Origin of the sequence: Halorussus aquaticus, from assembly GCF_024218795.1 — an archaeon.
GTDB lineage: Archaea > Halobacteriota > Halobacteria > Halobacteriales > Haladaptataceae > Halorussus > Halorussus aquaticus.
The window spans coordinates 1-57,206 of record NZ_CP100401.1 but is presented as its reverse complement, the minus strand read 5'-3'; the positions used below and the strand labels follow the sequence as shown (position 1 = coordinate 57,206).

48 protein-coding genes and 6 pseudogenes (1 of these 54 running past the window's edge) are annotated in these 57,206 nt (G+C 66.6%); 29 read left to right on the top strand and 25 right to left on the bottom strand.

The window, feature by feature from the left end:
* The 4 genes and pseudogenes from NGM06_RS18710 to NGM06_RS18690 form a co-directional block, all read right to left on the bottom strand.
* On the bottom strand, positions 1-1,675 hold the 5' portion of the coding sequence (locus tag NGM06_RS18710) for a MutS-related protein (RefSeq protein ID WP_254270288.1). It extends 275 nt beyond the left edge of the window; the window shows 1,675 of its 1,950 coding nt (coding positions 1-1,675); the start codon lies at positions 1,673-1,675; its stop codon lies beyond the left edge, outside the window.
* A gap of 145 nt (positions 1,676-1,820) precedes the next feature.
* A complete protein-coding gene (locus NGM06_RS24365) occupies positions 1,821-3,272 on the bottom strand; it encodes a bacterio-opsin activator domain-containing protein (protein WP_368410512.1) in 1,452 nt (483 codons plus the stop codon).
* 227 nt (positions 3,273-3,499) lie between these two features.
* A pseudogene (locus NGM06_RS18695) lies at positions 3,500-6,352 on the bottom strand (PAS domain S-box protein); the annotation flags it as partial.
* Positions 6,353-6,546: 194 nt separating this feature from the next.
* Positions 6,547-7,185, bottom strand: a complete 639-nt coding sequence (locus NGM06_RS18690) for a metal-dependent hydrolase (RefSeq protein WP_254270286.1) — start codon at positions 7,183-7,185, stop codon at positions 6,547-6,549.
* Between the two features lie 145 nt (positions 7,186-7,330).
* Between NGM06_RS18690 and NGM06_RS18685 the strand changes: the two genes are divergently transcribed.
* A complete protein-coding gene (locus NGM06_RS18685; protein WP_254270285.1) occupies positions 7,331-7,978 on the top strand; it encodes a cyclase family protein in 648 nt (215 codons plus the stop codon).
* 35 nt (positions 7,979-8,013) lie between these two features.
* Here the strand turns inward: NGM06_RS18685 and NGM06_RS18680 are convergent, their stop codons facing one another.
* Together NGM06_RS18680 and NGM06_RS18675 are read right to left on the bottom strand one after the other, a co-directional pair.
* Positions 8,014-8,244 (bottom strand): recombinase zinc ribbon domain-containing protein, encoded by a 231-nt coding sequence (locus NGM06_RS18680; RefSeq protein WP_254270284.1) that lies wholly within the window; start codon positions 8,242-8,244, stop codon positions 8,014-8,016.
* A 117-nt stretch (positions 8,245-8,361) separates the two neighbouring features.
* Positions 8,362-9,156: an ArsR/SmtB family transcription factor gene (locus NGM06_RS18675; protein ID WP_254270283.1), complete on the bottom strand. Its 795-nt coding sequence runs from the start codon at positions 9,154-9,156 to the stop codon at positions 8,362-8,364.
* Between the two features lie 133 nt (positions 9,157-9,289).
* On the opposite strand from NGM06_RS18675, the gene NGM06_RS18670 reads away from it, so the two are divergent.
* Positions 9,290-10,402 (top strand): FecCD family ABC transporter permease, encoded by a 1,113-nt coding sequence (locus tag NGM06_RS18670; protein WP_254270282.1) that lies wholly within the window; start codon positions 9,290-9,292, stop codon positions 10,400-10,402.
* Entirely contained in the window at positions 10,399-11,283 is an 885-nt protein-coding gene (locus NGM06_RS18665; protein ID WP_254270281.1) for an ABC transporter ATP-binding protein, read from the top strand. The genes NGM06_RS18670 and NGM06_RS18665 overlap by 4 nt, the downstream gene beginning before the upstream one ends.
* 81 nt (positions 11,284-11,364) lie before the next feature.
* On the opposite strand, the gene NGM06_RS18660 is transcribed toward NGM06_RS18665, so the two are convergent.
* Together NGM06_RS18660 and NGM06_RS18655 are read right to left on the bottom strand one after the other, a co-directional pair.
* Positions 11,365-12,639, bottom strand: coding sequence for a M24 family metallopeptidase (locus NGM06_RS18660; protein WP_254270280.1), 1,275 nt, complete (start codon positions 12,637-12,639; stop codon positions 11,365-11,367).
* A gap of 70 nt (positions 12,640-12,709) precedes the next feature.
* Positions 12,710-13,054, bottom strand: coding sequence for a hypothetical protein (locus tag NGM06_RS18655; RefSeq protein ID WP_254270279.1), 345 nt, complete (start codon positions 13,052-13,054; stop codon positions 12,710-12,712).
* A 148-nt stretch (positions 13,055-13,202) separates the two neighbouring features.
* Here NGM06_RS18655 and NGM06_RS18650 point away from each other — a divergent pair, with 148 nt between their 5' ends.
* The 9 genes and pseudogenes from NGM06_RS18650 to NGM06_RS18610 all read left to right on the top strand — a co-directional run bounded on the left by NGM06_RS18650 (position 13,203) and on the right by NGM06_RS18610 (position 21,005).
* Positions 13,203-13,367 carry a hypothetical protein gene (locus NGM06_RS18650; protein ID WP_254270271.1) on the top strand — a complete coding sequence of 55 codons (165 nt, stop codon included), beginning with the start codon at positions 13,203-13,205 and terminating at the stop codon, positions 13,365-13,367.
* Between the two features lie 75 nt (positions 13,368-13,442).
* A complete protein-coding gene (gene sugE / locus NGM06_RS18645) occupies positions 13,443-13,766 on the top strand; it encodes a quaternary ammonium compound efflux SMR transporter SugE (protein ID WP_254270270.1) in 324 nt (107 codons plus the stop codon).
* Between the two features lie 71 nt (positions 13,767-13,837).
* Positions 13,838-14,560: an EthD domain-containing protein gene (locus NGM06_RS18640; RefSeq protein ID WP_254270269.1), complete on the top strand. Its 723-nt coding sequence runs from the start codon at positions 13,838-13,840 to the stop codon at positions 14,558-14,560.
* A 132-nt stretch (positions 14,561-14,692) separates the two neighbouring features.
* The gene (locus tag NGM06_RS18635; RefSeq protein ID WP_254270268.1) at positions 14,693-15,697 is read left to right on the top strand and encodes an LLM class flavin-dependent oxidoreductase; all 1,005 of its coding nucleotides are present in this window, start codon (positions 14,693-14,695) and stop codon (positions 15,695-15,697) included.
* 124 nt (positions 15,698-15,821) lie between these two features.
* Positions 15,822-17,102: an ABC transporter substrate-binding protein gene (locus NGM06_RS18630; protein WP_256568009.1), complete on the top strand. Its 1,281-nt coding sequence runs from the start codon at positions 15,822-15,824 to the stop codon at positions 17,100-17,102.
* A gap of 1 nt (position 17,103) precedes the next feature.
* Complete coding sequence (locus NGM06_RS18625; protein ID WP_254270267.1) at positions 17,104-19,080, top strand: ABC transporter permease; 1,977 nt, start codon at positions 17,104-17,106, stop codon at positions 19,078-19,080.
* Positions 19,080-19,885 (top strand): annotated as a pseudogene (locus NGM06_RS18620) (ABC transporter ATP-binding protein). The gene NGM06_RS18625 and the pseudogene NGM06_RS18620 overlap by 1 nt, the downstream one beginning before the upstream one ends.
* Positions 19,882-20,655 (top strand): ABC transporter ATP-binding protein, encoded by a 774-nt coding sequence (locus NGM06_RS18615; RefSeq protein WP_254270278.1) that lies wholly within the window; start codon positions 19,882-19,884, stop codon positions 20,653-20,655. Before NGM06_RS18620 ends, NGM06_RS18615 begins: the two are co-directional and overlap by 4 nt.
* Before the next feature lie 101 nt (positions 20,656-20,756).
* Entirely contained in the window at positions 20,757-21,005 is a 249-nt protein-coding gene (locus tag NGM06_RS18610) for a hypothetical protein (protein WP_254270265.1), read from the top strand.
* A 355-nt stretch (positions 21,006-21,360) separates the two neighbouring features.
* On the opposite strand, the gene NGM06_RS18605 is transcribed toward NGM06_RS18610, so the two are convergent.
* Both NGM06_RS18605 and NGM06_RS18600 read right to left on the bottom strand, forming a co-directional pair.
* The gene (locus NGM06_RS18605; RefSeq protein ID WP_254270264.1) at positions 21,361-22,701 is read right to left on the bottom strand and encodes a hypothetical protein; all 1,341 of its coding nucleotides are present in this window, start codon (positions 22,699-22,701) and stop codon (positions 21,361-21,363) included.
* Positions 22,698-23,471: a hypothetical protein gene (locus NGM06_RS18600; RefSeq protein ID WP_254270277.1), complete on the bottom strand. Its 774-nt coding sequence runs from the start codon at positions 23,469-23,471 to the stop codon at positions 22,698-22,700. Before NGM06_RS18600 ends, NGM06_RS18605 begins: the two co-directional genes overlap by 4 nt.
* 106 nt (positions 23,472-23,577) lie before the next feature.
* On the opposite strand from NGM06_RS18600, the gene NGM06_RS18595 reads away from it, so the two are divergent.
* Complete coding sequence (locus NGM06_RS18595; protein ID WP_254270262.1) at positions 23,578-23,772, top strand: hypothetical protein; 195 nt, start codon at positions 23,578-23,580, stop codon at positions 23,770-23,772.
* A 107-nt stretch (positions 23,773-23,879) separates the two neighbouring features.
* Here NGM06_RS18595 and NGM06_RS18590 read toward each other — a convergent pair whose 3' ends face one another.
* Entirely contained in the window at positions 23,880-24,293 is a 414-nt protein-coding gene (locus NGM06_RS18590; protein WP_254270261.1) for an EamA family transporter, read from the bottom strand.
* A gap of 266 nt (positions 24,294-24,559) precedes the next feature.
* Between NGM06_RS18590 and NGM06_RS18585 the strand changes: the two genes are divergently transcribed.
* Entirely contained in the window at positions 24,560-26,044 is a 1,485-nt protein-coding gene (locus tag NGM06_RS18585; protein ID WP_254270260.1) for a hypothetical protein, read from the top strand.
* Between the two features lie 182 nt (positions 26,045-26,226).
* Entirely contained in the window at positions 26,227-31,347 is a 5,121-nt protein-coding gene (locus NGM06_RS24245; protein ID WP_303659015.1) for an integrin alpha, read from the top strand.
* Between the two features lie 71 nt (positions 31,348-31,418).
* Here NGM06_RS24245 and NGM06_RS18575 read toward each other — a convergent pair whose 3' ends face one another.
* The gene (locus NGM06_RS18575) at positions 31,419-31,844 is read right to left on the bottom strand and encodes a helix-turn-helix domain-containing protein (protein WP_254270258.1); all 426 of its coding nucleotides are present in this window, start codon (positions 31,842-31,844) and stop codon (positions 31,419-31,421) included.
* 171 nt (positions 31,845-32,015) lie between these two features.
* Here NGM06_RS18575 and dgoD point away from each other — a divergent pair, with 171 nt between their 5' ends.
* From dgoD to NGM06_RS18545, 7 genes and pseudogenes are all read left to right on the top strand, one after another.
* Positions 32,016-33,164, top strand: a complete 1,149-nt coding sequence (dgoD, locus tag NGM06_RS18570) for a galactonate dehydratase (protein ID WP_254270257.1) — start codon at positions 32,016-32,018, stop codon at positions 33,162-33,164.
* Position 33,165: 1 nt separating this feature from the next.
* A complete protein-coding gene (locus NGM06_RS18565; RefSeq protein WP_254270256.1) occupies positions 33,166-33,501 on the top strand; it encodes a DUF8048 family protein in 336 nt (111 codons plus the stop codon).
* Positions 33,502-33,587: 86 nt separating this feature from the next.
* Positions 33,588-34,232 (top strand): annotated as a pseudogene (locus NGM06_RS18560) (TIGR00266 family protein); the annotation flags it as partial.
* Between the two features lie 441 nt (positions 34,233-34,673).
* A complete protein-coding gene (locus NGM06_RS18555; protein WP_254270255.1) occupies positions 34,674-35,447 on the top strand; it encodes an SDR family NAD(P)-dependent oxidoreductase in 774 nt (257 codons plus the stop codon).
* A 154-nt stretch (positions 35,448-35,601) separates the two neighbouring features.
* A pseudogene (locus tag NGM06_RS24360) lies at positions 35,602-35,817 on the top strand (HalOD1 output domain-containing protein); the annotation flags it as partial.
* Positions 35,799-35,957: a HalOD1 output domain-containing protein gene (locus tag NGM06_RS24355; protein WP_368410511.1), complete on the top strand. Its 159-nt coding sequence runs from the start codon at positions 35,799-35,801 to the stop codon at positions 35,955-35,957. The pseudogene NGM06_RS24360 and the gene NGM06_RS24355, both read left to right, overlap by 19 nt.
* 118 nt (positions 35,958-36,075) lie before the next feature.
* Positions 36,076-36,327, top strand: coding sequence for a hypothetical protein (locus NGM06_RS18545; protein WP_163522981.1), 252 nt, complete (start codon positions 36,076-36,078; stop codon positions 36,325-36,327).
* A gap of 6 nt (positions 36,328-36,333) precedes the next feature.
* Here the strand turns inward: NGM06_RS18545 and NGM06_RS18540 are convergent.
* Positions 36,334-37,433, bottom strand: a pseudogene (locus NGM06_RS18540) (S9 family peptidase).
* Between the two features lie 1,247 nt (positions 37,434-38,680).
* Here NGM06_RS18540 and NGM06_RS18535 point away from each other — a divergent pair.
* Positions 38,681-39,580 carry a polysaccharide deacetylase family protein gene (locus NGM06_RS18535; protein ID WP_254270252.1) on the top strand — a complete coding sequence of 300 codons (900 nt, stop codon included), beginning with the start codon at positions 38,681-38,683 and terminating at the stop codon, positions 39,578-39,580.
* Between the two features lie 195 nt (positions 39,581-39,775).
* Here the strand turns inward: NGM06_RS18535 and NGM06_RS18530 are convergent, their stop codons facing one another.
* Positions 39,776-40,672, bottom strand: a complete 897-nt coding sequence (locus NGM06_RS18530; RefSeq protein WP_254270251.1) for a DMT family transporter — start codon at positions 40,670-40,672, stop codon at positions 39,776-39,778.
* Positions 40,673-40,879: 207 nt separating this feature from the next.
* On the opposite strand from NGM06_RS18530, the gene trxA reads away from it, so the two are divergent.
* The 3 genes from trxA to NGM06_RS18515 all read left to right on the top strand — a co-directional run bounded on the left by trxA (position 40,880) and on the right by NGM06_RS18515 (position 44,646).
* Entirely contained in the window at positions 40,880-41,320 is a 441-nt protein-coding gene (gene trxA, locus NGM06_RS18525; protein WP_254270250.1) for a thioredoxin, read from the top strand.
* 72 nt (positions 41,321-41,392) lie between these two features.
* Entirely contained in the window at positions 41,393-42,079 is a 687-nt protein-coding gene (locus NGM06_RS18520) for a class I SAM-dependent methyltransferase (RefSeq protein WP_254270249.1), read from the top strand.
* Between the two features lie 1,325 nt (positions 42,080-43,404).
* Positions 43,405-44,646: an orc1/cdc6 family replication initiation protein gene (locus NGM06_RS18515; RefSeq protein ID WP_254270275.1), complete on the top strand. Its 1,242-nt coding sequence runs from the start codon at positions 43,405-43,407 to the stop codon at positions 44,644-44,646.
* Between the two features lie 623 nt (positions 44,647-45,269).
* Here NGM06_RS18515 and NGM06_RS18510 read toward each other — a convergent pair.
* From NGM06_RS18510 to NGM06_RS18495, 4 genes are all read right to left on the bottom strand, one after another.
* Positions 45,270-46,079 carry a DUF8054 domain-containing protein gene (locus tag NGM06_RS18510; protein ID WP_254270247.1) on the bottom strand — a complete coding sequence of 270 codons (810 nt, stop codon included), beginning with the start codon at positions 46,077-46,079 and terminating at the stop codon, positions 45,270-45,272.
* Between the two features lie 90 nt (positions 46,080-46,169).
* Entirely contained in the window at positions 46,170-47,789 is a 1,620-nt protein-coding gene (locus tag NGM06_RS18505) for a response regulator (protein ID WP_254270246.1), read from the bottom strand.
* A 167-nt stretch (positions 47,790-47,956) separates the two neighbouring features.
* Entirely contained in the window at positions 47,957-48,628 is a 672-nt protein-coding gene (locus NGM06_RS18500; RefSeq protein ID WP_254270245.1) for a ThuA domain-containing protein, read from the bottom strand.
* 6 nt (positions 48,629-48,634) lie between these two features.
* Positions 48,635-49,657 (bottom strand): MBL fold metallo-hydrolase, encoded by a 1,023-nt coding sequence (locus tag NGM06_RS18495; protein ID WP_254270244.1) that lies wholly within the window; start codon positions 49,655-49,657, stop codon positions 48,635-48,637.
* Positions 49,658-49,802: 145 nt separating this feature from the next.
* On the opposite strand from NGM06_RS18495, the gene NGM06_RS18490 reads away from it, so the two are divergent.
* The gene (locus tag NGM06_RS18490) at positions 49,803-50,057 is read left to right on the top strand and encodes a hypothetical protein (RefSeq protein WP_254270243.1); all 255 of its coding nucleotides are present in this window, start codon (positions 49,803-49,805) and stop codon (positions 50,055-50,057) included.
* Positions 50,058-50,105: 48 nt separating this feature from the next.
* On the opposite strand, the gene NGM06_RS18485 is transcribed toward NGM06_RS18490, so the two are convergent.
* Positions 50,106-50,609, bottom strand: a complete 504-nt coding sequence (locus NGM06_RS18485; protein ID WP_254270242.1) for a YciE/YciF ferroxidase family protein — start codon at positions 50,607-50,609, stop codon at positions 50,106-50,108.
* Positions 50,610-50,775: 166 nt separating this feature from the next.
* Here NGM06_RS18485 and NGM06_RS18480 point away from each other — a divergent pair, with 166 nt between their 5' ends.
* On the top strand, positions 50,776-50,946 hold the full coding sequence (locus NGM06_RS18480; protein WP_254270241.1) for a hypothetical protein: 171 nt from the start codon (positions 50,776-50,778) through the stop codon (positions 50,944-50,946).
* Between the two features lie 107 nt (positions 50,947-51,053).
* On the top strand, positions 51,054-51,239 hold the full coding sequence (locus NGM06_RS18475; RefSeq protein ID WP_254270240.1) for a hypothetical protein: 186 nt from the start codon (positions 51,054-51,056) through the stop codon (positions 51,237-51,239).
* 30 nt (positions 51,240-51,269) lie between these two features.
* On the opposite strand, the gene NGM06_RS18470 is transcribed toward NGM06_RS18475, so the two are convergent.
* The 6 genes and pseudogenes from NGM06_RS18470 to NGM06_RS18445 form a co-directional block, all read right to left on the bottom strand.
* Positions 51,270-51,959, bottom strand: a complete 690-nt coding sequence (locus NGM06_RS18470; RefSeq protein ID WP_254270239.1) for a uracil-DNA glycosylase family protein — start codon at positions 51,957-51,959, stop codon at positions 51,270-51,272.
* Between the two features lie 121 nt (positions 51,960-52,080).
* Positions 52,081-54,320: pseudogene (locus tag NGM06_RS18465) on the bottom strand (LUD domain-containing protein).
* Positions 54,317-54,826: an LUD domain-containing protein gene (locus NGM06_RS18460; RefSeq protein WP_254270274.1), complete on the bottom strand. Its 510-nt coding sequence runs from the start codon at positions 54,824-54,826 to the stop codon at positions 54,317-54,319. Before NGM06_RS18460 ends, NGM06_RS18465 begins: the two are co-directional and overlap by 4 nt.
* 197 nt (positions 54,827-55,023) lie before the next feature.
* A complete protein-coding gene (locus tag NGM06_RS18455) occupies positions 55,024-55,212 on the bottom strand; it encodes a DUF5786 family protein (protein WP_163522963.1) in 189 nt (62 codons plus the stop codon).
* A 64-nt stretch (positions 55,213-55,276) separates the two neighbouring features.
* A complete protein-coding gene (gene tuf / locus NGM06_RS18450) occupies positions 55,277-56,542 on the bottom strand; it encodes a translation elongation factor EF-1 subunit alpha (RefSeq protein ID WP_254270236.1) in 1,266 nt (421 codons plus the stop codon).
* Between the two features lie 66 nt (positions 56,543-56,608).
* Positions 56,609-57,181: an MFS transporter gene (locus NGM06_RS18445; protein WP_254270273.1), complete on the bottom strand. Its 573-nt coding sequence runs from the start codon at positions 57,179-57,181 to the stop codon at positions 56,609-56,611.
* Between the last annotated feature and the right edge of the window lie 25 nt (positions 57,182-57,206).

The window sequence follows — 57,206 nt, the reverse complement described above, 5'->3', positions numbered from 1 at the left end:
TGCCGTCCTTCCGTGCCTTCTCCGGCAGGGGTTTGAGGTCGTCGGCGAGGTGAGTGACGAACACCCCGAGCGCGCCCCTATCGACCGTGAGTCTGACGAGACCGTGCAGGAGGTCGGCCGCGCTCCCGGGTTCGGTGATGGCCTCGAACTCGTCCACCAGCATCAGGGTGTTCGCGCCGTCGGTCAGCGGCGGGACGATACTGCGGAGCGTCGATTCCAGCACGCCCGCGTTGAAACTCGCGTGCCGCCGGTGGAAGACGATGTCCTCGGAGATGGAGACCGCCGCGCGCTCTGCGGGCACCGGAAGCCCCATCTGCGCAAGCAGGGCGACCTGACACATCGTTTCGAGCAGGGTCGTCTTCCCGCCGGAGTTCGCGCCGGTCAGGACCGACACGCGGTCGCCGTCCGGGGGCGTCGGGTCGGCGTCGTGCGACGAGTTGCCGTCGGACGCAGACTCGCTCGACAGGTCGTGGCCGCCGACGGCGTAGGTGATGGGCTGGACCGCCTCGCCGCTGGCTTCGATGGAGACGTTCCGGGCGTTTCGGACCGCGAAGCCGTTCTCGGTGAACGCGGGCCGAGTGAGGTCGAAGTCGTGGGCGAATCGGGCCAGCGAGAGGTGGAAGGACAAGTCGGAGACGGCCGCCCTCGCGGCGTCGATGGCGCTCTGGGTCTCGGCGATGCGGCCCCGCAACCGGCGTGCGACCGACCGCTCGCGCTCCTCGACGGTCTCCCGCAGGTCGTCGGTGAGGTCCCGGAGCGTGGCGTGCACGAAGTCGGCGGCGTCCACCGCGTCGTCGGGCGTGGCGTCGCGGACGCGCTGGAATCCCGCGTCGGTCTCGCTGGCCACGTAGTCCACGACGACCTCGCCGAACTCCGCCCCGGCGCGGGCCTCCTCGCGTATCTCCTCCATCGCGTCGAGCGAGTCGGCCGACAGCGCCTCGACGCTCTCCAGCGAGTCGCGGAGCGCGTCGAGTTCGTCGTCCACGCCGCGGGCCACGTCGCCGCCGTCGAGGTCGGCCAGCGCCGAGGCGGCCGCTCGCAGGTCGTCGCCGTCGATGTCTGCCACCCGCGAGAACGCGCCGTCGGACAGAGGGTCCGACGAGTCTCCGCTCGCTTCGTCTTCTCGCGGGCTTTGCCCGCTCGAACGGTCCGAGGGACTCCGTCCCTCGCTACTCTCGGAGACGCCGTCAGAGAGTCCCGCCTCGCGGAGCGCGAGGACGGTCCGGACCGCGGCCTCGTCGTCGCCGATGCGCTCGTCCTCGGCGAACTCGGCGAACGCCGACAGGACTCGCTCGCGGGTTTCGGCGTCGAGTCGGCCCCACGACTCCGCGGCGTCCATCACGGCGTCGAGGCGCTCGGTCGCCCGGTCGCGCTCCATCAGCGGCGTCAGCACTCGAATCCGGTCGGCCGCGTCCTCTGTCACGGCGTAGTCGCTGGCCACGTCGAGCAGTTCCTTGTAGACGGCGCGGGTGTCGCGGGTCGCCAGCACCGACATCCCCTCGCCGCCGTTGGCCCGCCGGAGGATGCGGGTGGCGCGCCCGCGGGACAACCCCGCGGAGACGAGCGCCCGTACCGCCCCGGTCTCGATGGCTTCCACCGCGCGCTCGGTGCCGAGTTCGGCTTCGAGGCGCTCGCGCGTCTTGGGTCCGACGCCCCAGTACTCCTCCAGTCGCATATCCGAGACGTGAGGCTCCCGGCTCTTAATGGTTGCACAACGCGCCCCGCTCGCCGCGGTAGAATCACGGACGCCGGGTTTCCAGCGCGTCGCCGTCACCGCGGCGACACGGAGCGGCGCGCCGTAGTGTGGTTTCGACGCTCTGCTACTCGTCGAGGAACGCCGAGAGGAGTTTCCGCTCGCCCACGCGGAGATGCTGGTGGAAGGTGGGTGCGGAGACGCCCAGCGAGTCGCTCACCTCTTCGCCGGTGCTCTCGCGGGGCCACTCGAAGAACCCGGCGTAGTAGGCGGCGTCGAGCGCGGAGCGCTGGCGCTCGGTGAGGTCCTCCTCCAGCGCGGTCCGGAACTCCTCGACGGTCCGGGCCGGTCGCTCGCGCTCGCGCTGGGCGACGACCTTCGTCCCGGGGAGTTCCTCCTGAATCGACTCCACGACCGGCCGAACGTCCGCGTTCCGGGGGAGTTCCACGAGGCTCCGACCGCGTTCGGCCGTGAACTCCGCGTACTGGAGCGTCCCGCCGTGGTCCGAGAGCGCCTGTAACGGCGACGGGCCGGTGTAGACGAACTCGAAGAGGTCGCCGTCGTCGTGTTCGTTGACGAGTCGGGCCTGCTCGACGTCGGGCGCGTCGTCGGACAGCGCCAGCACTCGGTCCGGGTCCAGTCCGTCCACCGTCACGAAGTAGACGAACGACCCGTCGGTGGTCATCGTCACGCCCTCCAGCGTGAAGGTACCGCCCTCTTCGCGCGGGGTGCGCGAGAAGAAACCGTCGCCCTCGCGGATTTCGAGTTCGACTTCGACCACGCCGTCCGAGAGCAGCGCGCGCTTGTTCTCGGCGGCGTTGATGGCGTGGCCGATGGTCTCGCCGAGTTCGGCGAGGACCGCCCGTTCGCGAGCGTCGAAGGCGTTCGTCCGGTCGGCGTAGACACAGAGGACGCCGTACACCGTCTCGCGGTAGCGCAGCGGAATCGCGGCGAGCGCCTGAAAACCGCGCTTCAGCGCCGCTTCGCGCCACGGCTCGTAGTCTTCGTCGTCGGAGATGCTCTGGACGACCTGTACCGACCCGGTCTCCATCGCCTGCTGGGCCGGGCCAGTCGGGGTCTCGTCGCGCATCGCGACGATTCGGTCGAGATACCCCTCCTCGACGCCCGCCCATGCGGTGGGTTCGACCTCGTTCGACCCGGCCATGCTCTCGCCGACCCACGCGAACTGGTACTGGGCGGACTCGGCGAGGCGGTCGCAGACCGCCTGCGTTATCTCCTCGCGAGTCGAGGTCCGGACGAGCAGTTGGTCCACGTCGCGGATGACCGCGTTGATTCGGTCGAGTTCGGCGAGTTGCCCCCGCTGTTCGGCAAGTTCGGCCTCACGGGCCGCCCGGTTGAGCGCCACCTCGGCGTTGGCCGCGAGCACCCGCACGAGGTCCATCTCGTAGTCGTCGAACGCCCCGACCGTCGGTGAGGCCACGGTCATCACCCCCCAGTCGCCGAGGGGGAACACACCGAACGCCCGTATCCCCTCAGACCCGTCCTCGTGGGCGCGCGGGTCGTTCCACGCGTTGTCGAAGGTGAGCGCCTCACCGTCCTCGAAAGCGGTACCGACGATGCCCTCGCCGGGCGCGAAGGAGGGGCCGGGCCGACCTCAACGACGGTGTCGTCGGGGATGATGTACGGTTCGAGTCGCTCGCTGTCGTCGTCCCATCGGAAGACCGACGAGTGCGGGATATCGAGGACCCCGCGTGCGGTCTGGACGGCGGTTTCGCAGATATCGTGCTGGCGTTCGGCCGCCATCAGGTTCCGCGTCGCGTCGTGGAGGGCGTCGAGCATCTCCTCGCGCTGGACGCTCTCGGTCACGTCGTAGTACAGTTCGACGCGCCCGCCGGCGTACAGGCCTGACTCGATGGGCCTGCTGCGGTGCTGGAGGTATCGCTCTCGGCCGTCCTCGCACGACCGCACTTTGCAGATGAACTCTTCGAGACCGGTGTTGTCGTCGTACGTCGAGGTGACAATCTCCACGAAGCGCTCGGAGTCTTCGACGAGGTGGCTGACCCGCTCCTCGACGAGTGTTCGCTTGTCCGCGCCGACGACCGTCTCCCGGTCGAGACCGAAGTACTCCGACACCGCGGCGTTGGCCCACGCCACGTCGAACTCGTCGTCGAGGACGAAGATGCCGACGTCGGTGTTGTCCATCACGTCCTCGGTCATCGTGCGGTAGCGCTCCTCGTTGCGCTTGCGCTCGGTGATGTCGGTGTAGATGACGTAGTTGCCGCCGCCGCCGGACACCTCCGCGTTGCGAAGCAGGAAGTCGCGGGTCCCGTCCGCCGCCTCGCGCTGGACTTCAACGTCCACGCGCTCGCCTCGTTGAACCTGCTGGTTGAGTCGCTCGGCCTTGCCGGACTTGCCCTCCGGGACGAGCAGGTCGTCGATGGACTCCCCGACGACCCTCTCGGAGTCGTAGCCGAACGTGTCTTCGAAGGCTTCGTTGACGGACTCGATGATGGGTTCCCCGTCCCGGAGTTGGTACCGTGCTGTCGGTTCTGGGACGTTCTCGAACAGCGCGGCGAATCGGTCCCGTTCCTCGCGGAGTGCCTCCTTGGACTGGACGCGGGCCAGCGCCTCCGCGGCGTGGGTGACCAGCAACTCCGCCAGTTTCGCGTCCTCGCGGTCGAACTCGCCGGGCTTCTCGGACCCGGCCTGCAGGACCCCCTCGTCGCCGAACGGGACGCTGAGTAGCGACCGGTACCGTTCGCTGACTATTTCCACGCCCGACATCTCGGAGACGTCGTCCACGACGAACGTCTCGTCGGTCTGGTAGGTCTCCCCCGCCAGACCCTCGTCGGCGCGAAGCACGTCGTACCCGGTCTCGTCCAGTTCCGACGACGTGGCCTTCGGGACGAGGAACCCGTCCTCCTCGACGTCCACGCCGCAGATGTCGAACTTCAGAATCTCTTCGGCGGCGTTGACGGTCCGACGGAATATCTCCTCCGGCGTGTCACAGCCTTCGAGTTTGACCGCGACGTGGTGCAGTTCCTCTATCTTCTGCTTCTCGCGAGTCAGGTCCCGCTCCAACTGCTTGCGGTCGGTGATGTCGGTGTAGATGACGTACCCGCCCGAATCCGGACCGGACACGCCCGCGGTCCGAACGAGGAAGTCGCGCGTCTCGGTCGCCGTCTCGCGGCGCACCTCCGCGTCCACGTGTTCGCCCCGGCGCATCCGCTCGACGTGTCGCTTGGCCTCCTCGATGTGGTCGTCCGGGACGATGCGGTCCAGCACCGACTCGCCGACGACGGTGTCGGCGTCGTAGCCGAACACCCCCTCGAACGCCTCGTTGACCGACCGGATAATCGGCTCCCCGTCGCAGATGTCGTGGTAGACGACGGCGTCGCGGGTGTTCTCGAACAGCGCGGCGAATCGGTCGCGCTCCGCTTCGAGGGCCGTCTCCGACCGGATTCGCTTGAGCGCCTGCGCGAGGTGAGACGCCAGCAGTTCGGCGAGTTCGCGGTCGCTCTCGCCGAACGCGCCCGCCTCCTTCGAGACGGCCTGAAACACGCCCAAGTCGGCGACTGGGACGGTCAGCGCCGCGCGGTACCCCCGCTCGGCCGGGTCCACACCCTCCTCGTGGAGGTCGTCGGTCCGAAGCGTCTCGCCGTTCCGATAGGCGAGGGCAGCGAGGTTGTCGTCCGCCGTGACCGGCGTCGTCGTGTAGTAGCCGTCGGACGGGACCCCCTTCGAGACGGCCTGCGGCACGAGTTCGTCGCCTTCGAGGGTATCGACCGCGCAGAGGTCGAACTCCAGCAGTTGTTCGGCGGTCTCGACCGCCAGTCGACAGACCTCGTCGACGCTGTCGCCCTCCTCCAGCATCACCGCGACCTCGTGGAGTTCTCTGGTCTTTCGCTTCTCGGCTTCGAGGCGGTCCTCCAGTCGCTTGCGCTCGCTCACGTCGCGGACGACCGCCGAGAAGTAGTGGTCGTCGCCGCGTTCGGTCTCGCGGTACGACACCGCCAGCGGCACCTCGCGGCCGTCGCGGTGCTCGCCCGGCAGTTCCGCGTAGTCGCGCTGGAGGTGGCCCTCGTCCTCGGTCACCGATTCGACGGTCTCCGCGACACTGTCGCGGACCGACTCGTCGAGCAGCGACAGGACCGACTCGCCGACGACCGACTCCGGGTCGTACCCGAACACGCGCTCGACGGCCTCGTTCGCGAACACCACCTCGCAGTTCTCGTCGAAGGTCAGGATGGGGTCGGGCGACTCCTCGACCAGCGTCTCGAATCGGTCGGTGATTCGGTCGCGTTCGTCGGTGACGGTCCGGAACTCGACGGCGCGCTCGACGCGCCGGGCCGCACGCGCCGGGAGTCCGGCCCGCGGTCGAGTCGGGACGAACGCCACGTCCGGCGGCGCGTCGTCAACCGACTCCGCGAGCAACACGCGCGCGGTGTCGGGGTACAGTTCCGCCACCGCGTCGAGCAGTTCGGTACCGTCCACGTCCGGGAGGTCGGTCTCGGCGACCACGCAGTCGGCGTCGACGGTCTCGACGTGGTCGAGTGCCGCCGCGCCGTGACGTGCGCAACTGAGTTCGGCGTCGGTCAACTCCTCGGTGATGGCCGCGGCCCGCGTCTCGTCGCCGACGTACACTATCTGGCGCGTCTCACCCCGCCTTCGACTCCGTTCCCCCTGGGGCCTTTGCATCGTTACCACGACAGACACTCCGCGCTTGTTAGCGTTTCGTTCTCACCAAAATCGTCACCCCACCGATTGCAGTTAAAATCCATTCAGCGACCCCATATCCTTATATTCCTGCCCCAAGGTTCGTTCTGAAAACTCGCATCGGTCGGTGTTTCGACCGGCGAGACGGTGACCGGTACGGGTTCGTGAGACACGGGTCAATCACCCGACTCCGCGGGCGGCGTCGGGTCGCTCCCGTCGCGGAAGCGCTCTGGGAGGTGCGGGCGCACGCCGGAGGGGACGTATCGAACGAGGCGCTCGGCCAGCGACGCGAGGTGCTTGCGGGCGAGCGCGTACCCCGCCGAGACCACCAGCAGCGCCGCCACGAACGCCCTGACCGGACCGTCGTACGTCAGCAGCATCGGGGCACCGAAGACCACGGCGAGGAGGAGGTCCTCGGGCGCGCCGTCGTAGCGAATCCAGCGCCGCGGCGCGACCCACCGCCCGCGGTAGTGGTCGTACACCGCGCGCTCGGACTCAGCGAGCCACGGTTTGAGTTCGAGACCGCCGCCGAACGCGTCCATCGCGGAGTGGGCGGCGGCCCCGACGAGGAAGACCGCGAGCGCGACGGTCGCCGCGAACGGAACCAGAAGCGCGAGACCGACGGCCGCGAGAGCGCCGACTGCGTAGAAGACCGGGAAGTGGAGCGTCCGGCGGTGGCCCGCGTAGAGGTCGAAGTCGGGGAAGACGCTGCCGACGACGCCCGCCACGAGCGCGACGGGCGCGAACTCGGGCGCGACGCCCGCCGCGGCGCTGGCGAGGACGACGCCGAACAGAGCGTGGGTGGTCGCCATCATAGGACCGACGATAGGGGGGCCGACGGTAAAGCCGTGTCGTGTGGGTCGGGACCGACCTCCGGGGACTAACCGGCCACGTTCGAGGGCGGAGACGCCTCGCGCTCCGTTCCGACGGACGAAAGTCGCGCGAGGCCGAACACCGACTATGCCAACTCGCGACCTCACCCAACCGCTCGACGACGGCGTCACCGTCTATCCGGGCGACCCGCCGGTCGAACGCACCCCCGCGGCGACCCACGCGTCGGACGGCTATCGCGTGACCGAGGTCCGCCTCGGCACTCACTCCGGAACGCACGTGGACGCGCCGAGTCACACCGAACCGGACGGGAAGAATCTGGACGAGTTCGCGGTCGAACGGTTCGCGTTCGACGCGCGCCTCGTGGACTGCTCGTCGTCGGGAGCGCGCGACCCCATCGGTCCGGAGAGCGTGCCGGACGGCGCGGACGCGGAGATGCTGGTCTTCCGGACCGGGTGGGACGACCACTGGGGCACCGAGCGTTACTACGACCATCCGTATCTGGCTCCGGAGACCGCGGCGAAGTGCGCCGAGCGCGGCTACCACGTCGGGACGGACGCGCTGAGTCCGGACCCGTCGCCCAGCGCGCGAGACGCCGAGCGCGAGACCGAACCGGACGGGGTTCCCGCCCACCGCGAACTGCTCGGGAGCGAACTACTCGTCGTCGAGAACCTGACGGCGACCGGCGACCTCCCGGAGCGGTTCGAACTCCGGGCGTATCCGCTGGCGCTGGCCGGGGCCGACGGGTCGCCGGTCAGGGCCGTCGCCGCGTGGTGACGTGGGACGAAACGAAGGAGACGGACGGTCGCGTATCAGTGCGTCGATGGGAGCACGTCCTTCACCGGATAGAGGTCCTCGTGGATGCCCTCCGCGTCGCAGTCGTCGTTCGGACATCGGTAGTACCACCCGTCGTCCGTGGCCTCGGCGGCCTGAAATCGCTCGCCGCATCGGCCACAAAACAGGAGCGAGTCGAAGTCGTCCGCGCCGCGGGATAGGTCTACGTCGTCAGTGCCGGTGTCCCGACTCTCGAGCAGTTGTTCCATACTGTTAGTAACCGCACCATCATATAAAAGACCCACCGTTTTTCCACACCTACCGGAGATATCGGCGAAAATTTAGCCGCCGAGTTTCGGAACCGAACTCGCCGAAACCGAACCGCCTCAGTCGGCGCGCAGGTACCACGCGACCCCGAACGCGAGCAAGACGACCAACCCGCCCGCGAAGAACAGCAGTCCGGGCGGGAGACCGGTCACCGCGGCCCCGCCCGCTTCGGTGACGGTCGTCGTGGCCTGCGCGACGTCCTCGGTGAACGTCGCCGTCGAATCCGCCGCGGACCGAGTGGTCTGGGCCGCGGTCTGTGTCGCCTCCGCGACCGTTCGTCCCGACTCGGCGGTCCCGGAGGCCCCGCCGCCGTTCGGGCCGGAGTCGGTCGCGTTCTCGGCCGCGGTCGTGGTCGCGGCCGCGGAGTCGCCGCCCTGCCACGAGAGGTCGGTATCGACCGCACCTCCCGCGTTTCGACCGCCGAACAACCGCTGGACGAGCAGACTCGACAGACCGAGAACGCCGAGCGCGCCCAGCAGTCGAGAGAGCGCCGACTCGACGCCCGGCGCGTCGTCGTCGCTCCCGGCGAAGACGACCAGCGGTTTCGCGGCGGGCGCGTACACGTTCATCTCGCGGCCCTTCTCGGAGTAGATGGTGTCTGCGACCTCCACGAGGTCGGCGTTCTCCAGTCGTTCGAGGTGGTACCGGACGTTCTGGATGGAGGTATCGACCTCCTCGGCGAGCGAGGACGGCGTCGCGGGGTCGTCGTACAGTGTCCCGAGGACGTCGCGGGCGGTCTCCGACTGGAGGGCGGCGAGCAAGTCGTCGGCGTCGTCGCTGTCCACGCCGACGACCCGAGGCTCACCCCCGTCTCCGGCCGAAGGGTCGGGACTAGAGGGCAACAGGTCGGCCATACCCGCTTGTTGGTAGCAACTCGGATATAATTTTGGCCCTGTCGCGTCGGTAGGATACGACGTTCGAGTTCGTGCCCGTTCGTCGTCGTACCGAAACCCCTTTGTGTGAATTTAGGGTAGCCTAAACAAGAGAATGGCGAGCGACACTCGGACGGAGAGACGGACGCCAGCCGAGTCCGGCTGGTTCGGGTGGATAGACGCGTCGCTGGCCACGGTCGTCCTCGGAAGCATCGCCGTGGTCGTCGTCGCGGGACTCGTGCAGGTAAGTTTCGGGACGTACTCGATGACGCTGGCCCAAACGTGGCACGCGGTGTTCGACCCCGACGTCGTCTTCGACCCGCAGGTCTGGCAGGCGTTCCTGCTGGGCAGTGAACTGCCCGAGATGAGCAGACAGCAGCTCGTCGTCTGGAACATCCGACTGCCCCGAGTGATAGTGGCGGCGTTCGTCGGGATGAATCTGGCAGTCTCGGGGGCCATCTTTCAGGCCGTGACCCGGAACGAACTCGCCAGTCCCTACGTCCTCGGTGTGAGTTCCGGGGCGGGCCTCGCGGTCCTACTCACCCTCGTGGTGTTCTCGGGACTCGCGCCGTACCTCCCCATCTTCGCCTCTATCGGCGGTGCGGTAGCGTTCCTGCTCGTCTACCTCATCGCGTGGAAGGGCGGAACGAGTCCGGTCCGACTCGTCCTCGCGGGCGTCATCGTCAGCACCGTCTTCTGGTCGCTCCAGCAGGGACTGTTCTACCTCGCCGAGGACCTCGGCGTGGTCCAGTCGGCCATCGCGTGGACCACCGGGTCGCTCACGGGCGTCGATTGGGAGCAGGTCCGAATCGCGCTGCCGTGGACCGTCCTCTCGGTCGGTCTCGCGTTGATAGGGTCGCGGCAGTTGAACGTCCTCCTGCTCGGCGAGCGGACCGCCAAGTCGCTGGGCATGTCGGTCGAGAAGGTCCGGTTCGCGCTGGCGGGCGTGGCGGTCCTCGCGGCCAGCGCGGCCATCTCGGTCGCGGGTATCGTGAGTTTCGTCGGACTGGTCGTGCCCCACATGGTCCGGACCCTCGTCGGGAGCGACTACAAGCGTCTGGTGGTGGGATGCGTCTTCGCGGGTCCGGCGCTCGTGGTCGTGGCCGACGTGGGCGCGCGACTCGCGCTCAGTCCGACGCAGGTCCCGGTCGGCGTCGTGACGGGTATCGTCGGCGGCCCGTACTTCCTCTATCTGATGCGGAAACAACAGGAGATAGGCGAGCTATGACCCATGAAACCGACGGGAAGGAACGCAGCGAGCGAAGCATCGACGCGACGACTACCCTCGGCGACGGCGGCGAGGGCGAACCGGTCGAAGTCGAGAGCGCGCTGGTCGCCGAGGACCTCGAAGTCGGCTATCCGACGACGGAGGAACCCGTCGTGGAGTGTCCGCGCATCGACGTTCCCGAAGGCGAAATCACTGCGCTCGTCGGCCCGAACGGGAGCGGCAAGAGTACCATGCTCAAATCCCTCTCGAACCACCTCGAACCCGACTCCGGCGTCGTCGCGCTCAACGGTCGAGAGATAACCGAGTACGACGGGAAGGAACTCGCACGGGAACTCGGCCACCTCTCGCAAGAGAACGACTCGCCGGGCGGCATCACGGTCGAGGAACTGGTGTACCACGGTCGATACCCCCACCGCGGATTCTTCGACTCCGTGTCGGCCGAGGACCACGAGGCCGTCGAGCGAGCCATCGACCTCGCGGGCGTGAACGACCTCCGGGACCGAGACGTCGGTGCGCTCAGCGGCGGCCAGAAGCAGTTGGTCTGGATAGCGATGGTGCTGGCGCAGGAGACCGACGTGCTGTTGCTCGACGAACCGACGACGTTCCTCGACCTCCACCACCAACTCCGGGTGATGGAGACGGTCAGCCGCCTCAACGAGGAGGAGGGCGTCACCGTGGCGGTTGTCCTCCACGACCTGTCGCAGGCGGTCCGGTTCGCCGACTACATCATCGCCATGAACGACGGCGGCATCTACGACTGGGGACCGCCCGGGGAGGTCGTGACCGAGCAACTGCTGGCCGACGTATTCGGCGTGGACGCCGCGGTGACGCGGTCACCGGAACTCCGGATTCAGCCCAAGCGGGCGCTTCCAGACGAGTAGGTCGCGGCGCGACCCACCTCCAGTCGAAACAGTCGACGCACAGGAACCACCCGAAGCGTCGGACTCGCCGGACGCGTCCGCTCAGTGTTCGATGGTCGTAATCTCCTCGACGGGCCACTGGCTCAGAATCTCGACGCCGTTCTCGCGGACGACCACCATCTCCTCGACGCGGACGCCCTGTCGGTCGGCGGGGCGCATCGTCTCGACGGCCATCGTCATCCCCTCCTCGATTTCGATGGGGTGGTCGGGCGAGAGGCCCCGCCAAATTAGCGGGACCTCGTAGAGTTGAAGCCCCAGACCGTGCGCCCAGTGGTTGGTGGTCATCTCCCAGAACTCGTCGGCACCGTACCAGTCCATCTGTTCGCCCGCCTCGTCCGGGAAGCCCTCGCAGATTTCGTCGGTCGTCGCACCGGGTTCGATGCGTTCGAGCACGTCGTAGAGGTCGTCGCGGGCCTTCTCGTAGGCGTCCTGCTGGGCCTGCGTGGGTTCGCCCACGCTGAAGGTGCGGTAGTAACAGGAGCGGTAGCCCATGAACCCGATGTTGTAGAAGTCGGCGTAGACGAGGTCACCCGGCCGAATCACGCGGTCGGTGGTGTTGGCCTGATGCTTGGGCCACGTGTTCGGTCCGGAGGTGACGTACCCGCCCTGCACCATCGCGCCGAGTCGCCAGAGTTCCTTCGTGGCCTCGCCCCAGACCTCGGACTCGCGCATGCCGGGCTTTGCGGTCTCGGTGATGCGCTGGAATCCGGCCTCGCAGAGCGCGGCGACCATCCGCAGGCACTCGATTTCGTCGCGGGTCTTGACCTTCCGGGCGTCCTCCATCACGTCGGCGCACTCGCCGGGGCGCACGTCCACGCCGCGCTCCTCGAACTTCGAGAGGAGCGACCGATTCCCCACGTCGATTCCCATCGGCTCTTTCTCGACGCCGTACTCCGCCATCGCCTCGACCACGAGGTCGGCCATCTTGTCCTTCAACCAGTCGCGGGCCGAACTGCTACCGGACGCCCGCGGGACGTTCCCGAGTCCGGGCGCGGCGTACCGGATGTCGTCGAGCCACGGGCAGTTGAACCGCTGGTTGCTGGCGTGGTCGGCGGTGTCCCAGTGGACCACGTCGCCGTCTTCGGTGAGGAGAGTGTAGTGGTCGGCCCCGCTCCCGCCGGTCATGGCGAGGCCGGTGACGTACCGGACGTTGGGGTCGTTCACGAGGAGCATGCTCCCGAGTCCGGCCTCCCGCATGCGTTCGAGCGCGCGCTCCTTGCGCTCGCGGCGCATGCGCTGGAAGTCGATGCGCTCCTCCCAATCGACGCCCATCGTGCCGCGAGTGCCTTCCATGAAATCGCGTTGATAGAATCCCATGGGCTGGGTTACATCGAGAGACGTAATGAAAGTAGGTGACGGAACGGGGCAGTGACGGTTCGGTGCGGGACTACCGGAAGTGGTCGGCCTTGCTGGCGATGTAGGCGACGATGAGGACGTCGATTATCAGGGAGACGACGCTGAACGTCAGGAGGTCGAGAACCGCAGCGAGGGCGTACAGTCGGATTCCCCACTTGTAGCCCCACTGCTGGAGCGACCAGAGGCCGGTGAGGACGACTCCTTTTGCGACGACGAGCGCGAGTCCCGCGAGTCCGATAACGGCGGAGGGGCCGCCGCGACCGATGACGTCGAGCATCCCGACGAATGAGAAGAACACGCCGAGGAACCCGAGGACGCAGAGTATCGTGATTCCGAGCGGTCTCCCGCGCGAGCGACTGTCGTAGTTGGAGGGCATCGTCCCGAAATCCGGAGGGCGTCGGAATAAGTTTTGTCGTGTCGTCGAATGCATCTGAGCCAGCATCGGGGAGCGCCGTCCGTGTTCGGCCCGCGGACGAACGACCGTAGCAGAACATTTACTTTCGCAGAGACGACACGTATCGGACATGTCCTACGAGACCGTCGGTTCGCTGAAAAGTGCGGGTCTATTAATCGCCGGACTCCTCGTCGGTGCAACGACCGCACTCGCGACGGACGGCGTCGTCCCCACAGCGCTCGTCATGGCCGCGACGTTCGCAGTGCTGATTCTACAGGACCGCTACGGCTCGTAGACGCGCTGGAGTCACGGGTCGGGGTCGCGACGGGAACGGAAGACATAGCACTGCGGATCGGTTATCCGCAGACGAATGTCGTGGTACGTCCTCCTCGTCGCCGGTCTGTTCGAAGTCGCGTGGGCCGTGGGTCTGGAGTACTCCGACGGACTCTCGAAACCCGTCCCGACCGCCGCCACCGTGGTCGCGCTGATAGTCAGCATGCTCCTGCTGGCGAAGGCGGTCGAGGACCTGCCCGTGGGGACCGCATACGCGGTCTGGACCGGTATCGGGGCGGTCGGAACCGCGACGCTCGGCATCGTCCTGTTCGACGAACCCGCCGACCTCGCGCGAATCGCGTTCATCGGCGTCATCGTCGTCGGCATCGCGGGGCTTCACCTCGCCTCCGGCGGGCACTGAGGGCCCGGCGAGCGGACGGCCCGTCCCGACCGCCGCGTAGTTTTATGAGCGCGCCACCTGTTAGGTGGAATATGTACAAGCACGTCGCGTTGCTCGTTCGGCAAGACGACATGACTCACGAGGAGTTCGTGGACTACTGGCAGAACGAACACACCCCCATCGCCCGCGAAATCGAGGGCGTCACGCGCTACCAGACCGTCCTGCCGACCGACCCCGAGAACGCCGAGTTCGACGGCATCGCCGAACTCTACTTCGAGGACTTGGACGCCCTCCACGACGCACTCGGCAGCGAGGGAAGCCGCGACTACGACCCCGACAGGGGTAAGGCCAAGGAGGCCCGCGAGGACGTGGACAACTTCCTCGCTATCGACCGACGACCGCGATTCATCGGCGAGGAGAAAGTTCAAAAAGACGAGGTGAACGGCGAGACCGACGGACTGTACAAGCACTCGGCGTTCCTCGTCCGGAAGGAGGGGATGACTCACGAGGAGTTCGTGGACCACTGGCAGAACGAACACACCCCCATCGCCCGCGAAATCGAGGGCGTCGTGAAGTACAACACGGTCCTGCCGACCGACCCCGAGAACGCCGAGTTCGACGGCGTCGCCGAACTCTACTTCGAGGACTTGGACGCCCTCCACGACGCCCTCGGCAGCGAGGGAAGCCGCGACTACGACCCCGACAGGGGTAAGGCCAAGGAGGCCCGCGAGGACGTGGACAACTTCCTCGCCATCGACGAGCGGCCCCGGTTCATCGGCCGGGAGACCGTCCAGAAGGACGAGACGGGAAACTGAGACGGAACTCGGCCGGACAGTCGGCGACGAACGCGACTACGACGGATCCCTTTGTTGCCGCCCGCTTCGGTTCGTAGCGTCCCAACATCTCGCTCGTAAAACATTAAGACGCTCCCGGCCGACCGTCGTGGTATGGAAATCGGGACCGGACTGTTCACCTGCCAGCGGCGGCCCGACGACGACAGGTCGACGACCGAACTCTACGACGAGATGCTGACGCTCGGCCGGGCCATCGACGACGCGGGCCTCGCCAGCGCGTGGGTCTCCGAACACCACTTCGAGGAGGACGGCTACCTCTCGGCGACGATGCCGACGCTCGGTGCGCTGGCGGCCGAGACCGAGCGCGTCGAACTCGGCACTTGCATCGCGCTGGCACCGCTCTACGACGGGGTCCGCCTCGCGGAGGACGCCGCGACGGTGGACCTGCTCTCGGCGGGCCGACTCACCCTCGGTCTCGCCATCGGGTCGAATCCGACCGAGTTCGAGCAGTTCGGCGTCCCGCGCGAGGAGCGCGTCGAGCGGATGCGCGACACCACCGACCTCCTGCGGGCGGCGTGGTCCGAGGGGCCGCTGGAGTACGACGCGGAGTTCCACGACGTGTCGCCCGACGCGAGCGTCACGCCCAAGCCCGAGTCGGACATTCCCGTCATGTACGGCGGGTCCGCGAAACCCGCGGTCCGCCGGGCGGCGCGCGTGGCCGACGCGTGGTGCGCGCCCTCGGCGCTCTCCGTCGAGGGCGTCCGCAAGCGCGTCGAGGACGTCCGGACCGTCCGCGAGGAGGAGGACATCGACGGGGAGTTCCAGATATACGTCCTCCAGCACGGATTCGTCGGCGAGTCGCGTGACGAGGCGTGGGAGGCGATGAAAGAGGGGTACTTCTACATCCAGCGACGCTACGCCGAGATATTCTCGGGCGAGGAAGTCGAGGAACTCGACGGCGAGCGAAAGCAGGAGTTGAAGGAGCAGGCCGTCTTCGGGACGCCGGAACAAGTCGTCGAACAGTTGGAGGAGTACCGCGACGCCTTGGGCGACGACGTTCACTTCGTCCTCCGGACGTACCACCCCGGCGTCGGCACCGACCGGATGGTCGAGTGCGTCGAGCGATTGGGCGAGGAAGTGGTGCCGCACTTCGAGTGAGGCGGTCCGGACGTTCGAGCGCGTCTCGGGAGGGAACGAATGGCAGCGAAGCGAGGGTTATTTCGGCGGCGTCGGGGCTACATCCTACACAATAGTTTATTATCGAAGATTCCGCATAAGTGGTATGGGGCACGAAAGCAGTCAGCACGGTAGGGGGCGAACGACGGAGCAGGGCGGCGACGGACGCACTTCTCGACGGAACGTTCTCAGACTCGCCGGAATCGCGGGGACGGGGGCATTGGCAGGGTGTATCGGAGGCGCAGGTCTCGGCGGCGGGCAGAACATCGACACCGTGACCTACGGCGTGCTGAGTCCGATGACGGGACCGTACGGCGGACTCGCGGAGGGCCAGCGGAACGGCGCGAAACTCGCGGTCCAGCACGTCAACGAGAGCGACCAGTTCAGTTTCGAGATGGAGGCGGTGTACGAGGACACCGAGGCCGACACCGCGACCGGGCGACAGGTGGCCCAGAAGGTGGTCCAGCAGGACGACGCGCAGTTTCTCATGGGCGCGATTTCGAGTTCGACCGCGCTCGCGCTCAACTCGTTCGCGGCGAACGAGGAGGTCGTCTACAACCCCGGCGCGGCGGCGATGAACATCACGGGCGCGAAGTGCAACGAGTGGGTGTTCCGGGCCGAGACCCACACCGCACAAATCGCGGAGGCGGTCGCCCCGTGGACCGCGAACAACGTCGGGACGAGCGTCTGGTTCCACATCGCCGACTACGCCTACGGCCAGTCTGTCCGCCGCGAGTGGAAGTCTCGAATGAGCGAGGCCAGCGACGAGTTCACCGAGGTCGGGGTCTCGCGGTCGCAACTCGGCGCGAGCAACTATGGGTCGTACGTCAGTCAGATAAGCAACTCCGAGGCAGACGTTGCGGTGCTGGGGATGACCGGTGGGGACCTCATCAACTTCACCAAGCAGGCCGCCAATCAGGGCCTGAAGCAGGACGTGGAACTGGTGAGTCCAACGATGACGTTTCAGGTCGTCCGGAACGCGCTCGGGCCGGCGGCGTACGGCACTTACGGCGGGGTCCGGTACAACGCGCAGGTCGAGACAGGCGACAATCAGGAGTTCGTGTCGGCCTACCGGGACGCGTACGGTTCGACCCCCGACAGTTTCGCCCGGGTCGCCTACGACTCCATCCGGATGACCGCCCACGGCATCGAGGAGGCCGGGACGAACGACCCCGAAGCGGTCAAGGACACCCTGCCGGGGCTTGAGGTGCCCAGCGTCTTCGGTCCGAACGAGTTCCGGCAGTGCGACCATCAGGCCACCAACCCCGTCTGGGCCGGGGAGAACGTCCAACCGGACTCGGGCGACGCCGCGAGGGTGGCGCTCCGCAAGAAGGTCGAGGGGCAGAACGCCATCCCGTCCTGCGAACAGACGAACTGCGACCTCTGACATGGTCGGGGTCACGGGGTTCGCCGAGCAACTGCTGAACGGGGTGACCATCGGGATGGTCTACGTCCTGATAGCCGCGGGACTGTCGGTCATCTTCGGCGTGATGGACGTCATCAACTTCGCGCACGGCGAACTGTTCGCGCTGGGCGCGTACTTCGCGTTCGCAGTCGTCGCGCCCTTCGGCGGTGCGGGGTTCTGGGTCGCGCTGGTGGTCGCGCCCCTGCTCGTCGGCGTAGTGGGCGCGGTCATCGAGCGTCTCACCCTCCGACCGCTCTACGACCGGAGTCCGCTCTACCACATCCTGCTGACCTTCGGACTGGTGTTGATGCTCAACGACGTCATCACCTTCTTCTGGGGCAAGCAGTCGAAGGCGCTGGCCGCACCGCCGATTCTGGACGGGCCGGTCACGATTCTCGGCGTCACCAACTCGCTGTACAGTTACTTCATCGTCGCGTTCGGCGCGGTCCTGTCGCTGGCGACGTGGTGGGCGCTGAACGAGACCCGGTTCGGTCTGGTCGTGCGCGCCGGGTCGATGGACCGCGAGATGGTCCGGAACCTCGGCATCGACATAGACCGGTACTACACCCTCGTCTTCGGGGTCGGGGCGGCGCTCGCGGCGGTCGCAGGGGTCGTCCTCGGGGCCTACCAGAACGTCAATCCGGGCATGGGGAACACGGTCATCATCCCCGCGTTCGTCATCGTCGTGCTGGGCGGTCTCGGCAGTTTCCGCGGCGCGGTCGTGGGCGGCCTGACGGTCGGCGTCGTCCAGACGCTCACGCGCACCTACCTCCCGGTGTTGGAGGGTCTGGTCGTGTTCGTGCTGATGATAGGCATCTTACTCGTCAAACCCGAGGGACTGTACGGTACCTCCGCCGCGGAGGAGTCGGGCGACTCGGAGGGCGAACTGCTCGCCGGTCGGGGCCGTGGCGTGCTGACCGACCGACAGCGGGCCGGACTCGGGGCGGCCACAGTCGGCCTACTCGCCGTCGTCCCCCTCGGCGTCGAGGTGCTCTACTCCGAGTACGTCCTGACGCTGCTCTCGGACGTCCTCGTCTGGGCGCTGTTCGCGCTCAGCCTCGACTTCGTGATGGGCTACGCCGGACTCGTCTCGCTGGGCCACGCGCTGTTCTACGGGACCGGGGCCTACGCCGCGGTGCTGGTCCTCCTCCACGTGACGCCCTCGGCGTTCGTCGCGCTCGCTGTCGCCGTCGTCGTCTGCGCGGCCATCGCGTGGGCCATCGGCCACGTCTCGATTCGGGTCTCGGGCGTCTACTTCTCGATGATCACGCTGGCGTTCGCCCAGTTGTTCTACCGGGCTGTCTTCAAGTTCGAGTGGACCGGCGGGAGCGACGGCCTGTTCGGCGCGGAGGTGCTGTACGGAATCGGCGGGGCCGCGATGGAGTTGGACGAAATCGCCGAGATGGTACCACTCGTGGGCGAGGACGGCCTGTTCTACTACTTCCTGCTCGCCACCGTGGTCGGGTCGTACCTCGTCGCGCGCCGGATGATGCGCGCCCCGTTCGGCAGCGTCCTCCAGTCCATCAGGGAGAGCGAGCGCCGGACCGAGTTCGTGGGCTACGACGTGACCGCCTACAAGCGCCGGGCGTTCGTCGTCAGCGGCGCGATGGCGGGGCTGGCGGGCGGCCTGTTCGCGGTCCAGAACCAGTTCGTCGCGCCGTCGCTGCTGTTCTGGCTCAACTCCGGCGAAGTCGTCGTGATGACCGTCCTCGGCGGGATGGGGACCCTCTACGGTCCGATGGTCGGCTCGGGCGTCTACATCGGGTTCGAGGACCTGCTGTCGTCGTACACCGACCAGTGGCAGTTCTTCCTCGGACTCGTGTTCGTAATCTTCGTCATCGCCCTCCCGCGGGGACTCGTTTCACTCCCCGAGAAACTGCTGGAGGCCGCAGGCGGCCGAACCGGCGCGCGCGAGGGGCGCGGCGAGGACGAACCGCTCGCCGAGGAGGTGAACGAGTGATGGCGGCGGCCGACGACGCCCCCGAGTCCGACGCCGGGACCGACCCCGTCCTCCGGGCGGACGGGTTGACCAAGCGGTTCGGCGACTTCGTGGCCCTCGACGGTGTGGACCTCGAAGTCGAAGCGGGGGAGTTCCGGAGCGTCATCGGACCGAACGGGGCGGGCAAGACTACGCTGTTCAACTGCCTCAGCGGGGCGCTCCGACCGACCGCCGGGTCGGTCTACTTCCGGGGCGAAGACGTGACCCGGACCGCGCCCCACGAGCGCGTCCGGCGCGGGATGGGCCGGTCGTTCCAGATAAGCACCGTCTTCGGCGGCCTGTCGGTCCGGGAGAACGTCCGGTTGGCGGCCCAGTCGGTGGCCGAGGGCGAGGGACGGATTTCGCTCCCCGGAAGTTGTTCAGTCCGACCGACCGATTCGGAGCGGTCGAGTCGCGGACCGACGAGGTACTGTCCGAGATAGGGTTGGAGCGTCGGGCCGACGAGTACGCCAGAGCGCTGGCCCACGGCGACCGGCGGCGACTCGAACTCGGACTGGTGCTGGCGACCGACCCCGACCTCGTGTTGTTGGACGAACCGACCGCGGGAATGGGGAGCGAGGAGACCCGAGACACGATAGCGCTCGTCGAGGAGGTGCTGGCCGACCGGACGCTGCTGCTCATCGAACACGATATCGACCTCGTGATGAACGTCTCGGACAGCGTGACGGTTCTCCACCGCGGGCAAGTGCTGGCGACCGGAACCCCCGAGCGCATCGCGGACGACGACGAGGTTCAGCGGGCCTACCTCGGAGGTGTTCGGGAGTGAGCGACGAGTTCCGCGGCGCGGCGGAATCGGGACGGTTGGACGCCGGGGCCTGCGAGGACCCCCTGCTCGACGTGTCCGGTCTGGTCGCGGGGTACGGCGCGACCGAGGTCCTGCACGGCGTGTCGCTCTGCGTCGGCGAGGGCGAGGTCGTCTCGCTGGTCGGTCGGAACGGCGCGGGCAAGACCACCACCCTGCGGTCGGTCGTCGGCAACGTCGTCCCCTCCGACGGGAGCGTCGTCTTCCGGGGCGAAGACGTGACTCGACTCTCGCCCGAGGAGACGGTCCGGCGGAACGTCGCGTTCGTGCCCGAGGAGCGACGCATCTTCCCGGGCCTGACGGTGGCCGAGAACCTCCGCGTCGGCCAGTTGGGCGGGGGCGACACCGCCGACCCGCGCGACCCGGAGGAGGTGCTGGCGGAGTTCGAGAACCTCCGCGAGCACCCCGACCGGAAGGGCGCGGCGCTGTCGGGCGGCGAACAGCAGATGCTGGCCATCGCCCGGGCGCTGGTCGCGGGCGCGGACCTGCTCCTTCTGGACGAACCGACCGAGGGTCTCGCGCCCTACGTCGTCCGACAGGTCGAAGACCTCGTGAACGGCCTGAACGACGAGGGCATCTCGGTCCTGCTGGTCGAGCAGAACGTGGAGGTGGCGCTCGAACTCGCGGACCGCCACTACGTGCTGGACCGCGGCGAAATCGTCTACCACGGGACGAGCGACCAGTTGCGCGACGACGAGGCGGTGCTCGACCGCCATCTGGGCGTGACGACCTGAGCGCGGACGCGTGGGCGGACGACCCGAGTGCGGACCCCGCCGGGGACCGTCCCGAACGAGCGACCAAACACTAATGTCGCACGAAACCTAAACTGACTAATATGAACAAGCTACTCCGACTCGGCGGATGGGCGTTCCTCGGTCTGGTCCTCCTCTGGGTCGTCGCGAAAGTCGTGGGCGTCGTCCTCGGAGTCGTCTCGTGGCTGGTGAGTACCCTCGTGTCGCTTCTGGTCGTCGCCGTCCTGCTGTACCTCGCGTACCTCCTCGTTTCGAGGTTCGTGGGCGGTAGTGGCGGCGCGAAATCCCGGTCGCGGTCCCGGTCGCGCGAGCGAGAGAAGATATACGAGTAGAGCGCTTCTCCGAGTGAACGCGTTCGGTGAGTCGGTCGCGGCCGAGTCGTCGGCAACGCGGGCCGAAGGCGGTCAGCCGTACAGGACCAGCAGGAGGAAGAAGACCGCGAGAAAGCCCAGTAAGACCAGTATCGCCTTCGTCGTTCCCCCATCCGTATCGAGTGTCTCGACCCGGTGACGTCCGCGTCCATCCCGCCGCCGTCTTCTCCGAACATGCTCGGAACACTCACCGCCACGTGGATAAATCCCCTCGTTCGGGTAACGCTCTCGACACGACGAGCCGAATCCCCGCGCTGGAGTGCTTTCGGACCGGTTTACGGACGAGCGACCGCGCACCGACCCGCGGACGCGTCGCTCAGAAAGACCGGCGGACGACTCGCGCGACGTGCGCGCTCGTCGGCGGTATCGCCCGCGCCATCGCCGCGGTCCGAACGTAGTGGCCGAGGTCCCGGGCCATCGAATCGACCGGCAGCGCGCGGTCCGTGTTGTACCGCTCTATCTGCTCGTCGGCGTACTCGACGACGCTCGCGACTCCGGGGAGTTCCGCTCGGTTGAGGTGACGATGCTCGTCCGCCGCGAGGGCGTCCTCGATGGCCCCGATAGCGCGCTCGCGGAGCGTCCGCAAGTCCTCGGCCGCCTCGACGGCGACGTGTTCGTCGGCCGCGACCCGCTTCCGGAGCGAGTCGAGCGCGCGAAGTCTGACGAGCGTCCCGTGGGCCGAGAGGACCGCGTTCGCGTACCTGCGGGTCCGGTCCTCCACGCCGGGGTCGGTCCGGCGGGTCACCTCCTCTGCGAGTTCCCGAATCGCGGCCCCGACCGGCGTCCCCTCGACGTCGCGGTCCACGAACGCCGACAGGTCGTCGGATTCGGCGTCCGGGAGTCGGTCTCGCCGTCGTCCGGCGACTCGCCCGAGCGTCGATCCGGCGGCGACGAGTCCGGACTCCAGGTCGGAGAGGTCGTCTCCGGTCGCCCGGAGTCGTTCGTAGAGGTGGGCCGCACCGTCTATCGAGGCCCTGGCGACTTCGAGGTTGCCAGCCAGTTCGCCCACGGCTATCGGGTCGTTCCGGCCGCGTCGGTCGCCCCGCACGGCGTTCTCGACGTTGGTCGTCGCGTTTCCGACCCGACGTTCGATGGTCGCGTGGACGAGTAGCGCCCGAATCGGGTCGCTCCCGAGGTAGTCCCACCGATAGCGGAATCCGTCGAGCGCGTCCGAGACGTTCTTCGCGGACTTCCGGACGTCCGTCGGCGAGAGTCCGTCTTCGATGGCCTTCCAACCGGCGGCGACCGTTCTGGCTTCCCCGCGAGCGCGGTCCACCGTTTCCATCGCCTCGAACGCAGACGCCGCGCCTTCGACCGACGAGATCGTCTCCTCGGTCGCTTCGTACTTTCCGGTGAGTTCCGACCGAATCGCCCCGTTGGGAATCTCCGCGGCGTCCAACGATGCGGGCACCGACGAGAGGAGTTCTCGGGCGCGGGCGACGCCGCTGTCGAGGTAGGACTGTCGAATCTCGACGGGCACCGTCTCGGGAACCGACGGGGGTTCCGTCTCCGGAAAGTCCCGAAGCGCCGCGCCGTCGATTTCGGTCGCGTCGTCGGTCAGCGGATTCCCGCCGAGGGCGTTGCAACCGGCGAGTGACGCCGCGCCCGCGAGCGCGAGGAACCCCCGGCGCGTCCGGTGGCCGTCTCCACCAGTCATCTGTCCGCCTCCGTCCGGGTTCGGGTCGTCGCGCTCTGGCCCGACTTCGACTCGGTTCGAGTCGGTTTCCGGGAGTTCGTCGGCGTTCCGGTGCGGTTCGTCCGCGCCGACGGACTCGAAGCGTTCGACCCCGAACCCGACCGAGACTGCTCGGTCGTCGTGCGCAGCGAGGGCGGGTAGCGACAGCCGTTGCTATTCGTTCCGGAGGAGTACCCCGACACCCGCTCCGGGTCGAGCGCGTCGGGGACGCGAATCAGCCTCACGGTCGCGTCCTCGGCGTCCGTGCGACACGCGACGTCGGCGTCGCGGTAGTAGCGTCCGTACCGCGTTCCGACCTCGGTCTCGGACCACGTGATGTAACAGAGTTTCAGTCGGAAGCACTCCCGGACGCGGTGGCGTTCGAGAAACAGCGTCTGGGATTCGAAGTCGGTCTCGGCGACGAACTGCCGAGCGTCGTCCGCGCCCTCGACGTCGGCGAACCGGAGGCGGTCGGCCGCTTCCGCGGTCGCAACGAGTCGTCGTTCGCGGTGGGTCGCGGACGGAGTGGACGACTCGTCGCCGTCTGACGCGGTGGTCCCCTCAGATGGGACCCACGCGAGGGCGTCCGCGTCGGAGTCCCGGAGCGTGACGAACTCGGGGTCGCGGACGACGTTCTCTGCTCGGGGGGCGGAGGCCGAGCCGCTGTCTGTCGTCGAGTCGCTGCAACCGGCGAGACCCGTGAGGAGGGCGACCGCTCCGTGGAGGACGCGTCTGCGCGAGAGGGCGGGCATACCATCACGAACAGGACAACGCGCGGACATCAATATTCCGAAGACGCGACGGTGACGGGAGGAGTTGTCACCCACAGTTAAATCCCCGCAGGCCCTCGGTTCTCGTATGACTTCGACGTGGCGGCAGTTGCTGCCGCAGTTTCTGATAATGCTGCTGTTGTACTTCGCGGGCGTCTTCGTGCTGGAGGCGGCCGGTATCGGCGGGTTCGTTCCCCGAATCGCCGTCGCGCTGGTCGTCGCGTTCGGCTACCCCGCGGCGCTGCGGCGACTCGACCGCGCGCCGCCAGCGTGGGAGCGGTGAGACGTATTCCGACCGCGGCGCGTCGTCACGACCCGTGACGGAACTCGTCCACGATTCCGTGGGTTCCTGACCGGTCTTCTGGAGAGCGATACCGTCTGGTCAAGCAGTCAGGTCGAGAGCAACGCGACCGCGCCGACGGCGAGCGCGATGCCCGCCGCGTCGCGCGTCGTGAGAGAGTCGCCGAGGAAGAGAACGCCGAGGACGGCCGCGACCACGAAGTAGAGCGCGGTGACGGTAGTGGCGACACCGGCGGACCCCCGCTGGAGCGCGACGTAGTAGCTTATCGCGCCGATACCCGAGAAGAGGCCGCCGAGCGCCGCGTAGCCGACGCCGACCGACGAGAACGCCGGACGCTGCCCCTGCGCGAGGACGTACACCACGGCGACGCCGATACCAGCGACGTAGGAGACGACCATCGCCACTTCGGGAGCGAGCGACCGCGTAGCGAAGTCGGCGAACACCGCCCAGAGTCCCCACGCGAGCATGGCGACGAGCGCGAACGCGAGTGCGGTCTGAGTCATACCAGTGCGGTCTCGCGGCGGTGACGTATAGCCACGGGGTCGGGAACAGATAGGTCTCAGTCGGGGGTGTCGTTCCGTGTCGGCATCGCAATCGCTTCTTCTCGCCGAGTTCGTCGGGAGAGAGTTCAGCTGGAGCCGACGAGTACGGGACGACACTCCCGACGCCACGGTGGAGTGACCGACAGTTCCCATAAATATCCAACAGGTACGGCCTACGTCGCTACAGACGGCCCATAACAAAGCGAATCAGGCCCCGAGGGACGCGCATGCGAACACTCGCAGTGACACTGGTCCTGTTGGTCGTGGGCGCAGGGGTCGCAGCGGCCCTCCCCGCGGCCGCGGACAGTGACCCGAGACCCCGAGACGCGGTATCCGAGACCCGAGACGCACCGTCGGTCCGGGCAGACCACCCGGTCGAAGACGACGCTCCGGCGAACGGGACGCTCGCAGTCGAAGCGCGCGAACCGCCGACGCTCCCCGAGCGGTGGCAACGCACCTACGGCGCGAGCGGCGACGACATCTTCGCCGACGCGGTTCGGACCGACGACGGCGGCTACCTGCTCGTCGGGTGGACCGGCGGAGAGAACCGCGACGGGTGGGTCCTCAAGACGGACGGCGAAGGGCGGAAGCAGTGGGCCGAGACCCTCGGCGGGTCGGGCACCGACCGGTTCTGGGGCGTCGCGCGGACCGACTCGGGCTACCTGCTCGCTGGCCGGACCGACGACGGCGGCGCGAGCGGATGGGTCGTCGAGATGAGCGCCGACGGCGAGACGCTCGAAAAGCGGACCCTCGGCTCCGGGGCCTTCTACGCCGTCGAGCGCCGCGACGCGGGCGACGCGACCGGCTACCTGCTCGCCGGGTGGACCGACAGCGACGGAAGCACGGCGGGGTGGACGGTCGGACTCGACGCGAACCGCTCCACGGCGTGGCAGGAGAGCCACCCGGTCCCCGAGGGCTACGACGCTGGCTACCTCCGGGCGATCGTCCCCACCGACACGGGCTACTACCTCGCCGGGAAAATCGAGGGCGACAGCGACGACGCGTGGGCGCTCCGACTCGCCGCCGACGGCACCCGCGAGTGGCAGGCCACGGCGGGCGGCCCGAGCAGAGACGACGTGTGGGCCGCCGCGTCGGCCTCCTCGTCCGGACCGAACGCCTCGGACGCGGACGCTGGCTTCGTCCTCGCCGGGGAGACCGAGAGTAACAGTACCGGCCCACGAGACGGATGGCTGGTGAAGTTCGGTCCCGACGGCACCGTCGAGTGGGAACACAAACCCGGCGGCGAGGGGACCCAGTGGCTCGATTCGGCGATGCGCACCGACGAGGGCTTCCTGTTCACCGGCGGGTCCGACGCCGGGCCGAAGGGGAGCGTGGACGGCTACGTGCTGGCGACCGACGCCGCGGGCGAGAGCGAGTGGCAGACCTACTACGGAACCGACGGCTGGGACAAGCCGTGGCCCGCCATCCGCGCCCACGGCGGAGGGTACCTGCTCGCCGGACAGACTTCCGGCGACGGCGCGACGGCCAGAGACGGCTGGCTCCTCCGAATCGGCGGCGAGTCGGCGTCCGAGACGAGAACGACGAGCGAAGTGACCGCAGACGGCGACGGCACCACCGACGAGGCGATGCGTGGCGACACCGCCACGGCCACCGCGACCTCCGAAGGACCTATCCCCGGATTCGGCGTCGGCGCGGCGCTGGTCGCGCTGGCGGGTCTCCTGCTGGCCGCCCGGCAGTGGGAGTCGAGGTGAACGCGTCCGAGTGAGCGCGACGACAGTCGGTCGGCGGCACAGCAGACTCCGCGCCGACCGCAACGCCTGCTATCGATAAGCCGACCCTGTCGCCCGGACAGGGCCGGGCAACGCGACGTTACGCACTGCTTGCGCTCCCCATAACAAAGGCCGGAGGTGGGGTACTCCGCGGACGAGACAGAATGACACCCGGGGAGGGAGGCGACACGACACGGCGGCGGGACGCGCTGATTATCGCGTGGCTGTTGGTCGCCAGTAGCGTCGTCGGCGCGAGCGGACTCTCGCTCGCGGCCGGGGGAACGGTGGCCGGGGGTGCAGAGAACGCCGGTGAAGCAGTGTCCGGAAGCGCGGCGTCCGGTCACCCTGCGAGCGCGGGCGCGCCTGCATCCGGAAGCGCAAGCGCGGGCGCTCCCCCGAGCGAGGACACCGACGTTCGCGAGGACGCGTCTTCGCAGGCACGGGAAACCGCGGAGGCGAGACAGGGCGCAGAGGCGAGACGGGGGAACGCGGGGACGAGTGAGCAGGACCCGGCGACCAGATGCGGCCGGGGCGCGATTCCGCGCGGACCGGCCGGGGCCGCGAACCTCTCGGACGCCGACGCCGAACTCTCCGGGGCGGCGAGCAACGACCGCGCCGGGTGGTCGACCGACTCCGGGGACGTGAACGGCGACGGCTACGCCGACGTACTCGTCGGCGCGCCGTCAAACGACTCCGCCGGGAGCGACTCCGGCGCGGCCTACCTCTTCTACGGTCCGGTGAATCTGAGCGAAGTCGAACTCGCCGAGGCGAACGTCACCTTCCGTGCGCGAGCGCCCGGCGAACACGCCGGGTTCGCGGTCGAACTCGGCGACCTGAACGACGACGGCCACGCCGACGTGTCGGTCGGCGCGCCCCTCGCGGACGCGAACGGCCCGAATTCGGGCGCGGCATACGTCGTCTACGGCGACGCGGACCTGCCCGAAGTAGTGAAACTGAAGTACGCCACCGCGACGTTCTACGGTGCCTCGGCGGGCGACCGGGCCGGTTGGGCGCTGGGCACGATGGCGAACGCGAGCAACGGGAGCGCGGGCCTGCTCGTCGGCGCGCCGTACCACGACGGGGTCGCCGACGACGCAGGTGCCGCCCACCTGATGTACATGCCGCGCGTGGGCACCTACAGCCTCGAAACCGCCAACGTGACCTACCTCGGGGAGGCGCGCAACGACTACGCCGGGTCGGCGGTGGCGGCGCTCGACGCGGACGGCGACAACGGGAGCGACGTCCTCGTCGGCGCGCGCGGCAACGACTCGACCGCCACCGACGCGGGCGCGGCCTACCTCCAGTACGGCCCGCAGTTAGCGGGCGTCTCCCTGCTCGTGAACGCGCCGGTCAAGTTCCGCGGACCGGCCGAGGACGACCGGGCCGGGTTCTCCGTGGCGGACGCCGGAGACCTGAACGACGACGGGCGCGACGACGTGGCTATCGGCGCGCCGTTCCACGACGTGCCCGCCGACGACGCCGGTGCGGCCTACGTGGCCTACGGGGGCGACCTCTCGGGATTGGTGAACCTCTCGACCGAGGCCGACGCCGCGCTCCCCGGCGAGGCGGCGAACGACTACGCCGGGTGGTCGGTCGCGGGCACGGGTGACGTGAACGAAGACGGTAACGGCGACCTGCTCGTCGGCGCGCCGTACAACAACAGCACCGCGAGGAACGCCGGAGCGGCCTACCTGCTCTACGGCTCTCAGATAGCCGAGCGCCACTCGCTGTCGGGTGCCCACGCCAAGTTCAGCGGCGAGGTCAGGGGCGACCTTGCGGGGTTCGCGCTGGCGGGCGGCGACGTGAACGACGACTCGGCGACCGACCTCTCGGTGGGCGCGCCGTTCACCGACGGCAGCGTCAACACGGGGTCGGTCTACCTCGTAAAGGGCGACTGCCCGCAGAAACCGGCGGAGGCGAACACGACGACAACGACAGAGACCACGACCACGGCCGAGACTACGACGACCACCGCGACGGAGACGACGCCCGAACCCCTCCGGATTCGAGTCGCCTTCGACTGCCGGAAGGCGACCGTGGCGGCCGAGCAGTACACCCGCGTCGTCCTGACGTTCGCCGACGGCGACAGGCAGACGGTCTCCGGCGTCTTCAGCGGGACGAACACGTTCTCGGGCACCGGTGAGAACGCGGGCGAGGTCGTCACGCAGGTCCGGGTGTACAACGGGCCGAACCGATTCGAGGTCCGGCGCAGCGACGCGAGCGGTTGCGAACCCGCCACCGAGCGACCGGACGAACCGTTCGTGCCGAGGATATTCTTCGTGAGTTGCGAGAAGGCCGTAGTGCAGGCCGACGAGTTCCGGTCGGTGACGCTGGTGTTCGCCGACGGTGACCGCCAGACCTTCCGCGGGAACTTCCGGGACCGCGCGGAGTTCGTCGGTACCGGCGACAATCAGGGCGAGGTGGTGAAGTTCGCCATCGTCAGGGGACCTGACGACGAGTCGGTGACGCGCCGGAACCCGAGTTTCGAGGCCTGCGCGCGACCGGAGACGACGACCACCACGACCACGACGACTGAGACCACCACGACCGAGACGCCCCGACCGCTCGAACCGGAGTTCGACTTCGCCTGCGAGGAGGTGGCCGTGACCGCCCACAGGTACGACGCCGTGACGCTGGTGTTCGCCGACGGCGACCGCCAGACGTTCCGCGGGAACTTCCGCGGCCGGAACGTCTTCTTCGGGACCGGAGACGACCGGGGGAAGGTCGTCGAGAGCGCGATAGTCAAGCGCGACGGCGAGACGGTCTCCGAGGAGAACCCCGACTTCGAGGACTGCGTGGACCGCGACACGACGACCACCACGACCACCACGACGCTCGAACTGCCGACGACGACCACGACGGAGACGACGACAATCACGACGACCACGGAGGAACCGGGGCCGCCGCCGAACGCCCGTGCTTCGTCGCCGGACTGCGAGCGACTGCGACTGGCGAACCCGACGACCGAGCGCATCACGTTCTCGGTGACGGGCGAGTCGGGACTGACGAGAGTCGTCATCCTGAACCCGGGACAGGTCGAGACGTTCGCCATCCCGACGGGGACCTACCGGGTGCAGGCGAAGGCGGGCGGTCTGGTCGAACCGACGCGGCCCGCGACGGTCAACGGGGACGAGATAGCGACCATCAGCGTCGAGGCGTGTCCGACGCCGACGACAACGACGACGACCGAGACCACTACGACCACCACCGAGACGACTACGACTGAAACCACTACGACCCAGACGAGAACGACAACTACGGAGACCACGACTACTACCGAAACCACCACCGATACGACAACGACGACTCCGACGACGACCGAGACCACCACCACGACTACCACTGAGACGACAACAACGACAACTACGGAGACCACGACCGAGACCACCACCACCACGACCCCGACAACAACGACGACAACGACGGAGACACCGGAACCGCCGAACGTCGAAGTCCGTCCGGAGGAGTGCGAGGCGTTGACGGTCGAGAACCCGAGCGACCGGAACGTGACGGTCAACGTCACCGGCCCGGACGACGCCACGCGCGAGTTGGTGGTCGGTCCCGGCGAGAATCGGTCGCTCTCGAACCTGACGCCCGGCGACTACGCGGTCCGGGCGTGGGTGCCCGGCGGCGTCGACGTCGGCGGAGACGACGAGGCGGACGAGGACGACCGCGGCGCGGCGACCGTCAACGGCGAGGAGACGGCGACCGTGAGCGTCGCCGACTGCCCGAACGTCGAGGTCGAGTCCGCGGCCCCCGAGTCGCTGACCGTCAGAAATCCGACCGACGTGAACGTGACGGTCAACGTCACCGGACCCGGCGACTTCGCCGAGACGGTGGAACTGCGGCCGGGCGACGAGGAGACGCTCGACGACCTGCCAGCGGGCGACTACGCGGTTCGCGCCCGGACCGGGTTCGTCGGCGAGGAACCGGGGTCGGCGACGGTCAACGACCGCGCGACCGCGACCGTCTCCGTGGCGGCAGCGACGACCACAACGACTGAGACGACTACCACGACTACGACTGAAACGCCAACAACGACCACGACGACCGAGACGCCCACGACCACGACAACGACGGAAACAACGACGACAACAACAGAGATAACGACTACCACGACCACCACGACCGAGACGACAACAACGACAACCGAGACCACTACCACGACGACTGAGACCACGACGACCACCGAAACTACCACTACAGAGACGACTACGACGACCACGGAGGAACCGCCCGCGGTGAACGTCGTCGCCGCGAGCGACGCCTGCGAGGCGTTGACGCTGCGCAACGAGGGCCAGCGCGCGGTGCGAGTGAGCGTCTCCGGGCCGGACGAGTTCGCACAGGAAGTGACGGTGCCGCCGGGTCAGTCGCGCGCGCTGACCGACCTCGATTCCGGAGAGTACGTCGTCAGGCCCACCCGCGAGGGCGCGACGGTGAACGGAACAGAGAGCGTCTCGGTCGCCGTCGCGGACTGTCCGACCGCTGCGGACGAGGAGACGACGACCACTGGAACCACGACTACCACCACCACGACCACTACAGAGACTACCACGACCACCGCAACCACGACGACAACGGAGACCACTACGACGACCCCGACGACGACAACCACCGAGACGACTACGACGACTGAAACGACCACGACTGAGACGACTACCACGACAGCCGAGACCACTACGACGACCGAAACGACCACAACTACGGAGGAGACGACCACGACCGAAACGACCACTACAGAGACGACTACGACCACCGAAATCCCCGCGCCGACCGTCACGCCGCGTCCGGTCGCCGGGTTCACCGGGTGTGAAGAGGACTTGAGCCTCGAACGCGGACTGACGCTGACGTACGAAGGCGGCGAGTTCACCAGCGAGAACGCCACTCGGGTCGGGACGAACACCTTCCGGTTCACCGTCGAGGGCGAGACTCACGAGGTGGAGTTGGTGAACGTCGAGCGTAACGAGGAGGGCGAACCGGTCTCGGTGACCTTCGACTCGACGCTCCGCGTGGACGCGGTCGTCGTCCGCGGCGGACCGGGTGCGAACGTCTACGCGTTCCCCGATGGCGTCTCAGGGCGGGCCGAACTGCAGGCACCCACGAACCAGAACTCCGGCCGACCGTTCGCCATCGAGGAAGTCGCGTTCTGCTACGACCCCGAGACGCCGAACGACGCGGACCGGACCGACGGAGCCTTCGACCTCGCGGAGTCGCTCGCTGGCGAGGCGACGACCGCGCTGGTCGGTCTCGCGGCCGCGGGGACGCTCGTCGCCCGACGACGGTGATGCGAGCGACGAGACAGTTCAGGGTGAGAGAGGCAGAGACGGCACGGCCCGACTCGGCCACCGGCGGCGACTCACAGCGACACGTCGGACTCTCGAATCAACCGGCGGACGTGCCCGAGCGAGTAGGACACGCCGAACTCGCGTTCGACGAACTCCCGCACGAGTTGGGCCGTCCACGACGACGCGTCGAACCCGTACGCGGCGGGCGAGTCCGCGAGGGCGTCGAACAGCGCCTCGCGCTGGTCCGCGTCGAGTTCCGACGGCCGTCCGGGTCGGTCGTCGTCCTCGACGGCCTCTGCGAGCGGTTCGTCGGCGATTCGGTCGAGCCAGTAGTACAGCGTCGATTCCGGGACGCCGTACCGCTCGGAGAGAACCGAGACCGGCACGCCGTCCTTGTAGGCGATGGCGACCATCAGGCGCTTCGCCGCCTTCGCACTCTCGACCGCGTCGAGTTGCTGCTGGAGCGACGAGAGCGGGACACCGTCGAGTTTGTCCATCAACGTGAACTTTCACATTTTCGGGGTTTAATTCTGTCTGTTCTCGTCCGGTCGGACGTGGGGTGATTCCACCGACAGCGTCGCGACGGTCGAGTTCGTGTCGGGCTGGCGACGTTCGGGCGGGCGGCGCGTTCCCGAGGATTTAGGCCGTGGCCTGCGTAGTCGGCGAACATGGAAGTCACCGACTACGAGTTGTTCGAGGTTCCTCCGAGATGGCTGTTCCTGCGACTCGAAACCAGCGACGGCACGGTCGGGTGGGGCGAACCGGTGGTCGAAGGCCGCGCCCACACCGTCAGGGCCGCCGTCGAGGAACTGTTAGAGGGGTACCTGCTCGGCGAGGACCCCCTGCGAATCGAGGACCACTGGCAGACGTTCTACCGCGGCGGGTTCTACCGCGGCGGTCCGGTCCTGATGTCGGCCATCGCGGGCATCGACCAAGCGCTCTGGGACATCAAGGGCAAGCACTACGGCGCGCCGGTCTACGAACTGCTGGGCGGCCGAGCGCGCGACCGCGTCCGGGTCTACCAGTGGGTCGGCGGCGACCGCCCGGCGGACGTGGGCGAGGCCGCGCGCGAGAAGGTCGAAGCCGGATTCACCGCGCTCAAGATGAACGCGACGCCCGAGATGGAGCGAATCGACTCGCCCGCGAAGGTCCGCGAGGCCGAGGACCGACTCGCCGAGGTCCGCGATGCGGTCGGGGAAGACGTGGACGTCGGCGTCGATTTCCACGGCCGGGTCGCCAAGTCGATGGCCAAGCGACTCGTCGCCGCGCTGGAACCGTACGAACCGATGTTCGTCGAGGAACCCGTCCTCCCGGAACACAACGACGCGCTCCCCGAAATCGCGCGCCACACCTCGACGCCCATCGCCACGGGCGAGCGGATGTACTCCCGGTGGGACTTCAAAGAGGTGCTGGAGGACCAGTCCGTGGACGTGATTCAACCGGACCTGAGCCACGCCGGGGGAATCACGGAAGTCAAGAAGATAGCGTCGATGGCCGAGGCCTACGACGTGGCGCTCGCGCCACACTGTCCGCTCGGTCCGATTGCGCTCGCGTCCTGCGTGCAGGTGGACGCCTGCACGCCCAACGCCCTGATTCAGGAGCAGAGCCTCGACATCCACTACAACGAGGAGAGCGACGTGCTGGACTACCTCGCGGACCCCTCGGTGTTCGAGTACGAGGACGGCTACGTCGAACTCCCGGACGGTCCGGGTCTCGGCGTCGAAATCGACGAGGCGGTCGTGCGCGAAGTGGCGGGCGAGGTGGACTGGCACAACCCCGTCTGGCGACACGACGACGGGAGCGTCGCGGAGTGGTGAGATGCCCGAGCCACTAGACCCGTTTCCGGAGATTACGGACGAGACCGACCGCGAACTCGTCGCGCGACAGCAGGAGGCGGTACGCGAACTCGACGGCGTGACCGTGGACGGTCTGGTGTACGAGTACCGGACGCAGTTCCACCGCGACCCGCTCGTCACCCAGAGCGAGACGGCGTACTACCTCTCGGTCCGGGACCACGTCTGGTCGGAGTTCGCCGAGCGAATGGGACTGAGTGACGACGAGCGAGAACGAGTGAAGCGGGCGCACGCCGAGCAGTTCGCGGCCAGCGTGGGCGAGGAGGCCGAGGGCGAGGCGATGATTCTGACGAAGGAATAACTCGTCGCGACGGGTGACCCGCCGCGACGCGTTCCCCGCCTCCGGCCCACAGGATAACGTCGGCCGACGGCGTAGCCCGGAGGACCATGCGACACGAGATAGCGTACCGGCCGACGTTCGCGCAACTGCGGGTCTCGCTCGACAGGGGGGAAGCGGTCCGGGCCGAGTCGGGGGCGATGCTGGGTCACACCCGAGGCATCGACATCGAGACCGGGATGGGCGGCGGCTTCCTCCAGTCGCTCAAACGGTCGGTGCTGGGCGGCGAGTCGTTCTTCCTGAACCGCTTCGTCGCGCGGGAACCGGGGTCGGTGACGTTCGCGCCGCGGCTTCCCGGCGACGTGATTGCCCGCGACCTCGGGACCGAACCGCTGTTCGTCCAGTCGAGTTCGTTCCTCGCCGGAACGCCCGAGGTGGAACTCGACACGAAGTTCGGCGGGTTCAGGACCTTCTTCGCGGGCGAAGGGCTGTTCCTGCTCAGACTCACGGGACCGGGGAGCGCGTTCCTGTCGAGTTTCGGGGCAATCGACGAGGTGCCGCTGCGCTCGGGCGAGCAGTTCGTCGTGGACACCGGCCACGTCGTCGCGTTCGAGTCCTCGACTCGGTACTCGGTCCGGCGCGTCGGCGGTCTTGCGTCGACGGTCCTCAGCGGGGAAGGACTGGTCGTGGAGTTCGAGGGACCGGGGACGGTGTGGACCCAGTCGCGGAGTCCCGACGCGTTCCTCTCGTGGATATCCGCGAACGTGTCGGGCGGTGGCGTCGTTCCGGTCGATTACTCGTCCGACAGGGCCGGACCCGCGGGCGACGCCCCTGCGGGACGGAACCCTCACCGGTCCGCCGGGGGACCCTCGAACGCCAGCGGGCGCGGCGGACCGAAGTCCGCGAGGTCACCGGGCGGGGGTCGAGGGGCTTCTGGCGGAGGTCCGCGAAGGAGTCCGCGTCGGAGCGACGGCGGACGCGGTGGTCGCGGGAGCGGCGGTGGACCCGGGGATAGGAGCGGAAGCAGTAGACGCGGAAGCAGTGGGACCCGCGAGCAGTCGGGGGGTTCCGGCGGGCGGGGAGCGGGCGGGCGTCGGTGAGGTTCGTCGCGGAGAGCGGTGTCAGTCAGGTTCACTCGGGAATCCGGCGGCGCTCGAAGGAAAGCAATCAAGCGTGGGGCGGCCGAACGCGACCCTATGAACAGATTCGAGGGCGACGCGGTTCTCGTCACCGGCTCGACCAGAGGCATCGGCGAGGGCGTCGCGAGACGATTCGCACGCGAAGGCGCGTCGGTCGTCGTGACGGGACGAACCGCCGAAGACGGCGAAGCGACCGCGGAAGCGATTCGGGAGTCGGGCGGCGACGCCACCTTCGTGCGGGCCGACATGCGCGACCCCGACGACATCGCGGCGCTCGTGGACGCGACCGCCGAGGAGTACGACGGCATTGACGTGCTGGTGAACAACGCGGGCGTCGAGACGAACACCTCGGTCACCGAGGCGACGATGGACGACTGGGACCTCGTCCTCGAAACCGACTTCCGGGCCTACTGGCTGACGGCCAAGCGCGCCGTGGAACACATGGACGAGGGGGCTATCGTCAACGTCTCCTCGAACCACGCGTTCGTGACGATGCCCCAGATGTTCCCGTACAACGCGGTCAAGGCCGGAATCGACGGGATGACTCGCGCGATGGCGCTCGACCTCGGACCGGACATCCGCGTCAACACCGTCAACCCCGGGTGGGTCGAAGTGGAGCGCACCGAAGCGGGTCTCTCGGCGGAGAAGCGCGACCACCTCGAATCCATCCACCCCGCGGGACGCATCGGCGACCCCGAGGACGTCGCCGGGGCGGTCACCTACCTCGCCAGCGACGACGCCGCTTACGTGACCGGGACCAGTCTCCTCGTGGACGGCGGCCGGACCGCGGTCATGCAGGACGACACGCTCCCCGAGTACAACGCCGATTGACGTCCACCGAATCCGACGGGAGGAACGTACCGAATCCGAGTGGATAGCCAGCGCTACAACTCCACGTTTTTACAGTCTAAATCGTGAAACTTTTCTGGTAGAAACTCGACCAGTAGACACGTCGAACCGGAGAGCGGGGGAGTTACCACCACGCATGAACCCAGACACACCGAGCCTCACGGAGCGCGCGCCGTCACTCGACCGAGACGGGCGTGCGGCGTACCGAGTACCGTCCACCGACTGGAGCGTCAGCACGGCCGTCGTCGAGGCCGTCGCCGAGGTAGCGGACCGTGACCCCCTCGCCGAGAACTTCGTACTGTACGACGCGATCGACCCGGACGCACTGACTGTATCTTCGCGGACCACGGAAACGAAGCGTCCCGAACGTCGGGTCGCGTCGTCTTCGATTTTCAGGGATGTCGTGTCGAGGTCCACGCCGACGGTGACCTCGTCGTCTTCGAACCCAGCGACAGTGAGGACGTGCGCCGGTCGAGCGCACAGTCGGTGTGACGTCGCGCGACCGGAGTGAGCGACGCGCAACGACGAATACCGTGGTGAAACGGTCGGAATCAACATACGAAAGGGTAATCACTCCTGCCCGAACCCTCCTTCAAGGAGCGATTACCGAATGGCCGCCACCGACAACGTCACGTTCTGGGAGATGTTCCGCGACCTGCCCGTCCGCACCACGGTCGCTACCGTCGTCCCCCTCTTTCTCGGTCTCGCACAGTTACTCAACGGATACGTCCACGGAGTGCCGATGGTCCGCGTCGCCGGGTTCGCCGCCGGGATGGTCATCGCGGCCGTGCTGGTGACCCAGTATCAGCTCGTGGAGTACAATCGCAAGGAACTCCAGCGCGAGGTCTTCGGCGACGAGTGAGTCCGCTCACGACTCGGGGTCGTGGCGTTCGAACCACTCGCGCAGTTCTCGGAGTCGGTGAACCGCACGGTCCGGGTCGCCGACGTTGTGGTGCTCGTCGGGGTAGACGACCAGTCTCGCGGGCACGCCCTGCTTCTTGACGCTGACGTACAGTTGCTCGCTCTGGGACGGCGGACACCGCCAGTCTTCGCCCCCGCCGTCACGAGCAACGGCGTCTCCACCTCGCCGACGTCGATGATGCTGGAGGCCACGTCGTACCCCTCCTCGTTCTCCCACGGCAGTCCGAAGTCGTTCTCCCACCAGACGTGACTGTCGTCGGTGCCGAACGCCGACCGGAAGTCGTAGACGCCGTGTTCGGCCGCCGCAGCCGCGAAACGGTCGCTCTCGGCCACGAGGTAACCCGTCGTTATACCGCCGTACGAGAACCCGGTGGCGAAGCATCGGTCGGGGTCGGCCCAGTCGCGTTCGACGGTCGCTTCGACCGCCGCCAGCACGTCGGCGGTCTCGCGGGGTCCCCACTCGCCGCGAATCTGCTCGCTGAACGCCTGTCCGTAGGACGAACTGCCCCGGTAGTTGGTCCGGACGACGACGTACCCCTGCCCCGTCAGGTAGGCGTGTTCAAGGAGAACGTCGGCGCGTCGTAGGAGATTGGACCGCCGTGGATGGAGGCGACGAGCGGTCGCGGGGAGGGGTCGTCGGCGTCGAAATCGTCGGGGAAGTAGGCGATGGCCTCGACTTCGTCGCCGCCGGACTCGAACGTGAAGCGGCGCGACTCCGGCGCGTGGCGGCCCGCGAGTAGGTCGTCGTTGAGGGCTGTGAGACGCGTCGGTTCGGCGTCTCCGGTCCCCACGTCGGTACCCGCTTCGGTGTCGTCTCTGGACACGGTGTCGTCGAGGTCGGCGGGGTCCGCGGCGAAGAGGTCCTTGCCGTTCTGCGGGTCCGAGAGGACGACCGCCGCGGTTCCGCCCCGCGCGTCGAACCCCTCGACGGTGCGGTCCCGTCCCTGCGCGCCGAAGGTCCGCTCGGGGTCGCCGTCCTCGCGGAAGCGCGCGAGGCGGGTCAGTCCCTCGTCGCCGATGGCCGCGAGCAGGTCGTCGCCGTCCCACGAGAGGCGACCGTATCGGGCGACGGTCCGGTCGAGGTCGCCGGACCACGACTCGTAAGCCGCCGTTTCCGCGTCGGCGACGAACACCTCGGACGGCCGGTACCAGTTCTCGGGGTCGCCGCCGACGAACGCGAGTCGGTCCCCGTCGGGATGCCACCGGAGTCCCCCGGCTGTCAGGTCGGAGTCTGTCAGTTTCCGGAGGTCGGACCCGTCGGGGGCGACGGTGTACACGTCCATCACGTAGTTGTCGTCGGGGCGGTCGGTGCGATTCGAGAGGAACGCGATGCGGCTACCGTCGGAGTCGCCCGACGGGCCATCGGTCGCGCCACCCCCGACGACACCGTCGGTCGCACCCGGCGACCACGCGGGTTGGAGTCCCGTCGCCGGTTCGCGCGCCCCGCCGCCGTAGGCGTCGTCGAGACGCTCGGTCTCGCGGGTGTCGTAGTCCACGACGAAGAGGTAGGTCGTCACGTCGTCTAACCAGCCCTGTCCGTCGAACTTGTGCTGGAGCCGCTCGGTCACGACCGGACCGTCCTCCTCCCGGCGGTGTTTCAGGTACTCGCGCTGGTCGTCGGTCGGGTCGCGGGCCGCGACGACGAGTCGCTCGCCGTCGGGACCCCAGTCGAAGCCTTTCGCGCCCTCCTCGAAGTCGGTTATCTGGCGCGCGTCGCCGCCGCGTTCGAGGTCGAACGCCCAGACCTGCGGCTTGGGTTCGTCGGTCGCCCCGTTCTCGGTCCCGTTTTCGGCGTCTTCGTCGCCGTCCGCTTCGCTCCGGGGGTCGTCCTTGCTCTCAGTGTCCTCCTCGCTCACGGTGTCCTCCGGTTCAGGGTCGCCGTCTCCGTCGGGGGAGCGCGTCACCTCGATTTCGGCGTCGGTATCGCGAGCGGCGGTGAACGCGAGTTTCGACCCGTCGGGACTCCACGCCGGGGCGCTGGCGTCGGAGGCCCGCGAGAGTCGGTGGGAGTCGCGGCTCCCGTCGGTCGGGGCGACGAACAGCGAACTCCGGCGGTCGTCCTCGGCGCGGTCGAACTCGTCGGCGACGAAGGCGACCCGAGTTCCGTCTGGCGAGACGGCGAGGTCGGTCAGGAGCGTCAGGTCGTAGAAGTCCTCGAGTTCGAGGGGGTCGCTCATGTGGAACGCGTCGCGGGCCGCCTCCTTGAGCGTGTGGGGAGAGGCAAGACGGGATTCGGGGAATCGACTCGCCTGCCACTATCTATTACTCGGTGCGAGTGCGATGTAGTGGTAGATATGGGGGACATCGACGTAGCGATTGGTGTCGATGCGGACTGCGTGGCTGGCTGGCTCGGGTCGTACGGTGGCGCGGACTCACCGGCCGACCTCTCGCGCGGGCTTTCGGCGGGCAACGAGGGGATTCCGCGGCTCCTGCAACTGTTCGAGGACGAGGACGTCCGGACCTCGTGGTACGTGCCGGGCCACACTATCGACACGTTCCGCGACAACGTCGAGGAAGTCGCCGCCGCCGGGCACGAACTCGGCGTCCACGGATACTCCCACGAGAACCCGACGGACCTGTCGCGCGAACAGGAAGACGAGATTCTGCAGGTCTCGATGGAGCTGATAGAGGAAGTGACTGGAGAGAGACCGGTCGGCCATCGGGCGAGTTGGTGGGAGTTCAGCGAGAACACGCCCGACCTCGTGGAGAAACACGACTTCCTCTACGACAGTAGCCTGATGGAGCGGGAGTTCGAACCGGGATGGATGCGGAAGGGCGACGAGTGGACGCCGATTCAGTACGAGGAAGACGCCGAGACGTGGATGGAGCCGTACGAGTACGGCGAGGAGACCGACGTGGTCGAGATTCCCATCAGTTGGTACCGCGACGACATCCCGCCGATGCTGTTCATCAAGCAACCGCTCTACCACGCCGGGTACAAGGACCCGCAGATGATGTACGAGCAGTACTACAGAGCGCAGTTCGACTTCCTCTACGACCGTCGCGGGGCGGGCGTCTACACCTTCACGATACACCCTGACCTCCACGGTCTCCCGCACATGATTTCGCACCTCGAAGAGTTCATCCAGTACGTGAAGGGCCACGAGAACGCCGAGTTCAGAACTCTCGAAGAGATCGCTCGCAAGTACAAGGACGACCCGTCGGTCTACGAGAGCGACGGAGAGTACGTCTGAGTAATCGGTACCTATCGGCTCGATTTCTCGGGCGGTCCGTCTCAGACTTCGAGAATACTGCACCGGCCAGACAGTTCCGCGTCGTCGCCACGAGTGCGTAGCCACGGTATCCAGAGACTCACCAGAGTCACCTGCATCTTAGCGTGACGAAGGTGAGCGTTCACAGCAAAACCGGATAGCGACGAAGGTCTGCACTCACGCGGTAGTAGACGTGGAGACGATGTAGACGCCAACGGCCATGACGGCCCCGCCAGCGACGAAGTCCGTTCCTATTGCCTCACCGAGTAGCAGCGCACCGAGAAGCGCGCCCACGAACGGTTGGACGAAGAAGAAGACCGCGACCGTCCCCGCATCGACGTACTCCAGTCCCTTGTACCAGAGGTACCACGCGACGGCGGTCGAGAGCACTCCCAGATAGAGGACCGCCCCGGCGACCGGAAGCGAGAGCGGCACGTCGGCGAGCGAGAACCCCGAGACGGCGAGTTCCGCGGCCGCGAGGACGCCCAGCATCGGTACCGCAGCGACGGTCGAGTAGGTCGCGGTCTCCAGTGCTGAGTAAGTCCGGACGAGCGGTTTCCCGTAGACGGTGTAGGCGGCCCACGCCAGACTCGCCACCAGTAGGGCCGCGACACCGAGGGCGTTCCCGGACGCCATCCGAGTCAAGTCGTACTGCCCCGCGAGGACCGACAGCGTGCCGACCGCCGCGAGCGTCATGCCCCCGGTCTTCCGACGGGTCATCGGTTCCGAGAGCGCCGTGACTCCGAGCAGGAGAGTGAACACCGGCGTCAGGACCGTCAGGAGCGCGCCCTGACTCGCGTTCGTGAGGTCGGTGCCGACGAACTGAGTGACGATGGTCGCCGTGACCGCTACGCCGAGGGCCACGAACCTGCGGCGGTCGGTGCGCGAGAACTCTCGCGCGGGTCGAGCGCGGCGGACCACCACCAAGAGGACCGCCGCCCCGATTACGACACGGAGGAACCCGAGCGTGACCGGCGGTATCGCCGAGAATCCCCACTTGCTGACGACGTACATCCCGCCCCAGAGCGACGCAGCGGCGAGCGGTGCGAGGGCGTAGACGGGATTGGTGTCCATCTCGTAGACGATACTGTGCGCGTTACGGTATTTTAACGTTCGTGACTTTGCCGTGACGGTGTTACGAAGGGTGATTACGGCGCGTAGGGCAGGTCCGACTACGCAGTACTGGCCGGTCGGAGTCGTTCGTTACTCTGTCACATCCTTAGCGAGTATTGTGTGGGTTTTACAAAGCGGTTAAATCCGTGGAGTGGTAACTGTCGGGTGATGAGCGAGGACGAACTCGAATCTATCCGCGAGCAGAAATACGACGAACTTCTCGACACAGATGTGAATCTCTCCGCCGACCGGAATCTCGATGCCGAAGAGTTCGACGACGACGCGGCCCCACCGAACGAACCCGTTCACGTCGAGAGCGTCGAACAGTTTTCGGACGTTACTACACGATACGACGTGGTACTTGTGGACTTCTACGCGGACTGGTGTGGCCCGTGCAACATGCTCGAACCCATCGTGGAGTCCGTCGCCGCCAACACGGTGGCGACAGTGGCGAAGGTGGACATCGACCGGCACCAGGGTCTCGCGGCGCAGTACGGCGTCCGGAGCGTCCCGACCTTGGTCCTGTTCGCCGACGGTGAGCAGGCCGAGCAACTCGTCGGCATGCAGGACGAAGAGAACCTGACGAGACTCGTAGAGCGGTACAGTTAGCGTCCAAGCAGTCTTGCATCGCTTCCCCACGTCACGCAGTTGTTAAGGTGGTCGGCCGTCGATTCCGTGACGATGGGTTTCCACACGTTCGACCCCGAGTCGGCCGACAGACTCGAAGACGAGTCGCGGTATCGCTACCTCTCGCGCGAGGAACTGGTCGGCGCGCTGGCTCTCGGGTCCGACCGGGACGACACGGTGGCGGACCTCGGAAGCGGGACAGGGTTCTACACCGACGACGTGGCCCCGTTCGCCGGTGAGGTCCGCGCCATCGACGTGCAGGCCGAGATGCACGAGCTGTATCGCGAGAAGGGTGTCCCGCAGAACGTCGAATTGATGACCGCCGACGTCGGGGACCTGCCGTTCGCCGACGGCGAACTCGACGCCGCGTTCTCGACGATGACGTTCCACGAGTTCGCCGGAGACGGCGACAGTGCAGGCGCTGGAGCGGAAGACGACGCAAAGACCGGAGCAGAAGACGGCGTAGGGGCCGGAGCAGATGACGACGCAAAGACCGGAGCAGATGACGGCACAGGGGCCGGAGTCGGACCCGGCGCGGAGACCGAAGTAGCCCGCGTCCTCACCGACGGCGGGCGCTTCGTCGTCGCCGACTGGTCAGCGAACGGTGACGGCGAGAGCGGTCCGCCGGTCACGGAGCGATACGACCGCGACGACGCGGTCGAACTGCTCGAAAAGGCGAACTTAGAGGTGCTCCGCGCAGACGAGCGCCCCGAGACGTTCTTCGTCGTTGCCGAACGGTAAACTACCTTCGGACGGTGACTCCGAGTTACTGGACAATTGACGGAAGCGGAGTGTTCGCGGAAGAATACGTGTCTCGACTTGCTCCGGCGACCCCGTAGTTTCCGCTGTCTCGGCGGAGGCGGGGTTCATCTCAGAGGCGTTGAAACGGCCGGTACTGGAGGATAGGAGACTGTCGAGACGAGACCCTCGAACGAGAGCGACGTCCGTGACCCCACCGTTTCCGCAGTTTTCGGCCACTATCTCGGAAACCGACGATAGACCGATGTTCTCGACGGTCAAGTGACGGCGAGTGAGGTAAGACTAGTACGTAGATACACCACAGTTTCCGCTGTCCATCCGCCGTCTCTGTGGCTCAGTCGGCCAGTGGTCCGCGGTTGGACTCTCTATCGTCCGTGGTCCGGTCGCCGATGGTTCGGTCGCCGATGGTCCGGTCGCCGATGGTTCGGTCGCCGATGGTCCGGTCGTCGAAGGTCCGGTCGCCGATGGTTCGGTCGTCAGTAGTCCGTTTTCCGAGCGTGTTTCTACGGTCTGCTCGACATCCCTGCCACGGTTTCGTCCGCGTCCAACGACGAAGGAGAAGTGCAGGAACGACTAGTTAGAGGAGTCCAACGAGAGACAGAGATACGTAGCACGCGTGATAGTAATCAGACGTCGGCACGGGTCGAGCGAACGTAGAGACACCCACCCCACTGTTTCCGTTGTTATCGAAGGCGTGTGTCTCGGAGTCCGCGTCGAATGAGGGGAGGGGACACCCACCCCATCGTTTCCGCTGTTTCGATGGACGAGAGGGGGGACGGTGGGGATTGAGGCGGTGAGAGCGGTGACGGAACCCGAGCGGAGAGCGTCAATTTGGAGAAATAGCGTGATTCGAGGCGGGACGCGGAGCAGGGAACGCGGAATGACGATAGCGGACGTTCGGCCGCAGAGCGTGTCGGTACGTCGTCAGATGTTGCCGAGTGCCTAGTTAAACCGTCGAGCGATTCTAGCGCGTCTTTTTTAGCGGCCCTCTCTGAGCAAAAAGCAGATCAGAATCTCTCCACCAGCTAGTGAGCCCGTAGTCTATTTTGTCTATTTGTACTACGGATATGGTTTTACAGATTAGTATATAAACTTTTCCTCTTATCCAGAAGCAACGTGACACCCCACACTCGTCCCGCAGTTAGCTCCGGAAACGATGGGGTGGGTGTGTGTTTAAGTCAATCGGGACAACGGAAACAGGGGATGCCCACCGCTCCATTCACCCATAAATATATTCGGGACAGAAGAAACAGCGGACATGCCGCTAACCACGACACTTTATATCCCCGTCCGTTCAAGCAACGCGCATGTCATCGTTTAGCTTCGACCGGGATAACTCCCTCTACAAGAATCGAGACGCCCTGCTCGAGGAGTACACCCCGGACAACCTCGTGGGAAGAGACGAGGAATTAGAGGAGTACCACGCCGCACTCCAACCTATCATCAACGGCGAGGCTCCGTCCAACATCTTCCTCTACGGAAAGAGCGGGGTCGGAAAGACGGCGGCCACTCGCTTTCTCCTGAACCGACTGCAGGACGACGCCGCCAAGTACGACGATATCTCTCTCAACGTCATCGAGATCAACTGCGACGGTCTCAACTCTAGTTATCAGGTCGCGGTCCGGTTGGTCAATACACTCCGTGACCCCTCCGAGCAGATCAGTAACACTGGCTATCCTCAAGCGCAGGTCTACAGTTTCCTCTGGGAGGAACTCGACAAACTCGGCGGTACCGTCATCGTGGTTCTCGACGAGGTGGACCACATCAACGACAACTCCATCCTGTATCAGATTCCGCGCGCCCGTAGCAACGGTTACCTCGAACACGCCAAAATCGGTCTCGTCGGTATCTCCAACGACCTCTCGTTTCGCGACTCGCTCTCGGCGAAAGTTCGGTCCTCGCTCTGTGAGAAGGAAGTCTCGTTCCCACCCTACGACGCCACGGAACTCCAGAAGGTCCTCAGTCAGCGCGAGCAGGTCGCGTTCCACGACGACGCGCTCGCCGAGGACGTGATTCCGCTCTGTGCGGCGTACGGCGCACAGGACGCCGGAGACGCTCGACAGGCTCTCGACCTCCTCCTCGAAGCGGGGGACCTCGCTCGCAAGGAGGCCGTCGAACAGGTCATCGACGACCACGTCCAAGAGGCCCGGGAGAAACTCGAACGGGACCGAATCATGGAGGGCGTGGCCGACCTGACCGAACACGCCCGCCTCGTCCTCTACGCGCTCACGTCGCTCGAAGCGGAGGAAGAGACGCCCGCCCGCTCACGAGACATCCGACCCCGATACGAACAGTTGTGCAACCACGTCGGTACCGAACCCCTGACGAGTCGCCGGATGCGCGACCACCTCGCGGACCTCGCCATGCTCGGAGTCATCTCCTCGACCGAGAAGAACGAGGGCATGTCCGGCGGGAAGTACCGCAAACACGCCCTGAAACAGGACCTCCAGTTGGTCGTCACTGCACTCGAAGACACCATCGAGTTCGCGGGCGTCCACGAGAGTATTCGCCCCTACTATCAGACTACGTTCGAGGACGCGGAGAACTGACTCTCTTCCTCCCGTATTTACTATCTCCGTCATCTCCTCTCGTCGGCGTCGACCCCACCGTTTCCGCTGTTTACCGCCGACTTCCCTGCGAACCAACCCCGTAGTTTCCGCTGTCTCCCGTCAACTGTGCGTTGTTTTTTCGGTAACACGTCCCTCATTTCGTTCGCGCATCTTCGATTCTATCCGGTTGCGGTCGCCGACCCCTCAACTCGCCGGTATCGACAAAAGACAGCGGAAACGGTGGGGTCACAGAGAAACTCGATGACCGCCCTAACAGCGGAAATACTGGTGTTGGGAGCGCCGTTACCCGAGTCGAAAACAGCGGAAACTACGGTGTTCCGCCGACCCAAAATCGAAGGGAACGACGAAAACCGTCGGAAGACAGCGGAAACAACGGGGTCGAGGTGTGTTCGAGGTGCCCGCGATAGACAGCGGAAACGGTGGGGTCGAACGTCGGCGAAACTTCGCGCGACGACGCCGTCCGAGTTCGAGAAGAACAGTCGAGTAGCGAATCGAGAAAACCGGGCGGGAGAGAAGAAAATTGAAGCAGGGAAGACGAGAGGGCTGAAGCAGGGGGAGGTGGGATATCGACCACGAAGTCCCAACTCAGCCACGAAGGACGGTTACTGGTCGTGTTCGACCTCCAGAATTCGGGAGTCGCACTCCGAACAACTGACTGCGACCACGTCCATCGTCCGGCAGCAGGATTCGACGGTATCCTGTTCCATCGCGATGTCGCCGCCGCAGTCGGGACAGGCGTCGAGGAAGATTCGGAGACCGCTCAGCACGCGACTCTGATTCGTGACTGTCAGCGCGTCCCAGTCGGGGTAGCGAGTTTCGAGTACCTTCGCGGCCGCGAGGTCGGCCACGAGTGCCGCGCGCGACTCCCACTGTCCGAGATGGCCGCCGTCGTACTGCGCGACCAGCGCTTCGTCGTGTTCGTCGAACGTGAGTTTCTCCTCCTCCACGTCGAGGACGTGACTCAGGTCGCTCTTCTCGGTTCCGTCCGACTTGATGGACTCCATGTTGTCGTACCACGTCTGTCGGAACGACTCGGAGAGACAGAGGTCGTCCATCTCCTCGCAGGGTTCGACCGCTCCGGCGTCGGCCAACACTTCTTCCGGTTCGCGTTCGTCCTCACTGACTTCCACGGGTTCGTCTTCGAGTTTGTCGAACCGCGCCAACACCCAGTCGGGGAAGTAACGCTTCGTCAACGTCGGAGTCCCCGGTACCAGATACCCTCGTAGGTAGATGGACGCGAGCGACAGCGCGAACACCACTACACCACCCACTGGCGTCAGTAGGTACGAAGCGAACCCGCTCGCCACGACTGCGATCACGACGTTGACGATAGTACACGGTGTACAGCGGTTCTCGCCAGTGTACTCGGGTTGCCGGAATCGTTCTACGAACCCATTCGATTTCGTGCTCATATTGTCTGTATTAATCTCTTTCCTCGTATATATTTGTCGGTGATTCGAACGAGTGGTTCTCCCGGACGGACGACGGTTACGCTAGAATGCTTATCCGTTCCCCAACGGTGAAATATCTTGCCACGGTGAAACTCCCTCGGTCGCCTGCTGGAGTCGCAGAGTCACTTCACCGCCGTTCGTACGATAGTCGTCGAACGTCAGGTCGCCACCGAACTTGCCTACGATCCAGTTCGAGAGCCAGAGACCGAGTCCGCTTCCGTGGTGGAGAGCCGTTTCCTCGCCTTCTGCGAGGACTTTGCGCTCTTCCTCCGGGATACCGGGTCCGTCGTCCAAGACAGTCACTTCCACCCACTCGTCGTCGCCGCTGGGCGAGACCGTCACGCTCACCGACGGTCGCTCGCCACCGTGTTCGATGGCGTTCTCCACGACTTCGCTTATCGCGGCTTCGAGCGTCTTGTCGCCGTACACCACTGCGCTCTGTGGGGTTTCGGTAGTTATCGCGACGTCGGGGTACGACTGGCGGAACTCCTCGCAGGTTCGTTTCACGCAATCGGTCACGTCTATCTGCTTGGTCGTCCGGCTCTCACCGTCGAGAGTCTTCCCGACCTCGCGCGCCTTCTCGCTGATTTCGATGAGTTCGCTCGCTTTCTGCCGAATGATGCTCGCCTCGTTCGCGGCCGGGGGAAACTCTTCGGCGATGTTCTCGGCCCGACCTAGTACGACGTTGAGGTCGTTCCTGAGGTTGTGTCGCAGGATTCGATTGAATACCTGTAGTCGCTGTTCGCGCCGGACGAGTTCCTTGCGCGTCTGGACCGAATCGATGGCGTACGCGAGGTTGTTCCCGAACTTCGAGAGGACGCGGCGCTCGGTCTCGCCGAACGCGTGCCGGACGTCCGACCAGACGCTCAGGACGCCGTACGCACAGTTCTCGTACACGAGCGGGACCGCGGCGACGGCGTAGGATTCGACGTTCGCGTCGACTTCGTTCTGGAACCGCTCTTTCAGTCTCGCACCGCGTTTGACCTGCACTTCTTGGGTTTCGACCGCCTTCCTCACCGGGAGGCTGTCACCTTCCTCCCGGTCGCCGTGGAGAATCACGGTGTCGAGATACCGTTTTTCGACGCCCGCGGACGCCTCCGGTCGAACGGTGGCAGTCTCCTCGTCCACGGTTCCGACCCACGCGAGGAGGTAGGGTCCCGAGTCGGCGAGGCGCTCGCAGACGATCTGCTCGATGTCCTCGCGGGACGACGCCTGTAAAATCGACTGGCTCACGTCCCAGATGAGGTCGTTGACCGCGATTTGACGGTTCGCCAGTCGCTCGGCGCGCCGCCGCGAAACGGCGTTCTCGATGCGGTTTGCCAACACTGCGAACTGCTCCTGGTCGGTCCCCTTTTTGAGGTAGTCGGTGACACCCGCCGAGATTGCTTTACTGGCTATCTGTTCGCTCCCGCCGCCGGTCAGGAGGATAAACGGGACGTCTCGGTCGGTCTCTCTGACCGCGTCCAGTAACTCCAACCCGTCCATGCCGGGCATGTCGTAGTCACTGACGATGCAGTCGAACCGATTGGTTTCCAATCGTTCGAGTGCTGCTTCCGCGCTCTCCACCGTGTACACGTCGATGTCGTACTCGTCGTCGAGAATTCCGGACGTGACCTTAGCGAAGAAGTCGTTGTCCTCGACGTGTAGTACACGGGGGTTCGCCTCCGGCATCCTCTGTCTTGCCGGAATCACGGCTACCTAATAAATGGTTTCCTTCCTTTAACTTTACAAAATCAGGCGATAGAGCCGATGACTGGCGGTCGAGAGCAATTACGACGCCGGTGATAGCTGTTTTACCCCCGTTCTGACGAACTCGGAGCGTTGCCGAACGAAAGTGATTACGTATCGACAGGCGTCGCCCACGAGACGGCGTTGGCCACGACGGTCTGAATTTCGGGTTGGTGGTAGATGGGGTACGTCTCGTGGCCCGGCCTGAAGTAGAAGATTCGGCCCGACCCGCGGCGGTAACAGCACCCGCTTCTGAACACTTCGCCGCCCTCGAACCAACTCGTGAACACCAAGGTATCGGGGGCCGGAACGTCGAACCGTTCGCCGTACATCTCGGTCTCGGGCACCTCGATGCACTCGTCGATACCCTCGGCGATGGGGTGGCCGGGTTCGACCGTCCATATTCGCTCGGTCTCGCCCGATTCGCGCCACTTGAGGCCGCAACTCGTCCCCATCAACCGCTTGAAAATCTTCGAGTAGTGGCCCGAGTGGAGGACGAGCAGGCCCATCCCCGACAGCACTCGTTCGTGGACGCGCTCGACCACTTCGTCGCTGACCTCCTCGTGGGCCTCGTGACCCCACCACGTCAGTACGTCGGTATCGTCCAGTACCTCCCGAGTCAGGCCGTGTTCGGGGTCGTCGAGGGTCGCGGTCTGAACGTCGAATCCCCGGTCGTCGAGGAACTCGGCGATGGTCGCGTGGATGCCGTCGGGGTAGACCTCGCGGACCGCGTCGTCCTCACGCTCGTGGCGGTACTCGTTCCAGACTGTGACTGTAGTCACGGTCAATCAGTCCTCCGTCGCCGCACTCGGTCCGGTTGCTTCGGCGTTCTCGCCGCCGTACTCGAACATCGCGTCGAGGTCCGGGTCCTCGTCGAGGAGCGCGTATCCCTCGTCGGTTCGCTCCGCGACACCGTGGCGGTCGAGGTGGTCGAGGTGCGCCCACGCCTCGCCCGGCCCGTGCATGATGTGGATGTTCGACAACTCGCCGAATAGGTCGGCGCTGACGGTCCACGCGTCGGCCTCGCCGCGCTCTCGGAGGACCGACAGCACGCGCTCGGTCCGCTCGCGGTGGTGAGCGGCGATTTCGCGCGCTCGTTCCGTGGGGTCGTCGATGGGGTCGCGGTGGCCCGGCCACGCGCGAGCGTAGTCGCTCTCGATAATTCGGTCCAGCGAGTCGAGGTAGGTACCGAGGGGGTCCTCGACGCGGGGGTCAGCGCCGCCGACGTTGGGGGTGTACTTCGGCAGGAGTGCGTCGCCCGAGAGGAGTTCGCGGTCGTCTCCGTCCGTCAGTGCGAACCCGGACAGTCCGGCGGCGTGACCCGGCAGGTGGACCGCTTCGAGTTCGACGTTCCCGAGGTCGAACGTAGCGCCGTCCGCGAACGTCTCGATCTCCGGGGACCGGCCCTGAATCTGGTCGTGGAGACCGAGGAAGTCGAGCAGTTCGTGGGCCTTCTCGTCGGGGACGCCCCACCGCGCGAACAGGTCGCGCTCCTCGATTTCGGTCTCGTGGTTCATGCCGTCCTCGGCGACCATCGGCGCGTCGTCCTCGTGGACGTACACCGTCGCGCCGCTCTCGTCCTGAATCTCGCCCGCGAGACCCGCGTGGTCGTGGTGCCAGTGGGTGAGTAAAATCGCGTCCACGTCGCCGAACGAGACGCCGTACTCGGCGAGTCCGTCCTGTAACTGTTCCCGGACCTCGGGCGAGGCGACGCCCGTGTCCACCAGCGTCGTCCGTCCGGAGTCGTCCCCGAACAGGTACACGTCGTTCCGTCCCTCGAAGACGGTGTTTCCGAGTTGAATCCGTTTCACGGTCGTACTCCGCGCGTGTCAGGTAAGTCGTTTTCTCTCCCGTCGTTCCCTCCGGCCTCGCCCGCCGTGAGGAGTTTGAGTACACTCGTAGTGAAAATTAGTACGGAACTTTTATGATAGATACTGTCCGCCCTTCTACCACGCGATGAGCGAACGACTGGAGCGACGGGAGCAGGACGCCGACCCGGTGAACTGGAAGCGAACCGAGGGCGGCGTCGAACTCTACGACGAGACGAACCCCGACGCGTGGGTGCGGATGGAGTTCGTCAGCGGTATCGACCCGGACAAACGCCTCTACGGCATCTGCGACGACTGCGGTCTGGTCACGCCCCAGCGCGCACTGCCCGCTCGGAGCATGGCCTGTGGCAACTGCGGGACCGAGTTCGCCGACGACTCGTAGTCTGTCCCCCTTTTCGCGACTGGCCGGTCGCTTTCGGACGTTCGATTCTCACAGTAGTCGGTCGATGAACGACTCGAACTCGCCGCCCTCCGAAACCGATTCGAGCGTGTCGAGTGCCTCGCGGTCCTCGTCTCTGTTCTGTTCGAGCAGGTCCACCGCTTCGGGGTCGGCGTCGAGCACGTCCGCCAGCGCGAGCAGTCCCTCGTAGGCGGTGAGTTCGAGTCGCTCGGCCTTCCGACCGACGTGGTTGTAGAGCGTGTTCTGCACCGCCACGTCGTGGGAGTCGGTGTCGGCCTCGCGCTTCTCCTCGCGGAGCGCGTCGAACGTCGGCACGTTTCGCTCGTGCGGTTCGAGGCCCAGTACGTCGAAGACGCGTTCGAGGCGCTCGACGTGGACCACGGTCTCGTCGCGGTGTTCGGCGAACCCGTCCACGAGGTCGGCCTCCGTCGCGCTGGTCTGAAGTTCGTCCAGCAGGTCGGTCAACTCACGCTCGGCGTAGTATATCCCACGGAGTTCGTACTCGAACAGGTCCTCGGGCGTATCGAGAGCCATCTCCAGAACCGATACCCCGTACACGTCCTTAGCTATTGTTGCGGATTCGAGGGGGTCCGTCTGCGTTCGGGCCTGTGGATACCCCCTCGACTCTCCACTCGTCGCTTCCTTCTAATTCACTGTCCCCGACGCCACCGTTATGGCGGATGCCGTCGTGGAGACGTTCATGGCCGTTCCGAAGCCGACATCTCCGCTCGAAATTGCGGCGGTAGCCGTCGGCGCTGTCTTCGCACTGCTCATCGTCGTTCCGCTCGTCCCGCTGGTACTCGAACTCGTAATCGGCGTCTTCAGGGGATTCTTCGACGTTATCGTCCCCGGCGGGCGGACGTACTCGTAGCGCCGGAGTTCCCGAATCGTCTCCTCTGTCCCTGCGCTATGGAGGTGACTTCGTTACGCACGTCTCGTCCCGTTGTACTTTTCTACCCGGAGTGTCCGACCGTGGGTATGACGAGTGGCACCTATCGGTTCGGTCTCTTGGCAGTCGTCTTCGGCGGATTCGTCTCGCTGAACAGTTCACAGTTCGGTGGACTGGACGAACTCGTCGCCGTGTTCGGAATGACGACGATGGTCCTCGGTGGCCTCCTCGGCGCTCTCGGACTCGTCCCAGAGGCTCGGTCCGAGTCGTCGTAATCGTCTGCTTCCGACGTATCGAGGGACAGATTACCGGACTTCGTAGGTGTCGTGTTCCGCGAGGAACCGGCCGAGGTCCGCGGTCTGGCGGTAGTCCGACGACAGCAGGTCGGCCAGCGAGGCGGCCAGTCGTTCGCCGTCGCCGTCGTCCCACTCGCTCGGTTCACGAACCGGGACGACCAGAAAGCCCCGGCCCGGAACGTGGTCGGCGTGGAGGTCGGCCATCCGGTCCTCTCGCTCGCCGCCGTTCAACAGCGCCTCGCGGGCGGCGTAGGTCCCGAGGACGTACCGGGTCGCGCGCTCGCCCACGGGCAGGAGGACGTGTGCCGCGATGGCCCGCAACTCGGCGTCGAAGAACGGTTCCAGTTCGTCGTAGTCGCGGTCGGTCGGCGCGCGCCCCTTGGGCAGACAGCACATGTGGCGATAGCTGAAGAAGCAGTCCGCCGCCGCGGGTTCGTCGCTGTAGGCGTCTCCGAGCAGGCCCACCTCGTTCAAGACGGGTTGGAGGCGCTCGCCAGCCAGACTCCCGGTGAACGGAATCCCGGTCTCGCGCCCGCCGTGGACGCCCGGATGGTCGCCGACCACGTGGAAGTCGGCGTTGGCGTCCCCGTAGCCGAAGACAGCGCGGGGGCCCGAGTCGTCGCCCGCCGACCCACACCCGTGGTCGCAGGGCGGCGTCATCCCGAAGGGGTTGCTGGTTCTGTCCGTGACGTTCTTCACGCCGCCGAGTAGTGGGTTCGAAGGTAAATCCGCCCCGGTTTCGACCGGCGGTGTGCGACCCTACGAGAGCGTCCCATCAACCCGCCGAGTCGGATTCGGCGGCGTGCGGCCCGTGTGGCTGTCACCGCGCAGGGTCGAGCAGTTCGACCGGATGACGGGTCGGCCGACTCAACAGCGAATCCAACTGCTCCAGACAGGACGTACCGCTCGCGACGACGAGGCGGTCCTCGGCCTCGGGAGCGCTGAACTGGCCGCGCAACTGCTCGCCCACGTCCACGCTCAGTTCGTAGTACTCGGACTTGTAGCCGAAGCTTCCGGCCATCCCGCAGCACTCCACGTCGGAGGTCAGCACGTCGTAGCCCGCCGCCTCCAGCACGGCGGTCGTGTACGGTTCGAGGTCCAGCGTGCGCTGCTGGCAGTGGCTGTGGTACGCGACTTCCGCCCCGGCCCCGCGGGTGAGCGCGTTCACCGTCTCGTCCGAGTCCTCCTCGCCCTCTTCGAGCAGGCCGTAGACGTACTCCAGTACCTCGTAGCTTCCGTCGGCCAGCGCCTCGTGGCGCTCGTCGTCGAGGAACTTCCCGTACTCGCGCTCGACCATAGCGAGGTCGCTCGGTTCAATCACGACCACGTCGCGTCCGGCCTCGACGTGGTCCAGCAGCGCGGGCGCGACCTGTTCTGCGTGGCGCTTCGCGGTGGCTATCATCCCCTGCGAGAGGGGCGCGCGACCGCTCGACGCCACCGCTGGCACTCTGACCGAGACGCCCAGCGCCTCCAGCACCCTGACGGCGGCCTTCCCGCGCTCGACCTGCACGTGATTCGTGTAGAGGTCCGGGTAGACCGCGGCGACGCGGTCGGCGTCTGTCGGCGAGATGCGCGACCCGCCACGGGCCGCGAACCAATCCGTGAATGTCTCGCGCTCGAACTCGGGGAGGTCCCGCCGCCGGTCGATGCCGAGAAACCGCTCCATCGCCCACCGCGCGGGAGCCGTGTCCGCGAGCCAGTTCGACGCCGGAGCCAGCGCCGACCCGACCTTCGCCACGGTCGAGAAGTTACCGAAGAACCGCTTCTGGAGGCTCAGTCCGCCCGGTTCCTCGTCGGGCGTCAGCCCCTCCACCAGCCAGTCGAACTCGCCGTCCTCGCCCCGGTTGATGCGGTCGCGGACCACCGTATTTATCCACGGATGTCGATGCCGACCGGACACTGGTTCACGCAGCGCGAACACCCCGTGCAGAGGTCGTTGAACTCCGCGGCGGTGTCCAACCCCTCGACACCGGCCTCCCACCCCGTGGCGATGCCGCCGGAGTACGTCTCGCCGCCGAAGGCGTGGCCGCCGACCGACTGGAAGTTCGCGCAGGAGTTGGCGCAGGCCGAACACCGGATGCAGTAGAGCGTCTCGCGCAACTGGTCGTCCTCGCGCATCGCCGTCCGGCCGTTGTCCACGAGGACGAGGTGGAACTCCCGGTCGTCGGGGTCCCCGGACGCCGACAGCGGCGTCTCAGGGTCGTCGAAGTCGATGGTCGGCGACCCGACCGGCGGACTGAACAGCGAGACGTAGGAGGTGATGTCCTGTCCGGTGCCCGACCGGCCGATGAGTTCCACGAACGGCTGGAGGTCAGAGAGGCTCGGAATCAGTTTCTCGATGCCCGCGACGGCGACGTGGGTGTCCGGCGCGACGACCGACTTCCGGGCGTTGCCCTCGCTGGTCACCAGCGCGATGGTGCCCGACTCCGCGACCACGAAGTTCGCGCCCGTCATCCCCACGTCGGCGTCTTCGATGCGCTCGCCGAGGTACTCGCGGGCGAACTCGGTCAGTTCCTCGGCGGTTTCGAGCGGTTCGTCGGGTTCGAAGTGGGCATTGAACAGGTCGGCGATGGCCTCCCGTGACTTGTGGATGGCCGGGGCGACGATGTGAGAGGGCGCTTCGTCGGCCACCTGCAACACGAACTCCCCGAGGTCCGTCTCCCAGACTTCGACGCCCGCGTCTTCCAGTCGCTGATTGACCTCTATCTCCTCGGTGGTCATCGACTTGCTCTTGACCAGCGTCTCCGCATTCTGACGCTCGCAGACCTCCTCGACGTAGCGATTCGCGTCCGCGGCGTCGTCGGCGAGGTAGACGGTGCCGCCGTTGGCCTCGACGCTCTCGCGGACCCGCGCTATCAGGTCCGGCAGGCGCTCGATGGCGTCCTCCTTGATGGCCCGCGCCTCAGTCTTCAGTTCCTCGTAGTCGTCCAACTTCCCGACCGACTCGTAGCGCCCCTCGTTGAAGCCGCGGGTGTTCGCCGCGACGCTGTCGCCCTCCTCGTCAAGGAGTCGCCGAATCTCCGCCGCCTTCGCCTTCCGGGTAGCGCGGTCGGAACTCATCGGTCCTCCAGCAGCAGGACGTGGACCGCCTTGGGACCGTGGGCGCCGTACACCAGTTCGCCCATGTCGGCGGTCGCGCTCGGTCCCGTGGCGACGACGACGTCGTCGCCGCCCGCCGCGAAGACGGACTCTAGTCGCTCGAAGGCGGCGGGCATGTCCGGGACCACGTCGCTCTCGCGCAGGACGGCGACGTGGGTCTCGGGGAAGAGACTCACCGGTTCGTCGCCGCCGGGCGACGACCGGACGACCACCGACCCGTAGTCGGCGACGCCGAGTTCGACGGCGGTCACGCCGGTCTTCGCCGCTCGCAACTGTGCCGGGGTCGGGTCGAGTTCGACCTCGGTGTCCGCCAGCGAGACGCCCTCGAACGGGAGGGGCGACCCGACCGCGGGCGTCTCGACGACCGAGGTCAGCGCCGCCTCGAACGACTCGGCCTCGACTCGGGTTCGGCCGACGTTCATCCGGCGCAGGGACGCTTCGGACTGACCGAGGATGTCCGTCTCCATGGTCCGTGATAGCGTAGCAACTGTAATTGATTTTCGCTTAGCGGCGGTCTCCGCGTCTCTGGTTTCGGAAGCGACGCTGAGGCCCGAGACCGACGGTTGATGACCGACTGATAGACGATTGCGTGCCCGAACCTACGAGCAACGATGGAACTGCAGAAAAACGTCGTCTTCACCACCGCGACCCCTCTCGGGGCGGTCTACTCCTCGTCGTCCTCGCCGCTGTTCTTGATCTCGTTCAGTTGGTCGAGAAGTTCGTCCTGTGAGGCGTCCGAGTCGAACGAGACTTCCCCTTCGTGGGTGTTCTCGTGGACGGACACGCCGTCGTCCTCGTCGAAGTCGTTTTCTTGGTCCTTTTGTTCGGACTCGTCGTAGCTACCAAAACCCATATCGAACACGAGGGGCTCCGAGTAGTAAAGTCATCCGGTGTTCGCCGAGACTGTTCTCGGCGACTCAGCGCTCGGTGACTTCCAGCACGCGTCCGGCGGCGATGGTCTGTCCCATGTCCCGGATGGCGAAGCTCCCGAGTTCCGGAATCTCCGACGAGGGTTCGATGCTCAGCGGCTTCTGGGGCCGGACCGTGATGACCGCGGCGTCCCCCGACTGGATGAAGTCGGGGTCCTCCTCCTCGACTTCGCCGCTGGAGGCGTCTATCTTCTGGTCGATGGACTCCAGCGTGCAGGCGACCTGCGCGGTGTGAGCGTGGAAGACCGGCGTGTAGCCGTCCGTGATGACGCTCGGGTGCTGCATCACGACGATTTGGGCCGTGAACGTCTCGGCCACGCTCGGCGGGTCGTCGGCCGGGCCGCAGACGTCGCCCCGGTGGATGTCGTCCTTGCCGATGCCGCGGACGTTGAACCCGACGTTGTCGCCCGGTCCCGCTTCGGGCACCTCCTCGTGGTGCATCTCGATGGTCTTGACCTCGCCGCCCACGTCGGAGGGCTGGAAGCTCACGTTGTCTCCGGTGTTCAGCATGCCCGTCTCGACGCGCCCGACCGGGACCGTACCGATGCCCGAAATCGTGTACACGTCCTGAATCGGGAGTCGGAGCGGCGCGTCGGTCGGCGGCTCCGGCTCTTGGAGGTCGTTGAGCGCCTCCAACACGAGTTCGCCGTCGTACCACTCCATGTTCCCGCTGCGCTCGACGACGTTGTCGCCCTCTAGCGCGGAGATGGGGATGAAGCTGGCGTCCTCGGTGTTGAATCGGACCTGATTCAGCAGGTCCTGCACCTCGGCGACCACCTCCTTGTAGCGACTCTCCTCGTAGTCAACCCGGTCCATCTTGTTGACGCCGACGATGAGTTCGTTGATGCCGAGCGTCCGCGCGAGGAAGACGTGTTCCTGCGTCTGGGGCGCGACGCCGTCGTCGGCGGCGACGACGAGCACGGCGTTGTCGGCCTGAGACGCGCCCGTGATCATGTTCTTCACGAAGTCGCGGTGGCCCGGCGTGTCCACGATAGTGAAGTAGTACTCGTCGGTCTCGAACTCCTGATGGGCGATGTCGATGGTCACGCCGCGCTCGCGCTCCTCGGCGAGGTTGTCCATCACGTAGGCGAACTCGAACCCGCCTTTCCCCTTCTCCTCGGCCTCCTCCTTGTGCTGTTCGATGACGTGTTCGGGTACGCTCCCCGTCTCGAAGAGGAGTCGTCCCACGAGCGTCGATTTTCCGTGGTCTACGTGGCCGATGATGGCCAGATTCTGATGTGGTTTGTCTGCCATGGTATTCCCCACCGTGCAACTGAGGTAGTCGTCCCGCAGAACCAAAAGGGCTTCCGGCGATTGGGGTCACCGCACGTCGGGGGCGTACCACGCTGGCGCCACGCCGAGTACCGCGACGACACCCGCGAGCAGGAACGCGGGGCGATACCCCGCCCGGTCGATTATCGCGCCCCCGGCTATCGGCGCGGCGAACGCCCCGAACAGGCCGACGCTGGTCAGCATCGAGATGGCCGTACTCCGAACGGTCGGCGCGACGACTTCCGCGACGTAGGTGTAGAGCAGGCCGATGGTGAGTTGGACCGCGAACCCCGCGACGAGCAGCAGCGCGATAGCGGGACCGACCCGCGTGACGACCACGAATCCCGTGACGGCGGGCGCGGCCGCGACGAACGCCAGCAGGACGACCGGGCGGCGCTCCCCGCCGAACAGTCGGTCCGATATGACCCCGCCGCTGGTCCGCGAGACGACGCCGACCGCGGGGAACAGCGCGGTCAGCAGACCGCTCAGCGCGAGCGAGACGCCGAGGCGGTCGGTCAGATAGCTCGGCAGCCAACTGTTGAGGAACAGGTACAGCGAGAACGCCAGAAACGAGAGGGCGTAGAGCGTCCACGCCGCCCGATTCGCGAGCAAATCGCGCACCTCGGTGCGACTCGGCGCACCGGTC

Bases quoted from the DNA above. Each gene is read 5' to 3' on its own strand.
- NGM06_RS18690 (WP_254270286.1), bottom strand. From the start codon at position 7,185: ATGATGGCGACCACCCACGCTCTGTTCGGCGTCGTCCTCGCCAGCGCC.
- NGM06_RS18685 (WP_254270285.1), top strand. From the start codon at position 7,331: ATGCCAACTCGCGACCTCACCCAACCGCTCGACGACGGCGTCACCGTC.
- NGM06_RS18680 (WP_254270284.1), bottom strand. From the start codon at position 8,244: ATGGAACAACTGCTCGAGAGTCGGGACACCGGCACTGACGACGTAGAC.
- NGM06_RS18675 (WP_254270283.1), bottom strand. From the start codon at position 9,156: ATGGCCGACCTGTTGCCCTCTAGTCCCGACCCTTCGGCCGGAGACGGG.
- NGM06_RS18670 (WP_254270282.1), top strand. From the start codon at position 9,290: ATGGCGAGCGACACTCGGACGGAGAGACGGACGCCAGCCGAGTCCGGC.
- NGM06_RS18665 (WP_254270281.1), top strand. From the start codon at position 10,399: ATGACCCATGAAACCGACGGGAAGGAACGCAGCGAGCGAAGCATCGAC.
- NGM06_RS18660 (WP_254270280.1), bottom strand. From the start codon at position 12,639: ATGGGATTCTATCAACGCGATTTCATGGAAGGCACTCGCGGCACGATG.
- NGM06_RS18655 (WP_254270279.1), bottom strand. From the start codon at position 13,054: ATGCCCTCCAACTACGACAGTCGCTCGCGCGGGAGACCGCTCGGAATC.
- NGM06_RS18650 (WP_254270271.1), top strand. From the start codon at position 13,203: ATGTCCTACGAGACCGTCGGTTCGCTGAAAAGTGCGGGTCTATTAATC.
- sugE (WP_254270270.1), top strand. From the start codon at position 13,443: ATGTCGTGGTACGTCCTCCTCGTCGCCGGTCTGTTCGAAGTCGCGTGG.
- NGM06_RS18640 (WP_254270269.1), top strand. From the start codon at position 13,838: ATGTACAAGCACGTCGCGTTGCTCGTTCGGCAAGACGACATGACTCAC.
- NGM06_RS18635 (WP_254270268.1), top strand. From the start codon at position 14,693: ATGGAAATCGGGACCGGACTGTTCACCTGCCAGCGGCGGCCCGACGAC.
- NGM06_RS18630 (WP_256568009.1), top strand. From the start codon at position 15,822: ATGGGGCACGAAAGCAGTCAGCACGGTAGGGGGCGAACGACGGAGCAG.
- NGM06_RS18625 (WP_254270267.1), top strand. From the start codon at position 17,104: ATGGTCGGGGTCACGGGGTTCGCCGAGCAACTGCTGAACGGGGTGACC.
- NGM06_RS18610 (WP_254270265.1), top strand. From the start codon at position 20,757: ATGAACAAGCTACTCCGACTCGGCGGATGGGCGTTCCTCGGTCTGGTC.
- NGM06_RS18605 (WP_254270264.1), bottom strand. From the start codon at position 22,701: ATGACTGGTGGAGACGGCCACCGGACGCGCCGGGGGTTCCTCGCGCTC.
- NGM06_RS18600 (WP_254270277.1), bottom strand. From the start codon at position 23,471: ATGCCCGCCCTCTCGCGCAGACGCGTCCTCCACGGAGCGGTCGCCCTC.
- NGM06_RS18595 (WP_254270262.1), top strand. From the start codon at position 23,578: ATGACTTCGACGTGGCGGCAGTTGCTGCCGCAGTTTCTGATAATGCTG.
- NGM06_RS18590 (WP_254270261.1), bottom strand. From the start codon at position 24,293: ATGACTCAGACCGCACTCGCGTTCGCGCTCGTCGCCATGCTCGCGTGG.
- NGM06_RS18585 (WP_254270260.1), top strand. From the start codon at position 24,560: ATGCGAACACTCGCAGTGACACTGGTCCTGTTGGTCGTGGGCGCAGGG.
- NGM06_RS24245 (WP_303659015.1), top strand. From the start codon at position 26,227: ATGACACCCGGGGAGGGAGGCGACACGACACGGCGGCGGGACGCGCTG.
- NGM06_RS18575 (WP_254270258.1), bottom strand. From the start codon at position 31,844: ATGGACAAACTCGACGGTGTCCCGCTCTCGTCGCTCCAGCAGCAACTC.
- dgoD (WP_254270257.1), top strand. From the start codon at position 32,016: ATGGAAGTCACCGACTACGAGTTGTTCGAGGTTCCTCCGAGATGGCTG.
- NGM06_RS18565 (WP_254270256.1), top strand. From the start codon at position 33,166: ATGCCCGAGCCACTAGACCCGTTTCCGGAGATTACGGACGAGACCGAC.
- NGM06_RS18555 (WP_254270255.1), top strand. From the start codon at position 34,674: ATGAACAGATTCGAGGGCGACGCGGTTCTCGTCACCGGCTCGACCAGA.
- NGM06_RS18545 (WP_163522981.1), top strand. From the start codon at position 36,076: ATGGCCGCCACCGACAACGTCACGTTCTGGGAGATGTTCCGCGACCTG.
- NGM06_RS18535 (WP_254270252.1), top strand. From the start codon at position 38,681: ATGGGGGACATCGACGTAGCGATTGGTGTCGATGCGGACTGCGTGGCT.
- NGM06_RS18530 (WP_254270251.1), bottom strand. From the start codon at position 40,672: ATGGACACCAATCCCGTCTACGCCCTCGCACCGCTCGCCGCTGCGTCG.
- trxA (WP_254270250.1), top strand. From the start codon at position 40,880: ATGAGCGAGGACGAACTCGAATCTATCCGCGAGCAGAAATACGACGAA.
- NGM06_RS18520 (WP_254270249.1), top strand. From the start codon at position 41,393: ATGGGTTTCCACACGTTCGACCCCGAGTCGGCCGACAGACTCGAAGAC.
- NGM06_RS18515 (WP_254270275.1), top strand. From the start codon at position 43,405: ATGTCATCGTTTAGCTTCGACCGGGATAACTCCCTCTACAAGAATCGA.
- NGM06_RS18510 (WP_254270247.1), bottom strand. From the start codon at position 46,079: ATGAGCACGAAATCGAATGGGTTCGTAGAACGATTCCGGCAACCCGAG.
- NGM06_RS18505 (WP_254270246.1), bottom strand. From the start codon at position 47,789: ATGCCGGAGGCGAACCCCCGTGTACTACACGTCGAGGACAACGACTTC.
- NGM06_RS18490 (WP_254270243.1), top strand. From the start codon at position 49,803: ATGAGCGAACGACTGGAGCGACGGGAGCAGGACGCCGACCCGGTGAAC.
- NGM06_RS18485 (WP_254270242.1), bottom strand. From the start codon at position 50,609: ATGGCTCTCGATACGCCCGAGGACCTGTTCGAGTACGAACTCCGTGGG.
- NGM06_RS18480 (WP_254270241.1), top strand. From the start codon at position 50,776: ATGGCCGTTCCGAAGCCGACATCTCCGCTCGAAATTGCGGCGGTAGCC.
- NGM06_RS18475 (WP_254270240.1), top strand. From the start codon at position 51,054: ATGACGAGTGGCACCTATCGGTTCGGTCTCTTGGCAGTCGTCTTCGGC.
- NGM06_RS18460 (WP_254270274.1), bottom strand. From the start codon at position 54,826: ATGGAGACGGACATCCTCGGTCAGTCCGAAGCGTCCCTGCGCCGGATG.
- NGM06_RS18455 (WP_163522963.1), bottom strand. From the start codon at position 55,212: ATGGGTTTTGGTAGCTACGACGAGTCCGAACAAAAGGACCAAGAAAAC.
- tuf (WP_254270236.1), bottom strand. From the start codon at position 56,542: ATGGCAGACAAACCACATCAGAATCTGGCCATCATCGGCCACGTAGAC.